At 68.7% G+C, this 46,603-nt stretch carries 53 protein-coding genes; 20 read left to right on the forward strand and 33 right to left on the reverse strand.

Going from position 1 to position 46,603, the window contains the following annotated elements; genetic code table 11:
• Nucleotides 1–159 precede the first annotated feature (159 nt).
• From LQZ87_RS13860 to tsaE, 5 genes are all read left to right on the forward strand, one after another.
• A complete protein-coding gene (locus tag LQZ87_RS13860; RefSeq protein ID WP_230104036.1) occupies nucleotides 160–525 on the forward strand; it encodes a metalloregulator ArsR/SmtB family transcription factor in 366 nt (121 codons plus the stop codon).
• Nucleotides 522–1,013, forward strand: a complete 492-nt coding sequence (locus LQZ87_RS13865; protein ID WP_230104037.1) for an SRPBCC family protein — start codon at nucleotides 522–524, stop codon at nucleotides 1,011–1,013. Before LQZ87_RS13860 ends, LQZ87_RS13865 begins: the two co-directional genes overlap by 4 nt.
• A 46-nt stretch (nucleotides 1,014–1,059) precedes the next feature.
• A complete protein-coding gene (locus LQZ87_RS13870) occupies nucleotides 1,060–1,425 on the forward strand; it encodes a holo-ACP synthase (protein WP_230104038.1) in 366 nt (121 codons plus the stop codon).
• Between the two features lie 133 nt (nucleotides 1,426–1,558).
• On the forward strand, nucleotides 1,559–2,659 hold the full coding sequence (gene alr, locus LQZ87_RS13875) for an alanine racemase (RefSeq protein ID WP_230104039.1): 1,101 nt from the start codon (nucleotides 1,559–1,561) through the stop codon (nucleotides 2,657–2,659).
• Between the two features lie 50 nt (nucleotides 2,660–2,709).
• Complete coding sequence (tsaE, locus tag LQZ87_RS13880) at nucleotides 2,710–3,138, forward strand: tRNA (adenosine(37)-N6)-threonylcarbamoyltransferase complex ATPase subunit type 1 TsaE (RefSeq protein WP_230104085.1); 429 nt, start codon at nucleotides 2,710–2,712, stop codon at nucleotides 3,136–3,138.
• A gap of 20 nt (nucleotides 3,139–3,158) precedes the next feature.
• On the opposite strand, the gene csrA is transcribed toward tsaE, so the two are convergent.
• The 12 genes from csrA to LQZ87_RS13940 are packed head-to-tail and all read right to left on the reverse strand — an operon-like array spanning nucleotide 3,159 to nucleotide 12,393.
• Entirely contained in the window at nucleotides 3,159–3,413 is a 255-nt protein-coding gene (csrA, locus tag LQZ87_RS15235; protein ID WP_290368280.1) for a carbon storage regulator CsrA, read from the reverse strand.
• A gap of 44 nt (nucleotides 3,414–3,457) precedes the next feature.
• On the reverse strand, nucleotides 3,458–5,536 hold the full coding sequence (locus LQZ87_RS13890) for a flagellar biosynthesis protein FlhA (RefSeq protein ID WP_230104040.1): 2,079 nt from the start codon (nucleotides 5,534–5,536) through the stop codon (nucleotides 3,458–3,460).
• A complete protein-coding gene (locus tag LQZ87_RS13895) occupies nucleotides 5,533–6,621 on the reverse strand; it encodes an EscU/YscU/HrcU family type III secretion system export apparatus switch protein (RefSeq protein ID WP_230104041.1) in 1,089 nt (362 codons plus the stop codon). The genes LQZ87_RS13890 and LQZ87_RS13895 overlap by 4 nt, the downstream gene beginning before the upstream one ends.
• Entirely contained in the window at nucleotides 6,618–7,379 is a 762-nt protein-coding gene (locus tag LQZ87_RS13900) for a flagellar biosynthetic protein FliR (protein WP_230104042.1), read from the reverse strand. The genes LQZ87_RS13895 and LQZ87_RS13900 overlap by 4 nt, the downstream gene beginning before the upstream one ends.
• Before the next feature lies 1 nt (nucleotide 7,380).
• Complete coding sequence (gene fliQ / locus LQZ87_RS13905; RefSeq protein ID WP_230104043.1) at nucleotides 7,381–7,656, reverse strand: flagellar biosynthesis protein FliQ; 276 nt, start codon at nucleotides 7,654–7,656, stop codon at nucleotides 7,381–7,383.
• Nucleotides 7,653–8,354, reverse strand: coding sequence for a flagellar type III secretion system pore protein FliP (gene fliP / locus LQZ87_RS13910; protein ID WP_230104044.1), 702 nt, complete (start codon nucleotides 8,352–8,354; stop codon nucleotides 7,653–7,655). Before fliP ends, fliQ begins: the two co-directional genes overlap by 4 nt.
• Entirely contained in the window at nucleotides 8,351–8,812 is a 462-nt protein-coding gene (locus LQZ87_RS13915) for a flagellar biosynthetic protein FliO (protein WP_230104045.1), read from the reverse strand. Before LQZ87_RS13915 ends, fliP begins: the two co-directional genes overlap by 4 nt.
• A gap of 50 nt (nucleotides 8,813–8,862) precedes the next feature.
• On the reverse strand, nucleotides 8,863–9,537 hold the full coding sequence (gene fliN / locus LQZ87_RS13920; RefSeq protein ID WP_230104046.1) for a flagellar motor switch protein FliN: 675 nt from the start codon (nucleotides 9,535–9,537) through the stop codon (nucleotides 8,863–8,865).
• On the reverse strand, nucleotides 9,534–10,478 hold the full coding sequence (locus tag LQZ87_RS13925) for a flagellar motor switch protein FliM (protein WP_230104047.1): 945 nt from the start codon (nucleotides 10,476–10,478) through the stop codon (nucleotides 9,534–9,536). The genes fliN and LQZ87_RS13925 overlap by 4 nt, the downstream gene beginning before the upstream one ends.
• Nucleotides 10,479–10,526: 48 nt before the next feature.
• Nucleotides 10,527–11,345, reverse strand: a complete 819-nt coding sequence (locus tag LQZ87_RS13930; RefSeq protein WP_230104048.1) for a flagellar motor protein MotB — start codon at nucleotides 11,343–11,345, stop codon at nucleotides 10,527–10,529.
• Nucleotides 11,342–12,151, reverse strand: a complete 810-nt coding sequence (locus LQZ87_RS13935; RefSeq protein ID WP_230104049.1) for a MotA/TolQ/ExbB proton channel family protein — start codon at nucleotides 12,149–12,151, stop codon at nucleotides 11,342–11,344. The genes LQZ87_RS13930 and LQZ87_RS13935 overlap by 4 nt, the downstream gene beginning before the upstream one ends.
• Nucleotides 12,151–12,393: a flagellar FlbD family protein gene (locus LQZ87_RS13940; RefSeq protein WP_230104050.1), complete on the reverse strand. Its 243-nt coding sequence runs from the start codon at nucleotides 12,391–12,393 to the stop codon at nucleotides 12,151–12,153. Before LQZ87_RS13940 ends, LQZ87_RS13935 begins: the two co-directional genes overlap by 1 nt.
• Nucleotides 12,394–12,539: 146 nt before the next feature.
• On the opposite strand from LQZ87_RS13940, the gene LQZ87_RS13945 reads away from it, so the two are divergent.
• Both LQZ87_RS13945 and LQZ87_RS13950 read left to right on the forward strand, forming a co-directional pair.
• Nucleotides 12,540–12,896, forward strand: coding sequence for a metalloregulator ArsR/SmtB family transcription factor (locus LQZ87_RS13945; protein ID WP_230104051.1), 357 nt, complete (start codon nucleotides 12,540–12,542; stop codon nucleotides 12,894–12,896).
• Nucleotides 12,893–13,558, forward strand: a complete 666-nt coding sequence (locus LQZ87_RS13950; RefSeq protein WP_230104052.1) for a cation transporter — start codon at nucleotides 12,893–12,895, stop codon at nucleotides 13,556–13,558. The genes LQZ87_RS13945 and LQZ87_RS13950 overlap by 4 nt, the downstream gene beginning before the upstream one ends.
• A 243-nt stretch (nucleotides 13,559–13,801) precedes the next feature.
• Here LQZ87_RS13950 and LQZ87_RS13955 read toward each other — a convergent pair whose 3' ends face one another.
• The 17 genes from LQZ87_RS13955 to LQZ87_RS14035 all read right to left on the reverse strand — a co-directional run bounded on the left by LQZ87_RS13955 (nucleotide 13,802) and on the right by LQZ87_RS14035 (nucleotide 28,231).
• Nucleotides 13,802–14,962 carry a flagellar hook protein FlgE gene (locus tag LQZ87_RS13955; RefSeq protein WP_230104053.1) on the reverse strand — a complete coding sequence of 387 codons (1,161 nt, stop codon included), beginning with the start codon at nucleotides 14,960–14,962 and terminating at the stop codon, nucleotides 13,802–13,804.
• Between the two features lie 21 nt (nucleotides 14,963–14,983).
• Nucleotides 14,984–15,436, reverse strand: coding sequence for a flagellar hook capping FlgD N-terminal domain-containing protein (locus LQZ87_RS13960; protein ID WP_230104054.1), 453 nt, complete (start codon nucleotides 15,434–15,436; stop codon nucleotides 14,984–14,986).
• Nucleotides 15,437–15,462: 26 nt separating this feature from the next.
• Nucleotides 15,463–16,782 (reverse strand): flagellar hook-length control protein FliK, encoded by a 1,320-nt coding sequence (locus LQZ87_RS13965; RefSeq protein ID WP_230104055.1) that lies wholly within the window; start codon nucleotides 16,780–16,782, stop codon nucleotides 15,463–15,465.
• On the reverse strand, nucleotides 16,782–17,201 hold the full coding sequence (locus tag LQZ87_RS13970; RefSeq protein ID WP_230104056.1) for a hypothetical protein: 420 nt from the start codon (nucleotides 17,199–17,201) through the stop codon (nucleotides 16,782–16,784). The genes LQZ87_RS13965 and LQZ87_RS13970 overlap by 1 nt, the downstream gene beginning before the upstream one ends.
• The gene (locus tag LQZ87_RS13975; RefSeq protein ID WP_230104057.1) at nucleotides 17,198–18,508 is read right to left on the reverse strand and encodes a FliI/YscN family ATPase; all 1,311 of its coding nucleotides are present in this window, start codon (nucleotides 18,506–18,508) and stop codon (nucleotides 17,198–17,200) included. Before LQZ87_RS13975 ends, LQZ87_RS13970 begins: the two co-directional genes overlap by 4 nt.
• Nucleotides 18,505–19,131 carry a FliH/SctL family protein gene (locus LQZ87_RS13980; protein ID WP_230104058.1) on the reverse strand — a complete coding sequence of 209 codons (627 nt, stop codon included), beginning with the start codon at nucleotides 19,129–19,131 and terminating at the stop codon, nucleotides 18,505–18,507. The genes LQZ87_RS13975 and LQZ87_RS13980 overlap by 4 nt, the downstream gene beginning before the upstream one ends.
• Entirely contained in the window at nucleotides 19,121–20,125 is a 1,005-nt protein-coding gene (gene fliG / locus LQZ87_RS13985) for a flagellar motor switch protein FliG (protein ID WP_230104059.1), read from the reverse strand. The genes LQZ87_RS13980 and fliG overlap by 11 nt, the downstream gene beginning before the upstream one ends.
• Entirely contained in the window at nucleotides 20,122–21,759 is a 1,638-nt protein-coding gene (gene fliF / locus LQZ87_RS13990) for a flagellar basal-body MS-ring/collar protein FliF (RefSeq protein ID WP_230104060.1), read from the reverse strand. The genes fliG and fliF overlap by 4 nt, the downstream gene beginning before the upstream one ends.
• Nucleotides 21,759–22,064 carry a flagellar hook-basal body complex protein FliE gene (gene fliE, locus LQZ87_RS13995; protein ID WP_230104061.1) on the reverse strand — a complete coding sequence of 102 codons (306 nt, stop codon included), beginning with the start codon at nucleotides 22,062–22,064 and terminating at the stop codon, nucleotides 21,759–21,761. Before fliE ends, fliF begins: the two co-directional genes overlap by 1 nt.
• Complete coding sequence (locus LQZ87_RS14000; protein WP_230104062.1) at nucleotides 22,064–22,456, reverse strand: flagellar basal body rod C-terminal domain-containing protein; 393 nt, start codon at nucleotides 22,454–22,456, stop codon at nucleotides 22,064–22,066. The genes fliE and LQZ87_RS14000 overlap by 1 nt, the downstream gene beginning before the upstream one ends.
• A complete protein-coding gene (locus tag LQZ87_RS14005; RefSeq protein ID WP_230104063.1) occupies nucleotides 22,453–22,794 on the reverse strand; it encodes a flagellar basal body protein in 342 nt (113 codons plus the stop codon). The genes LQZ87_RS14000 and LQZ87_RS14005 overlap by 4 nt, the downstream gene beginning before the upstream one ends.
• A 111-nt stretch (nucleotides 22,795–22,905) precedes the next feature.
• A complete protein-coding gene (locus LQZ87_RS14010; RefSeq protein WP_230104064.1) occupies nucleotides 22,906–23,172 on the reverse strand; it encodes a hypothetical protein in 267 nt (88 codons plus the stop codon).
• Nucleotides 23,169–23,564 (reverse strand): flagellar export chaperone FliS, encoded by a 396-nt coding sequence (fliS, locus tag LQZ87_RS14015; protein ID WP_230104065.1) that lies wholly within the window; start codon nucleotides 23,562–23,564, stop codon nucleotides 23,169–23,171. The genes LQZ87_RS14010 and fliS overlap by 4 nt, the downstream gene beginning before the upstream one ends.
• Before the next feature lie 4 nt (nucleotides 23,565–23,568).
• Nucleotides 23,569–24,930, reverse strand: coding sequence for a flagellar filament capping protein FliD (gene fliD, locus LQZ87_RS14020; RefSeq protein ID WP_230104066.1), 1,362 nt, complete (start codon nucleotides 24,928–24,930; stop codon nucleotides 23,569–23,571).
• Between the two features lie 79 nt (nucleotides 24,931–25,009).
• Nucleotides 25,010–25,885 (reverse strand): flagellin, encoded by an 876-nt coding sequence (locus tag LQZ87_RS14025; RefSeq protein ID WP_290368281.1) that lies wholly within the window; start codon nucleotides 25,883–25,885, stop codon nucleotides 25,010–25,012.
• Between the two features lie 120 nt (nucleotides 25,886–26,005).
• Complete coding sequence (locus LQZ87_RS14030) at nucleotides 26,006–27,346, reverse strand: HNH endonuclease signature motif containing protein (RefSeq protein WP_230104067.1); 1,341 nt, start codon at nucleotides 27,344–27,346, stop codon at nucleotides 26,006–26,008.
• A 72-nt stretch (nucleotides 27,347–27,418) separates the two neighbouring features.
• Complete coding sequence (locus tag LQZ87_RS14035) at nucleotides 27,419–28,231, reverse strand: sigma-70 family RNA polymerase sigma factor (RefSeq protein ID WP_230104068.1); 813 nt, start codon at nucleotides 28,229–28,231, stop codon at nucleotides 27,419–27,421.
• A gap of 197 nt (nucleotides 28,232–28,428) precedes the next feature.
• On the opposite strand from LQZ87_RS14035, the gene LQZ87_RS14040 reads away from it, so the two are divergent.
• The 5 genes from LQZ87_RS14040 (at nucleotide 28,429) to LQZ87_RS14060 (ending at nucleotide 32,602) form a co-directional block, all read left to right on the forward strand.
• Entirely contained in the window at nucleotides 28,429–28,911 is a 483-nt protein-coding gene (locus tag LQZ87_RS14040; RefSeq protein WP_230104069.1) for a flagellar protein FlgN, read from the forward strand.
• Nucleotides 28,912–28,939: 28 nt separating this feature from the next.
• A complete protein-coding gene (flgK, locus tag LQZ87_RS14045) occupies nucleotides 28,940–30,349 on the forward strand; it encodes a flagellar hook-associated protein FlgK (protein ID WP_230104070.1) in 1,410 nt (469 codons plus the stop codon).
• A gap of 13 nt (nucleotides 30,350–30,362) precedes the next feature.
• On the forward strand, nucleotides 30,363–31,244 hold the full coding sequence (gene flgL, locus LQZ87_RS14050) for a flagellar hook-associated protein FlgL (protein ID WP_230104071.1): 882 nt from the start codon (nucleotides 30,363–30,365) through the stop codon (nucleotides 31,242–31,244).
• Nucleotides 31,241–31,612 carry a flagellar assembly protein FliW gene (locus LQZ87_RS14055; protein ID WP_230104072.1) on the forward strand — a complete coding sequence of 124 codons (372 nt, stop codon included), beginning with the start codon at nucleotides 31,241–31,243 and terminating at the stop codon, nucleotides 31,610–31,612. The genes flgL and LQZ87_RS14055 overlap by 4 nt, the downstream gene beginning before the upstream one ends.
• Before the next feature lie 120 nt (nucleotides 31,613–31,732).
• On the forward strand, nucleotides 31,733–32,602 hold the full coding sequence (locus tag LQZ87_RS14060; protein WP_230104073.1) for a response regulator transcription factor: 870 nt from the start codon (nucleotides 31,733–31,735) through the stop codon (nucleotides 32,600–32,602).
• 54 nt (nucleotides 32,603–32,656) lie between these two features.
• On the opposite strand, the gene LQZ87_RS14065 is transcribed toward LQZ87_RS14060, so the two are convergent.
• Nucleotides 32,657–34,264, reverse strand: a complete 1,608-nt coding sequence (locus LQZ87_RS14065; RefSeq protein ID WP_230104074.1) for a chitinase — start codon at nucleotides 34,262–34,264, stop codon at nucleotides 32,657–32,659.
• Nucleotides 34,261–36,579, reverse strand: coding sequence for a glycosyltransferase family 2 protein (locus LQZ87_RS14070; protein ID WP_230104075.1), 2,319 nt, complete (start codon nucleotides 36,577–36,579; stop codon nucleotides 34,261–34,263). Before LQZ87_RS14070 ends, LQZ87_RS14065 begins: the two co-directional genes overlap by 4 nt.
• Nucleotides 36,580–36,742: 163 nt before the next feature.
• Here LQZ87_RS14070 and LQZ87_RS14075 point away from each other — a divergent pair, with 163 nt between their 5' ends.
• Genes LQZ87_RS14075 through LQZ87_RS14105 form a run of 7 tightly spaced genes read left to right on the forward strand, consistent with a single transcriptional unit; the run spans nucleotide 36,743 to nucleotide 43,376 of the window.
• Nucleotides 36,743–38,401, forward strand: a complete 1,659-nt coding sequence (locus LQZ87_RS14075) for a HAMP domain-containing sensor histidine kinase (protein ID WP_230104076.1) — start codon at nucleotides 36,743–36,745, stop codon at nucleotides 38,399–38,401.
• Nucleotides 38,398–39,549 (forward strand): hypothetical protein, encoded by a 1,152-nt coding sequence (locus LQZ87_RS14080; RefSeq protein WP_230104077.1) that lies wholly within the window; start codon nucleotides 38,398–38,400, stop codon nucleotides 39,547–39,549. Before LQZ87_RS14075 ends, LQZ87_RS14080 begins: the two co-directional genes overlap by 4 nt.
• The gene (tsaB, locus tag LQZ87_RS14085) at nucleotides 39,546–40,166 is read left to right on the forward strand and encodes a tRNA (adenosine(37)-N6)-threonylcarbamoyltransferase complex dimerization subunit type 1 TsaB (RefSeq protein ID WP_230104078.1); all 621 of its coding nucleotides are present in this window, start codon (nucleotides 39,546–39,548) and stop codon (nucleotides 40,164–40,166) included. The genes LQZ87_RS14080 and tsaB overlap by 4 nt, the downstream gene beginning before the upstream one ends.
• Nucleotides 40,166–40,612, forward strand: coding sequence for a ribosomal protein S18-alanine N-acetyltransferase (gene rimI, locus LQZ87_RS14090; RefSeq protein WP_230104079.1), 447 nt, complete (start codon nucleotides 40,166–40,168; stop codon nucleotides 40,610–40,612). The genes tsaB and rimI overlap by 1 nt, the downstream gene beginning before the upstream one ends.
• Complete coding sequence (gene tsaD / locus LQZ87_RS14095) at nucleotides 40,609–41,730, forward strand: tRNA (adenosine(37)-N6)-threonylcarbamoyltransferase complex transferase subunit TsaD (RefSeq protein WP_230104080.1); 1,122 nt, start codon at nucleotides 40,609–40,611, stop codon at nucleotides 41,728–41,730. The genes rimI and tsaD overlap by 4 nt, the downstream gene beginning before the upstream one ends.
• Nucleotides 41,727–42,191 carry a hypothetical protein gene (locus LQZ87_RS14100; protein ID WP_230104081.1) on the forward strand — a complete coding sequence of 155 codons (465 nt, stop codon included), beginning with the start codon at nucleotides 41,727–41,729 and terminating at the stop codon, nucleotides 42,189–42,191. The genes tsaD and LQZ87_RS14100 overlap by 4 nt, the downstream gene beginning before the upstream one ends.
• Before the next feature lie 3 nt (nucleotides 42,192–42,194).
• Entirely contained in the window at nucleotides 42,195–43,376 is a 1,182-nt protein-coding gene (locus LQZ87_RS14105) for a hypothetical protein (RefSeq protein ID WP_230104082.1), read from the forward strand.
• A 3-nt stretch (nucleotides 43,377–43,379) separates the two neighbouring features.
• On the opposite strand, the gene LQZ87_RS14110 is transcribed toward LQZ87_RS14105, so the two are convergent.
• Both LQZ87_RS14110 and LQZ87_RS14115 read right to left on the reverse strand, forming a co-directional pair.
• Nucleotides 43,380–44,639, reverse strand: coding sequence for a class I SAM-dependent methyltransferase (locus tag LQZ87_RS14110; RefSeq protein ID WP_230104083.1), 1,260 nt, complete (start codon nucleotides 44,637–44,639; stop codon nucleotides 43,380–43,382).
• A gap of 39 nt (nucleotides 44,640–44,678) precedes the next feature.
• A complete protein-coding gene (locus tag LQZ87_RS14115; RefSeq protein WP_230104084.1) occupies nucleotides 44,679–46,028 on the reverse strand; it encodes a PHB depolymerase family esterase in 1,350 nt (449 codons plus the stop codon).
• 185 nt (nucleotides 46,029–46,213) lie between these two features.
• On the opposite strand from LQZ87_RS14115, the gene groES reads away from it, so the two are divergent.
• Nucleotides 46,214–46,510, forward strand: coding sequence for a co-chaperone GroES (gene groES, locus LQZ87_RS14120; RefSeq protein WP_017203655.1), 297 nt, complete (start codon nucleotides 46,214–46,216; stop codon nucleotides 46,508–46,510).
• Nucleotides 46,511–46,603 lie beyond the last annotated feature (93 nt).

A 46,603-nucleotide genomic window follows, 5' to 3' on the forward strand; every position in this document is an offset into this window, starting at 1 on the left:
CGCCGGCCCCGCCGGGCCCCGCCGAGCATTCGCCGAGACCCCGTCTTGCTTCCGAGGCCCCGTCGTAGTCACCGAACTACGACGGGGCCTCGGTGCTAAGACGGGGTCTCAGCGTGGATTCCTATTGAGGATATAAGGTGATGCTTATATGATTTGAGGATGCATGAGTTCGAGGTGCTCGCGGATGCCGTGCGGCGACGGCTGGTCGCGGTGCTCGCGCTGGGGGAGCAGCCGGCTGGCGTCCTGACCGACATCGTCAGGGCCGAGTTCGGCATCTCGCAGCCCGCCGTGTCGCAGCATCTGAAGGTGTTGCGCGAGAACGGGTTCGCGACGGTGCGCGCCGAGGGCGCGCGTCGGCTCTATGCCCTCGACCCTGCGGGGCCGGATGCTGCGGAGCGCGCCCTCGCTGCGCTGTGCGCGCCGCTCTCCCAGCGACTCGACGCGCTGCACACCGAGGTCGCCCGCGGCCGGCGTGCAACAGCGCAGCAGAAGACCAGTCACAACGAGAACAGGAGTGCATCATGACCGTCGACAACCCCACCATCGAGCGGCACGGCGACGGCTTCCGCCTCGTCTACGAAGAGGTCTACGCGACCGACATCGACGACCTCTGGCAGGCGATCACGACGCGCGAGCGCCTGGCGCGCTGGATGGTCGAGTACACGGGCGATCTCCGCGAGGGCGGCACCTGGGCGGTCGCCACCGAGGGAGCTGAGCAACCGTGGGCCACGGGCACCATCAGCTTCTGCGACGAGCCCCGCTCGTTCACCACGACGTGGCACGCCACGCAAGAGGAACCCACCGAGCTCACCGTGACGCTCGAGCCGGTGGCGGGCGGTACGCGCATGCGGCTCGTGCACACCGGCATCCGGTCGATCTTCTACGGTGCCGGATGGCAGACGTACCTCGAGCGGCTTGCGGCAGACGTCGCCGGTGAGCCGATTCCGGAGGACTGGGACGCGCGATTCGCCGAACTCTCGCCCGGGTACGAGGAGCGGTTCGGCGGGCTCTGACGCGAGGGCTCCGTGCGGGCAGGGCGCGCGCCGGTAGGCTGGAGCAGTGATCATCGGGACCGGCATCGACCTCGTCGACATCCCGCGGTTCGAGCGCACCATGTCCCGGACGCCGCGGTTGATGGAGCGCCTGTTCGCCCCGACCGAGCGTGAGCTGAGGCTGCCGTCGCTCGCCGCGCGCTACGCAGCCAAAGAGGCGCTCATCAAAGCGCTGGGCGGTTCGGACGGCGTGCACTGGACCGAGATCGAGATCGGGTCGGAGGAATCCGGCAAGCCGTACTTCCGGCTCACCGGCACGACCGCCGACGTCATCGAGAAGCGCGGCATCACGGCGCTGCACCTGACCATGTCGCACGACGCCGGCCTCGCGACCGCGTTCGTCGTCGCTGAGCGGATCGAGGGTGCCGCATGACCCCCGCCCGGTTCGCCGAGACCCCGTCTTACCGCCGAGGCCCCGTCGCAGGAACGCCTCTAACACGGGGTGTCGACGCGACGACGGGGTCTCGGCGGGACGCGAGACGATCCGAGCGCTCGGAGGGCGCAGCATGAGCGCGCCGTTCCGCGAGGCGACGATCGAGATGGATGCTATCGCCGACAACACCCGGCACATCCGCAAGCTCACGGGCACCGAGGTCATCGCCGTTGTCAAGGCCAACGCGTACGGGCACGGGGCCACGGCATCCGCTGTCGCCGCGCTCTCCGGCGGGGCCACCCGTCTCGGCGTCGCCGAGATCGCCGAGGGCATCGAGCTGCGCCGCGCCGGGATCACCGCCCCCATCATCGCCTGGCTGCTCGAACCGGGCGAGACGTTCGAGCTCGCGGCGGCCAACCGCATCGAGGTCGGCATCTCGTCATTCGACCAGCTCGAGGCCGCGGGGGCCGTCGCCGGCGGCGACGTGGCTGTGCACCTCAAACTCGAGACGGGTCTCTCGCGAAACGGCATCGCGCCGGGCGACTGGGGTCGCGTGTTCGCCGAGGCCGCGCGGCTCGAACGCATCGGACGCATCCGGATCGTCGGCCTGTTCAGCCACCTCTCCAACACATCGCCCGCCGATGACCGTGCGGCGCTCGCCCGTTTCGACGAGGGGACGAGGGCCGCCGCATCCGCCGGCATCCGCCCCGAGATCCGGCACATCGCCGCCACGGCCGCGGCGATCGACCTGCCGGAGATGAGGCTCGACGCCGTGCGCATCGGAATCGGGCTCTACGGCCTGTCGCCGTTCGACGATCGGTCGTCCGCCGACCTCGGTCTCCGCCCGGCGATGACTCTGCGCGGCGCAGTCGCCGCAGTGCGGCGGGTGCCGGCGGGTGCCGGCGTCTCGTACGGCTACGACCACCGCACGAACCGCGACACCACGCTGGCGCTCGTGCCGCTCGGGTATGCGGACGGCGTCCCGCGCCAGGCATCCGGTCGTGGACCCGTCATGATCAACGGCCGGCGGTTCCACGTCGCAGGACGCGTCGCGATGGACCAGTTCATCGTCGACGTCGGCGACTCGGCGGTCTCTGTGGGCGATGAGGTCGTGCTGTTCGGCGATCCGACGCTCGGCCTGCCGTCGGCGACGGAGTGGGCGAACGCGGCGAGCACGATCAACTACGAGATCGTCACGCGCGTCGGCAACCGCGTTCCGCGGAGGAGCGCGTGAGCGTCGACCCGGCATTCCTCGGACGCCGTGAGATCGACACATCCGACGAGATGGAGCGCCTCGGCTTCCTGATCGGCGAGCAGCTGGGGGCGGGCGATCTGCTCGTGCTCACCGGACCGCTGGGTGCCGGGAAGACGACCTTCACACGTGGCCTGGCGGAGGGCCTCGGCGTGCGAGGGCCCGTGCAGAGCCCGACGTTCGTGATCGCCCGCACGCATCCGTCGCTGGTCGGGCGCGCGCCGCTCGTGCACGTCGACGCGTATCGGCTCGGCTCAGCCGCCGAGCTCGACGACCTCGACATCGACTTCGCCCGCTCCGTCGTGGTGATCGAGTGGGGGCGCGAAATGGCCTCCGCGATCGCCGACGAGTGGTGGGATATCGAGATCGAGCGTCCCGTCGGCGGGGCCGATGGCATCGCCGACGAGGACCTGGATGCTGACGCCGCCCGGTTCGTCGTGATCGAGCGGGTCGCGGCTTAGCGCGAGCTTTCGTCGAAGCCTCAGTCCTCGCCGGAAGCCCGGCGGCGGGCGGCGAGGGCCTCGAAGATCGCCTTCTCGGCGTCGGCTCCGGAATCAGCGGCGGCCGAGACGTTCTCGGCGACGACGGCATCCACGATCTCCGACCGCTGGATGCGGGTCTCGCGCGGCGCTTTGACACCGATGCGCACGCTGTCGCCCTTGATGTCGAGCAGCGTCACTTCGATTTCGCCGTCGATGCGTACGCTCTCACCGATCCGCCTCGTCAACACCAGCACGAGATCAGCCTACCCTTCGACGGGCTCACGGACCGGGCCTCGGCTCACGGACCGGGCGTCGGCACAGCACCCACGGGTGCGGACAGAGCAGGGCTGTCGCGCACCACGCCGACCGTCTCGATCGTGAGTGCTGCGGCCGTCGCCTCGTTGTACGACAGCACAGGCAGCCCGTCGGTCTGCGCCGAAACCAGCCTCCGCACCGCGGCCCGCAGCGTCGGCGCGCAGACCAGCACCGGCTCTGCGCCATCGGTGATGGCCGCGACAGCCTGCTTGACCGACTCGATGACCCCTTCGAGCCGCTGCGGGTCGAACACGATCTGCGGGCCGTCGTCGCTCGTCCGCAGGTTCTCGAGCATCGCCTGCTCCAGGAGAGGGTTGATCATGATGACGCGCAGTGTTCCGGCATCCGCGAACCGTGCGGCGATCGCGGGGCCGAGCGCCGCACGCGCTGCCTCGATCAGTCCGTCCGGCTCCGTCGAGGTCTTGGCGCGAAGCGCGAGCGCCTCGTAGATGCGGCTGAGGTCGTTGATGGGCACGCGCTCGGCGAGCAGCCCCTGCAGCACCCGCTGCACCTCGGCCAGCGACAGCAGCGCGGGCGTGAGCTCTTCGACGGCCGACGGCGAGACCTGCTTGAGCGCGTCCGTGAGCTGCCGCACGTCCTCGCGGCTGAGCAGGCGAGCGGCATTGGACTGGATGACGCTCGACAGGTGCGTGATGATCACGCTCGCCCGGTCGATCACCGTGGCCCCCGAGAACTCCGCGCTGTGCCGCATCTCCATGGGGATCCACTTGCCCTCGAGCCCGAACACCGGGTCGAGCGCCGCGGTGCCCGGCAGGGAATCCAGCCCCTGTCCGAGCGCGAGCACGGATCCGGGGGGAGCGGTGCCGCGGCCCGTCTCGACGCCCGCGATGCGGATCGTGTACGTCGACACCGGCAGCTCGATGCTGTCGCGCGTTCGGACCGGAGGAACGACGAGGCCGAGGTCCAGCGCGATCCTGCGCCGCAGCGCCTTGACTCGCGCCAGCAGGTCGTCGGGGCCGCCGGTGACGAGGTCGACGATGTTCGGGGCGAGCTGGATCTCGAGCGCGTGCACCCGCATCTTCTCGATGAGCTCCTCCGGCTGGTCGGCCGCTGAAGCCGAGGAAGCATCCGCGGCCGACGTCGCCTCCTCAGCGGCCGCCTTCGCCTCGCCCGCCTTGACCCGCTGCGCCGCGAACAGCAGCAGCGCTCCGACGGCGACGAAGGGCAGCACGGGCATCCCGGGGATCAGACCCATGACGAGCGCCGCGCACCCGGCGATCAGCAGCGCGTTGCGCGACTGCCCGAGCTGCGCGGTGGCGGCCTGACCCATCTCGGCTTCGGCGTTCGAGCGCGTGACGATCATGCCCGTCGACACCGCCATCAGCAGCGCTGGGATCTGCGTCACCAGGCCGTCGCCGATCGTCAGCAGGCTGTACGTGCTGACGGCCTCCTCGATGTCCATGCCGTGCGAGACGAGCCCGATCGCGATGCCGCCGATGATGTTGATGATGATGATCACGAGGCCGGCGATCGCATCGCCCTTGACGAACTTCGACGCACCGTCCATCGCGCCGTAGAAGTCGGCCTCAGCGGCGACCTCGGCCCGGCGCTCACGCGCCTGTGTGTCGGTGATCAGCCCCGCGTTGAGGTCGGCGTCGATCGCCATCTGCTTGCCCGGCATGGCGTCGAGGGTGAAGCGCGCACCCACCTCGGCCACGCGCTCCGCACCCTTGGTCACCACGACGAACTGGATCACCACGAGGATGAGGAACACAACGGCGCCGATGATCAGCGAGCCGCCGACGGCGATCGCCCCGAATGCCTCGATCACCTGCCCGGCGTACGCCTCGCCGAGCACGAGACGGGTGGATGCCACGTTCAGCCCGAGCCGGAAAAGCGTCGCCACGAGCAGCAGCGAGGGGAACACCGAGAAGTCCAGCGGCTTGCGCACGAACATCGACGTCAGCAGGATGACCAGCGCGAACATGATGTTCAGGATGATCAGCGTGTCGAGCAGGAACGGCGGGATCGGCACGACGAGCAGCATGATGATGCCGACCACGCCGATCGGCACCGCGAGCTTCCGCAGCAGTTGATTCATACGGTTCTCCGGTAGGGAAGGGAATGGATGCCGCGGGCGGCACCGCGCTTGCGCAGACTGTCGACGAACACGAGCACCCTGGCGACGGCGTTGTACAGGTCCTCGGGGATCTCCTGCCCGACCTCGCACGAGGCGAACAGCGCACGGGCGAGCGCTATCTCGCGGATCATCGGCACTCCGGCCGTCTTGGCCCGCTCTCGGATGCTGTCGGCGATCACGCCCGTGCCCTTGGCCACGACCTTCGGTGCCGAGCGGCCGGCCTCGTACTTCAGGGCGACGGCGACGTGGGTCGGGTTCACGAGTACGACGTCGGAGCCGGCGACAGCGGCGATCATGCGATTGCGGCTGATCGCGAGCTGACGCGAGCGGCGCTGCTGGCGGATCAGCGGGTCGCCCTCGGAGTTCTTGTTCTCATCGCGCACCTCGCGCTTGGTCATGCGGGTGTGCTTGGTGTTTCGGCGCATCACGACGAACACGTCGATCGCCGCCAGCGCCAGCCCGACCGCGATCGCCGTCTGCAGCAGTGCAGCGCTGCCCTCGCTGGCAGTGCCGAGCAGTCGCGAGATCGAGTGCGAGCCGCTCGCGGAGAGCACGGGCATGAGCCCGGCGATCACGACCCACAGGGCCAGTCCGATCGCGGCGGTCTTCAGCAGGGCCTTCGCGCCCTCCCACAGCGCCTGCAGGCCGAACACGCGCTTGACGCCGTTCACGATGTTGAACTGCTCGAACCGTCCTGCGAGCTTGCGCGGGTGCACGCCACCTTGGATCACGGCTCCGAGAAGCGTGACGATGGCGACGGTGGCGAGCATCACTCCGAGCGTCGGGAGGATCGAGCCGAGCCCCTGACCGAGAGCACCGAGCGCCGACGCGGGCGACGGTGCATGGACGATCGAAGTGAGCGAGATCAGCTGCTCGGTGCCGGCCGACGCCCCGAGCCCGATGGCCGCCGGCAGCGCGACCGCGGCCGCGCCGATCCCGAGCCAGGCGGTGAGGTCCTGGCTGCGCGAGATGCGCCCCTTCTGCCGGGCTTCGCGCAGGTGCTTGTCCGTGGCCTTCTCACTGCGCTCACCGCTGTCGTTGCTCATACCCGCACCCCCCGCATCATGCGCAGGGCCTCGGACGCCAGCGCGTCGACCAGGGCGGGGAGGGCGATGAACACCGTGCCGGCGAGAAGCAGGGTGAGGAGGATCTTCACCGGGAAGCCCATCGCGAACGCATTCAGCGCGGGGGCCACACGGGTGATGAGCCCGAGGCCGGCGTCGGCGAGGAACAGCACCAGCACGAGCGGGCCGGCGATCTGCACCGCGGCGAGCACCATCTGCGAGACGCCGTCCACGAGCAGCTCGGCGGGGCCCGAGACCTCGAGGACCCCGGTCACCGGCACCGCCTCGAAGCTGCGCGCCAGCCCGGCGAGGATGATCTGGTAGCCGCCGGACGCGAACAGCAGCGCGAGCGCCGCCATGTGGAACAGCCGGGTGAACTGGGCACCGTTGATCATGGACTGCGGGTCGAACGCCTGCGCCAACTGGAAGCCGCCGAACACGTCGATGAGGTTGCCGGCCGATTGCAGAGCGGCGAAGCACACCATCACGAGGAAGCCGAGCAGCGCTCCTGTGAGCACCTGCATGGCGAGTGCGCCGAAGAACGGGCCCGTGTCGAGCGGCTCATACCCGGGAGCCACTGCGGCGCCCATCGCCAGGGACAGCCCGATCGCCAGCATCGCCTTGATGCGCATGGGGATGCCCCCGTACGAGAACGGCGGGGCGATCACGATGAACGCGGTGATGCGCACCGCGGCCAGCATGGTCGCCTCCAGCCAGGCGAAGTCGATCGGGATGTTCACGTCATCCGCCGCTCAGCAGCATCGGGATGCGGTCGAACATGTCGTTCGTGAAGGCGATGATCTCGGCGATCATCCAGTTGCCGGCGATCAGCAGGGCGATGCCGACGGCGACGATCTTCGGCACGAACGACAGCGTCACCTCCTGCACCTGGGTGATCGACTGCAGCAGTGAGATCCCGAAGCCGACGACGAGCGCGGTGATGAGCACGGGGGCGGCGAGCTTCGCCGCGATGAGCAGGCCCTGTGTGCCGATGTCGAGTACAGCCTCCGGGCTCATCCGACCCCTCCGTAACTCTCCAGGAGCGATGTGATGATCAGCCCCCATCCGTCGACCAGGATGAACAGCAGGATCTTGAACGGCAGGGAGATCATCACCGGGGGCAGCATCATCATGCCCATCGACATCAGCGCCGCGGCGACGACGAGGTCGATGACCAGGAACGGCACGAAGATGACGAAGCCGATGATGAAGGCCGCGCGCAGCTCGGAGATCATGAATGCCGGGATCAGCGTGTACAGCGGCACGCTCTGCGGGTCGGTGGGGTTGTCCTGCGCCGCCATGCGCGACATCAGCGCGAGGTCCTCCTCGCGCGTGAATCGCAGCATCCAGTCCTGCAACGGCGCCTGACCCACGTCGAAAGCCTGCGCGAACGTGAGCGACCCGTCGATGTACGGCTGCACTGCGACCGTGTTGATCTCGGTGAGCACCGGCCACATGATGAACAGCGACAGGAACAGCGAGAGCCCAGCGAGCACCTGGTTCGGCGGGATGCTGGGCAGCGAGAGTGCGTTGCGGGTCATCGCGAGCACGACGAAGATCTTCGTGAACGACGACATCATGAGCAGCAGGGCCGGTGCCACCGACAGCAGCGTGATCCCGAGCAGCGTGAGGATCGACCCTGAGGGGGAGCCGTCGACGCCGTCGATGTCGATCGTGAGCAGAGGGACGACGGCGGCCTGCAGCGCAGCGCTCATCGTGAACGCCGGAAGGCCTCGGCGGTCTGACGCCAGGTGTCGGGGGAGATGATCGATCCGCGCAGGGGGTCGTTCCGACGCCGTACGCGGCGACGGAGTTCTGGCGCGCCTGTGTCGGATGCCCCGGCGAGGATGCTGTCGAACGCCGTGGATGCGCCGGTCGCGTCGTCCGGATGCCGCGATGCGTCTTCCGGATGCCGCGATGCGTCGTTCGCGACGATCCCGGATGCCGTGGCATCCTCTCGCTCGGCATCCTCGTCGACGTCCAGGCGATCGATGACGCTGACGCCGTGCTCGGTGACCCCGAGCACGTATCGCGCGTCTGAGGTCTGCACGACGACGAACTGCGCCTTCGACCCGAGGCTCTGGCGACCGAGCACCGTGATCGGCTGGGCGTCGCGGCGGCGCGATGCCCCGCGGGAGAACCGTCGCTGCAGGTACCAGAGCAGCCCGAGCACCGCCGCCAGCGACAGGGCGACGCGCAGTCCGACGAGCAGCTCCTCCAGGATCAGGCCTCGATGTTCTCGAGGATGCGCGTGATGCGCACCGCATAATCCTGATCGACGACGACGATCTCGCCGTGGGCGATGATGCGGCCGTTGAGCTTCACGTCGGCGGGTGCGCCGGCCGAGCGATCCAGCTCGACGACGCGTCCTGGCTCGAGGTCGAGCACGTCGCGCACGGCCATCCGCGTGCGGCCGATCTCGACCGTGAGGTCCATCTCGACGCCGGCGATGCGCTGCAGACGGCGCGACGAGGTGGCGCCGCTCCCCGTCCGATCGTTCGAAGGGAGCTGCGTCACGCGGACGGCGAGACGGCCGATCGTGCGCTCTGTGTCGTCGAGAAGATCGAACACCTGCACGGAAGGATGCGAGAAGATCGCCGATGCGTCGCCGATGCGCGCTTCGCCCAGCGCGCCAGGGCCGAGCGCGGTCGCCGATGCCTCGAGGGCGTCGAGCAGCCGGTCCGCGAGCGGCGCGTCGGGCAGGCCGTCGACGAGTGTGAGCGGGTCGAGGATCTGCACGGCGAGCTCGGCACTGGCCTCTCCGACGAACGAGACGACGACGGCGTCGCCGGTATCGCCCGAGGAACGCGACGGCCGGACGCCGGTGGGAGCCGCAGTGGGGAGCCGGGCCGCGAAGGCTGCGGCGACGGCGGACTCGTAAGCGGTGGTGGTGGTCACGCGGACTCCTCGGAGGCGGGGACGGAAACGGTGCTGGGGTCGGGGATCGTGGTCGTGACGACGCACGCCAGGCGCGCCCCGGCGGTGCCGACGGCGGCCGTGGCGATGGGCTGATCGCCCACGAGCAGGAGGAGTGGCCGGTCGGCCGCGTGCGGCAGCGGCACGATGTCGCCGACCGCGAGGCCGAGGACCTCGCGCGGGAGCATGGTGCGCGGGCTGAGCCGCAGCGACACCTCGATCGGCGTCTCCTCGACCTGCCGGCGCACGAGCTCGGGGTTGGCGGAGCGGTCCGCGGGGGCGGTGGAAGCGAACGCCGAGAGGATGGATGCCGGCAACATGACGCTCGTCGGAACGGAGCGTCCGCTCAGACGCATGGTGAGTTGCGCCACGATCACCGGCTCGTTGTCTGCGGCTACCTGCGCGAACTGCGAGTTGTACTGGATGCCGGCGATCGTCACGTCCTGCGGGAGCAGCCCGTCCATCGTGCCGGTGAGCAGGGCGATGGCATCCGTCATCAGGGATCCGATCAGAGCCTGCTCGATCGGCGTGAACGTGCGCTCCTCCGTCGCGCCGCCGGGGCGCCCGCCGACCATCTGCACGATCCAGGCGGTCGCCGCCGACGTCGGGAACTGCACGATCATCCGCTCGGACGAGTCCGGCAGGGCGCACACGACGAGTGCAGTTGTGGTCGGCAGCGACTGGGCGTACTCGCCGTAACTCTGCATCGTCACGTACTCGACCGTGACGGTCGCCCGCACGCGGATCTTGGCCGAGAGCTCGGCGGCCCACTGGCGCGAGAACGTCTCGAACGCCAGCTCGAGCGCGCGCGCGTGCTCGCGGGAGAGCGTCGCCGAACGCTCGAAGTCGTATGCCGCGATCTCGGCGGTCGCCGAAGGCCCCTCCGTCGGCATGCCGGATCGCGCGCTGTCGTCGATCACCACGAACCCCACTATCGGGCGGCGACGTGCGCGCGTTAGGCGACGGAGAGGTCAGGGTCCTGGCTTGGATCCCCCCGCAGAGGCCTGAACGGACGGGATGAGCGAGCGCACCTCCTCTTTCACCTGGGAGAGGACGACGATGTCGACCCGTCGGTTCTTGGCCAGCGCGTCTGCGCTGGACCCTGTGGCGATCGGACGGGTGTCGGCATAGCCGACGGATTTCACGTGAGTGGGCGGCAGACCGCCGGACTCGACGAGGTGCCGGAGCACCTGGGTCGAGCGGCCGGAGGACAGTTCCCAGTTCGTCGCGAACGGGGCCGCTGCGACGCGGTGATCGGCGTGGCCTTCGACGGAGATGTCGTTCGGGACGCTGACCAGCACCGTGCCCAGGGCGTCGAGCACGGCGACGGCCTTGCCGCTGAGCTTCGTGCTGTTCGTCTCGAAGAACGTCTCGGCGCTGACGAGTCCGATCGTGAGACCGCGGTCGTCGATCGTGAAGGTGACGTCTGCGTCCAGGTGGTTCTGGGCGAGCACGTCACGCAGCTTGTCGCGCAGTGCGGACAGCTCCTCGAACTCGACGACGGCGGCGTTCAGGTCAGGGTCGGCCGGTTCGCCCTTCTCGTCGATGAGTTCGGGGGGAACGACGACGCCCTCTGCGGTGTCGGCGAACTCCGTCGGGTCCTGCCCGAACCCGGTGGCCAGCGATGCGCTCAGGGCCGCGAACTTCTCCTGGTCGACCGTCGACATCGCGAACAGCACGATGAACAGGCACATGAGCACCGTGATCATGTCGAGGTAGGACGCCATCCAGCGCTCGTCGGGCCCGCTGTGCTCGTCGTGCGGGACCTGTCGACGCGCTCTGACGCTCATGACGTCGGTGCCGGATCCGCTGCCCCTTGACCCGCACCCCTGCGGTTGGATTTCGCCGTCGGACGATGTGCGACGAGGGCGCGGAGGCGCTCGCCGACGAACTGGGGCGGGGACCCTGCCTGAACGGCCAGCATGCCCTCCATCACCAGAGTCATCCGCTCGACCTCCAGCTCACCCAGACGCTGGAGACGGCCGCCGATCGGCAGCCAGATGAAGTTCGCCGACAGGAGGCCCCACAGCGTGGCGACGAACGCGGCGGCGATCATGTGGCCCAGCTCGTCCGGCTGGTCGAGGTTCTCGAGCACGTGCGTCAGCGAGACCACGGTGCCGACGATGCCGACCGTCGGCGCGAATCCGCCGAGGGTCATGTAGAACTTGGATGCAGTGCGGTTGCGTGCGGCGGCCGAGGTGATCTCGTCCTCCATCAGCGTGCGGAGCTCTTCGGCGTCGACGCCGTCCGCGATGCTCTGCAGCGATTGACGCAGGAACGGATCCTTCTCGTCGACGAGTGACTGCTCGAGTGCGAGCAGACCCTCGGAGCGCGCCTTCTCGGCGTGGCCGACGATCTTGTCGATCATGCTCGAGGCCGAGTGCTTGTCGCCGCGGAAAGCACGCGGCAGCGCCTTGATCGCGTGCAGGAAGTCGCGGATGGTTCCGGTCGCGATGCCGACGGCGATGGTGCCGCCGAAGACGAGGATCATGGGCGCCGGCAGCAGAAGGGCCGTCACGGAGGCGCCCTCGATGCCGATCATGGCCAGCAGGGCGCCGAACGCGAGGACGAGGCCGAGGATGAGTGACGGATCCATCAGCGCACCGCCTCCGGCTCGTCGGCGGGGGAGATCGGGATGCGGGCCAGGTTCGCCGCGGCGGCGAGTACGCCGGCGCGGTACTCGGTGATCTTCGCGATCACCTCGGCCATCGTCTCGGTGACGACGAAGGTGGCGGCATCCACCATGATGATGGTGGTGTCGGGGGAGGCCTGGATCCGCTCGATCAGGTCAGGGTTCAGCGCGAACCGTGTTCGGTTCAGGCGCGTGACGACGATCATGGGCTCCATCCTGGAAACAACGTGTCCTCGATCCGTGAGGACTGACCGCCCATCCTGGGCCGTCGTGGTTGACTGTCGGCTGCCGACTCCGGAGCGTTAGCGGGGTACGTGTTTCGATAGGTCACTGTTGACTGTATAGTCAGTGCATGCTGACTATTGCGACACGAGTGGACGTGATGAATCGACTCGGGCGTGCGATGGCCGACCCGACACGTTCTCGCATCCTGCTGTCTCTTCTCCAGGCGCCCGGGTACCCGGCGAGGCTCGCCCACGAGCTGGAGCTGACCCGGACGAACGTCTCCAACCATCTGGCCTGTCTGCGCGGCTGCGGGATCGTCGTGGCCGAGGCGGAGGGGCGCCAGACCCGCTACGAGATCGCCGACCCGCATCTGACGGCCGCCCTGGCAGCGCTCATCGACGTCACGCTCGCGGTCGACGAAGATGCCCCGTGCATGGACCCGACGTGCGCGGTCCCCGGCTGCTGCGGACCCGACCTCGCATGAGCGTCACCTTGACCGATGTGCGGCGGCGCATCCTGCACCGTCGGGTGCGTTTCATCGTCTTCTTCACGATCTCGTGGAACATCATCGAGGCGGTCATCGCCCTCGCGGCGGGCGCCCTCGCGTCTTCTGCTGCGCTGATCGGGTTCGGGCTCGATTCCACGATCGAGGTCGCGTCCGCTGCGGCGATCGCCTGGCAGTTCACCCGCAGGGATCCGGAGCGATGGGAGAAGGTCACCGTCCGCGTGATCGGGATCGCCTTCTTCGCGCTCGCTGCGTACGTCATCGTCGAAGCGATCCTCGCGCTGGTCGGCGTGCGCACGCCGGAGTACACCCCGGTCGGCATCGGAATCGCGATCGCGAGCCTCATCGTCATGCCGGCACTGGCGTGGTTCGAGTTCCGGACCGGACGAGAACTCGGCTCGCGCAGCGTGCAGGCCGACGCCAAACAGCTGCTGCTGTGCATCTACCTGTCCGGCACCGTGCTGCTCGGGCTGCTGTTCAACGCACTGCTCGGATGGGCATGGGCCGATTCGGTCGCTGCGCTCGTCGTCTCGGTCCTCGCGATACGCGAGGGGGTCGAGGCCTGGCGCGGGGATGTCGAGTCGCCGTTCGAGGTCCTCGAGGATTTCGAGCAGGGCGGCTCTGCTGAGGTGGAAGCATGACCCACATCGGACCCCTCGACGTCCTGCCGATCGCCTGCACGCTCACGCATTGGCTGAGTGAACGGTTGGCGGCAGGTCGCTACTCGTGGTTAGCACTGCTAAAGCTTGCTAGCGGCGCCGCTACTCGCGGTTAGCACTGCTAAAGCTTGCTACCGGGCATCGTTTTCGGGGCCGTGTTGCGGTGAGTGCTGACGAGGGAGAGCCGGCAGGCCGGGCGGCTCTCCCTCGTCGTCGAGCGCCGGATCAGCGCTTGAGGTTCGTCAACTCCTGCAGCACCTCGTCGCTGGTGGTGATGATGCGGGCGTTCGCCTGGAAGCCGCGCTGCGCGACGATGAGGTTGGTGAACTCCTGCGACAGGTCGACGTTCGACATCTCGAGCGCACCGCTGATGATGCCGCCGAGTCCGTCGGAGCCGGCGGAGCCGATGGTCGCCTGACCCGAGTTCGCGCTCGCGCGGAACTGCGACGAACCGGCCTTCTCGAGGCCGCCGGGGTTGACGAAGCCGGCCAGGGCGACGCGCGCCAGTACCTCCGTCTCGCCGTTGCTGAACGTGCCGACGAGGCTGCCGTCGTTCGTCAGTGCGTACGAGCTCAGCGTTCCGGCCGGCTTGCCGTTCTGCTCGGTGATCGCGATGTCGCTGACGTCGGCGAAGCCCGTGACGGCGGACAGGTCGACCGTGATGCCGCCGGACACGAGCGATCCGGCTCCGGTCTGCGCTCCGTCGGTGAAGGCGAGCGCCGTGCTGGCGCCCTTTCCGTCGCTGACGTCCCAACCGGTCGCCGTGCGCGTGAACGTGAGCCGCAGCGAGGATTCGGTGCCGTCCGCGCCGTACACCTGCACGTCGCGCACGAGGACGTCGCCGACAGCCGCCTCGGACGGCAGGTTGCCCTTCACCGTCGCCGAGGTGGACGCCGTCGCCGGGATCAGCGCGCCGACGGGCAGGGTGATGCTGCCCAGGCCCTGGCCGGGGACGATGGTGCCGTTCACGGCCGTCCAGCCCTGCACCAGCGCACCGTCAGCGCTGACGAGCTGGCCGTTGGTGTCGAACGAGAATCCGCCGTTGCGGGTGTAGAGCGTCTCGCCGCCGGAGCGGACGACGAAGAAGCCGTCCCCGCTGATCATGAGGTCGGTCGGGACACCGGTCGGCTGCGGGGCACCGGCGGCGAAGTTGGTGCGGATGCCGGCGACCTGCACGCCGAGTCCGACCTGGGCGGGGTTCTGCCCGCCAGCGCCCTGCTGCGGCATCATCGAGTTCTGCAGCAGCTGCGAGAGGGAGTCCTGGAACTGCACGGCCGACGCCTTGAATCCCGTCGTGTTGACGTTGGCGATGTTGTTGCCGGTGACATCGAGCATGGTCTGGTGCGAGCGCAGACCCGAGATGCCGGAGAAAAGGGAGCGAAGCATGATGGTGCCTTTCTGGGTGGGTCAGGATCGAGTGGTCGGGGAGACGAGGGTCAGTCCGGAGACCGAATCGAGGGGGACGGCGGTGTCGCCGATCGTCACCATCGGAACGGCGCTGCTGAACGAGACGGCGGAGACGATGCCGGTGTGCTCGACACCCGCCTCATCGACGTACTGAGCCTGTTGACCGATGAGCGTCGCGGCGGTCTGACGCATGCTCAGCGCGAAGTTCTCGTTCGTGGTGGTGCTCAGGGCCGTGAGCTGCTCCATGGATGCCAGCTGCGTGGTCTGCGCGATCATCTCGTTGGTGTTCATGGGAGAGCTCGGGTCCTGATTGGTGAGCTGCGTGACGAGCAGCTTCAGGAAGACCTCGGAGTCGAGCGTCTGCTTGCGCTCGGTCGCCGGCGTCGTGGTGCCGGTCTGCAGGCCGGTTGTGGAGACGGTGGATGCTGCGGAGATCGCATCGACAGCGGTCATGGGTTCCTCTTCTCGATCCTTCTCGATCAGGCGTAGACGTCGATGCCGCCGTGCGGCGTCGTGAGCGGGGTGGGAGTGGACTGGGGCGTATCCGGCGGGGATGCGCGCGTCTGCCCTCGATCGGCCGGCGAACCGCCGTTCTGGGGTCCGGATTGAGACCCGGAGCTCTGCGACGAGCCGTGGCCGTTCGCAGCCGTGAACGCCGCGCTCGGCTGGCCGGCGCCGGAATGACCCGAGCCCGACTGGCTCGATCCGGAGTGGGCGCCGTCCTGGGCCGAGATCGCGAGCGTGGCGTGCGGTGCCGCGGCGGCGAGGTCGCGGCGGAGATCGGCGAGGATCATCCGCAGCGCGTCTCGGCCGAGGTCGGTGGGCGCGGCGAGTTCGATGCGCATGGTGCCGCCGGAGATGTGCGCTCGCACGGTCACAGGGCCCAAGCTCTCGGGGGAGATGGTCAGCGTGAGCTGGTGATCGCCGTCGGCCGCCTGCGTCAGAGCGAGCACCGGGGCTGACACCTGGGGAAGGAGGGCAGGGCGGACCATCGCCGCCGGCATCGCCGATGCTGCTGTCGGCGCTGCCGATGCCTGAGCAGGTCGAGGGCTCTGCGGCAGTTCGACCGGGGTCGGGGTGTCGTTTCGAGTCGCTGACGCTCGCTCGACACGGTTCGTCTCGCTGCGCTCGCTCAACGTCCCGAGTTGGGATGCCTGCTCGCTCAGCGTCCCCGACGTGGGCTGCGGGTCGTTGAGCGGAGGCGGCGGAGCCGACGCAGACGAAACGGGCTGAGCGAGCGGCGCGAGTCGAGGCCTCCCGTCTGGAGCCGATTCCGAGGTCTCGTTTCGACTCGCTGACGCTCGCTCAACGCGTTTCGTCTCGCCTTCGGCTCGCTCAACGACCCGCTGTTTAGGCTGCGTCGTGGATGCTCCTGCGAGCGTCCCCTGAGGCGCCGCCGATCCCTGAGCCTGTCGAAGGGTCGGCGCTTCCTCGGATGCTTCGGCGCCCGCCTGCGGGTCGTTGAGCGGAGGCTGCGAAGCAGTCGGAGACGAAACGGGCTGAGCGAGCGTCAGCGAACCGAAGCCTTTCGAGGAAGCCGCTTCCCCCGGCTCAGCGCCCGGAGCGGTCGCGATGAGAGCAGGCGTCACCGGCGTCGCCGCATCCGGCGTCGCGGCATCCGGCGTCACTGCATCCGAGGTCACGGCATCCGAGGTCGCGGAATCAGTCAGAGCGGCCCGCGCGTCGTCCACGGCATCCGCGAACGCCAGTGCCTTCTCGCCGTCGGCGGCGGCGGCCGCCGGTTCGGCGCTGCGCGTGGTCTTCGCGACCGGCCCTGCCAGCACGCTGATCAGGCTCATCACGCGTCCTCCGGCTTCGTCCGCGATGCGATCTCGTCGAGTTCGGCCTGCTCGGCGCGCAGATCCTCGGCCTGCACGCGCAGGGCATGGGCGTCCGAGAGCCGATCGAGGCCGCGCTGGGCTCGCCGCGCCTCGGCGTGCTGGATGCGCGCCTCGTCGACGGACTTCTGCTGCACGGCTGCGAGCGAGGTGATCTCGGCGAGCATGCTGCGGCTCGCGCTCCGAGCGGCGGCGAGGGCCGCGAGTGAGCGCACGTCGACGGCATCCGTCCCCTCACCGCCGAGGGCCGCACGCAGGTTCCGCTCCCTGGCCTGGGTGTGCTGGGCGTCGAGCACCGCGCGAGAGAGCTGCTGCGCGGCCTGGCGTTCCTGGATGCCCCGCACGCGCAGCAGCCCTGCGAGTGAGAACTGGCGGCTCATGCGACATCTCCGAACGCCGCGACCAGGTCGCCGAGACGTCGCCACGACTCCTCGCTGTGACTGGTCTCGTCGAGCGGCTGCGTGAGGAACGCCGAGATCGACCGCTCGTTCGCGATCGCCGCGTCGATGCGGGCGTCGGCTCCCGACTGATACGCGCCGATGTCGATCAGGTCGTTCGCGCGGCGGCGGGCGGCGAGAACAGCGCGCAGCGTGGATGCCGCGGCCCGCTGCTCGGCTGAGGTGATCTTGCCCGCGACGCGGGAGATCGACCCCAGCACGTCGATCGCCGGATGATGCCCTGACAGCGCGAGTGCGCGGTCGAGCACCACGTGCCCGTCCAGGATCGAGCGGACGGCGTCAGCGATCGGCTCGTTGTGGTCGTCGCCGTCGACGAGCACGGTGTATATGCCGGTGACGGACCCGCCGCGATCGGTGCCCGCACGTTCGAGGAGCCCGGCGAGCAGGGAGAACGTCGACGGCGGATACCCGCGGGTGGCAGGAGGCTCGCCGGCGGAGAGGCCGATCTCGCGCTGCGCCATCGCGACACGGGTGAGGGAATCCATCATGAGGATCGCGTGGGCGCCCTCGTCGCGGAACGCCTCCGCGATGCGGGTCGCCGTGAAGGCAGCGCGGATGCGCGCCATCGCCGGCTGGTCGGACGTCGAGACGATGACCACCGAACGTGCGAGACCCTCGGGCCCCAGATCGTCTTCGATGAACTCGCGCACCTCGCGTCCGCGCTCGCCGACCAGGGCGATCACGGTCACTTCGGCTTCGGTGCCGCGCGCGATCATCGACAGCAGCGACGACTTCCCGACGCCGGATCCGGCGAACAACCCGACGCGCTGGCCGCGGCCTACGCTCGTCATGGTGTCGAGCGCTCGCACGCCGAGCGGCAGCGGAGCGGAGATCCGGTCGCGCCCCATGATCGAAGGCGGGTCGTGGTCGAGGGCGACCTGCGGGCCGGCGATCGGGCCCTTGCCGTCGATCGGCCGGCCCAGCCCGTCGAGCACGCGGCCGAGGAGAGCAGGCCCTGTCGGCACGCGCACAGCGCCGCCGCTGGAGCGCACCGTCGTTCCGACCGTGAGGCCCGCCACTGGCCCGAGCGGCATGCATCGGATGCCGTCCTCACCGGTCGCGACGACCTCGGCGTCCACGCTTTGACCGGTCATGTCCTGACCGATCGACACGACGTCGCCGATCGCGCACTCCAGCCCTCGCACGTGGACGCTGAGCCCGCGGATCTGCGAGACCTCGCCGATCCGCTCCGGCAGCACCGCCGTTCGCACAGCGTCCCAGGCGCTCATGCGTCGCGCTCCGCCGTAGTAGCGGCAGCTGCGGCAGCTGCTGCGCGTGCGCGCTCCAGTGCGGAACCGATTCGGGCGTCGACGAATCCGTGGTCGAGTGCGGCGAAGGCGTCCCCTCGGTCGAGCGTCTCATCGGCGGTCAGAGCGAAGCCGTCCGGCTGTGTGCCGAGCCGCTGCAGCGTGCGGATGTCTTCGGGGTGCAGCCGCAGCTCGCGCACCTGGGCGCTGTCGACCGCGGCCAGTGCGCGTCGCACGGCGGCGGTGGCCGAGTCATCGGCATCCGTCAGCTCGCCCGCCACGATCAGCTCGGCGAGCTCGACGGCGCGGCTGAGAACCTGCGACTGCGTCGCGGCGACCAGCGACCTCTCGCGTTCTGCGAGGGAACGCGCGGCCGCGTGCAGGGCGGCGGCGGCGTCGGCCGCGGCCTGTGCCGCCTCGACGTCCTGCGCCAGCCGTTCTGCCGCAGCGGTCGCGAGCGCAGCCTCTGCGGCGGCGTTCCCGGCACGGAACCCCGCCGCATGACCATCGGCGTATCCGCGCACGCGAGCCTGCTCGCGCTCGGCAGCCAGACCTCCGCCGTGCAGGCGGGGGAAGACCGCAGGGGAGAACGCCTCAGTAGACATACTCGTCCTCGTCGGTGCGCTGCACCGTGATGTCGCCGGACGCCTCGAGCGCGCGGATCGTGCGGACGATCTCCGCACGCGCCTCCTCGACCTGCGAGACGCGCACCGGGCCGAGCGCGCGCGACTCCTCGTCGAGGTTCTCGCGGTTGCGCTCCGAGACGTTGCGGCGGATGACGTCGGCGATGCCCTGGTTGGCGCCCTTGAGGGCGAGCGCGAGCGAGCGCAGGTTGATGCCGCGCAGAACGCTCTGCGCGTCGCGGTCCTCGAGCTTGACGATGTCGGCGAACGTGAACATCCGCGACCTGATGTCCTCCGCCAGTGCGCTGTCGCGGGTCTCGATGCTGGCCAGCAACGCCTTCTCGATCGTGGCATCGGACCGGTTGATGATCTCCACCAGCGGCTCGACGCCGCCCAGGGTATCCGGCGCTTCCCGCGATGCGAACGTGCCGGTGCGCGCCTTCAGCGCGTCGGCGACGATCGTGATCGCCTCCTGCGTCGCCGTGCCCATCGTCGCGATCGCGTGGGCGACGTCGGTGCGTGCCGGGTCGGGGAGCGCGGCCAGCACGGCTGCCGCCTGTTCGGTCGTGACGTGCGCGAGAACGAGGGCGACGGTCTGCGGCAGCTCGCCGTCCAGGAGGGTGGCGAGCTGAGCAGGGTCGGCCGCGCCGAGGAAGTCGAACGACGAGTTCGCCGTGGTGGAGGTCACGCGACCGAGTACGGCCGCTGCGCGCTCCGCGCCGAACGAAGCCTCCAGGAGGCCGGCGGCGATGTCGCGGCCGCCGCGGGCGGGCGGCAGGTGGCCGGACGCGATCCGGTGGAAACGGTTGAGGGCGTGCGCGGTCGTCTCGGTGTCGAGATTCTGCAGGCCGATGATCTCGGATGCCACGGCTTCGGCCTCGGCCTCGGAGAGATGCTTCATCACCTCGATGGCATGCGCCCGATCGAGGTTCATGAGCACGACTGCCGCCGTCTGGCGGTCGCTCAGCGCACTCACGCCGGCTGCCTGTCGTCGATGAGGGTGCGCAGCAGCTCGGCCGTACGCTTGGGGTCCTGCCGCGTCAGCGCGTCAAGCTCGATGCGGCGCCGCTCGAGGGTCACCTGTGCCGGCTCGCTCTCGATCTCGAGCTCCGCCACCGGATGCGGGTCCGGCTCCGTGATCGCGAGCGGCACGGTCGGCGAATCGAGCAGCGCGGTGGGCGCCGTGAGCAGGTTCGAACCGAGCGTGCCGAGTGCCTCGGGGCGATCGCCGAACATGGCGTCCATCTCAGCGGCGGCCCCCGACTTCCGTCGTGCACGCACGATCAGGGCGATCACGGCGGCCAGCAGCGGCAGGCCGATCGCCGCCGCGACGATCACGGTGTTCAGCAGTGCGGCCTGCTGCGCGGCCTGCTCTGCTTCCTTGGCAGCCTGAAGCGCCGACTGCGCAGCCTCGGCGCTGGTCTGGCTGAACGCCACCATCTCGACGCTGAGCGTGTCGCCGCGATCCGTGTCGATTCCGGCTGCGGCTGCGACCAGATCGTTCAGCTTCGCGATGTTGGCGTCGCCGGCGGTGGCCTGGTCGATCGCGACCGAGACGGACTGACGTGTGAGGCTTCCCGCCGGTGTCGTCGTCGACTGCGTGGTCTTGTTGATGGCGTTGGTGCGGGTCTCGGCCGTGGACTCCGATGTGCCGTCGCCGCCCTCTGAGGGGACGGCGATGTTGTCGGGGCCGAGCACGCCGGCGCCCGTCGAGCTGCCGTTCTGCGTCTCGCTGCGGATCTCCTCGGTCAGCGGAGGGGTGCCCTCAGCCGGGGTGTAGGTCTCGTCGAGACGCTCGTTCTGCGAGCGGTCGATGACCGCCGATACGGTGACGGTCGCGTTGCCGGCGCCGACGACCGTGTCGAGCATCTGCTGCACGGATGCCTCGACGCGCGCCTCGTAATCGCCGGCCTGCTGATCGACGCCACCGGTCGCGCCGACACCGGCGGCGGAGAGCGTGTGCCCCGTCTGGTCGACGACGGCCACGTTCTCGGGCTTCATGCCGCTGACCGCCGCGGAGGTCAGGTGGACGATCGCCTCGACCTGCTTCTGAGAGAGCGTCGACCCGTTGCCTGTTTCGATGAAGACGGATGCCGTCGGGTCGACGGTCTCCGAGACGAACACGCTCTCCTCGGGGATCGCGAGCTGCACCGATGCGGCCGAGACGCCGTCGAGCGCCGAGATGGTCGCTGCCAGCTCGCCCTCGATCGCGCGCTTGTACGTGACCGACTGCTGGAACTCCGAGGTCGTCACGCCCATGTCGTCGAGCAGCGAGTAACCGCCGGAGCTCGAGGTGGGAAGACCTGCCGCAGCGGCGGTCAGTCGCTGGTCGTACACGTCTTTCTCCGGGACGAGCACGGTCGTGCCGCCGGCACTCAGCTCGTACGGCACGGATGCCGAGCGCAGCTGCTCGACGACGGCGTTGGCGTCCGAGGGGCTGAGGCCGGAGAACAGGGGTGTGAACGTCGGGCGGGAGAGCCAGCTGGACAGAGCGATGATCCCGAGCGCGAGCACGGCGACGCCGATGATGGCGATCGTGCGCTGAGCGACGGTGAACCCGGCGATCACGCGGCCGATCCGCTGGAACACGTTCTGGACTGCCTGGGGCATCAGGCCTGCATCCTCATGATCTCGTTGAACGCGTCGACTCCCTTGTTACGGACGGCGGCGACGAGCTCGAGGGTGACCGACGCACGCGAGGACGCGATCATGGCCGAGTGGATGTCATCGAGATCGCCCGTGACGGCGGCGACCTTGAGCGTGTTCGACTCGGACTGCAGGGCGTGCAGCTCGTCGATCGCGCCGGTGAGGCTCGTCGCGAACGCCGAATCTCCGGTCGGAGCGGTGTTCGCGAGCGGGGAGGAGGGGGCGGTGAGAGCCGAGGAGATGCCCTCGATGCCGGAGACGGCGGCCATCAGCTTCGTCCGATCTGCAGGGCGGCTTCGTAGGTGTTGCGCGCACGGTCGACGATCGCCGCGCTGGCCTGGTACCCGCGCTGGGCGAGGATGAGCTGGCTCATCTGGTCGCCGAGGTCGATGTCGGGCAGGCGGACGTAGCCGTCCTCGTCGGCGAGCGGATGGTCGGGCTGGTGCACGAGGCGTCCCTCAGCGCTGCCCAGCGCGGTGCCGGCGACGTAGGCGCCGGGGGAGTCGGGGCTGGTCTGCGCGAGTACGTACCGCTGGCGGAAGGCGTCGCCGTTCGTCGCGGTGACCGTGTTGATGTTGGCGATGTTGTCGCTCACGGCATCGAGCCACTTGCGGTGCAGGGTCAGTCCGGTGCCGGCGATGCCGATGGCGTCGAAGGTCATGAGGTCCTCATCGCCGTGCGCATCGAGGAGAACGATCCGTTGATCGCCTGCGTCGCGAACTGGTAGCGCAGCATCGTGTCGATGCTGGAGAGCGTCTCGGTGTCGAGGTTGACGTTGTTGCCGTCCAGGCGGGTCGGCTCGAGGGAGTCCTCGACCGTGGCGGTCGCACGGCCGGTGCCGGCCGCGACGGCATCCACGAGTGCCTCCTCGAACTGCACGCGCTTGGCGTGGTAGTTCGGGGTGTTGACGTTGGCGATGTTGTCGGCGATGGCACGCTGGCGCAGTGCGAGGCCGTCGAGCGCACTGGAGAGCGCGGAGATGGTCACTGAATCGAACACGAACCCGTTTCCCGTCGGTGGGTGGTGCGGCCGATCCATGGCCGAGTCAGCGAGCGTTCCCTGCTCGGAGTGCTCTATCGGCGGTGGGAAGGAATTCGTTAGGCGGGTATCTCAGCCGTTGACGTCGAGGTAGGCAGGGGCATCCCACCGGCCGTCGGCGGGAACCATTCGCAGGACTTCGAGCTGGTGCCGCACGTCATCGAGCACCTGCCCCATGAGGGCGATCCGCTCCTGCTGCCGGCGCAGCACCGTATGGGCGCGGTCGTGGAGATGCGCGGGGATCGGCGTGGTCGGCGGGGTCCACGGAGCGAGCACGGCCGTCGCCTCGTCGAGATCGGCCTCGAAGCGATCCAGCAGTGCCACCCAGGCGTCGCTCATGATGCTCGTGCCTCGGTGACGGCCGCCGCGGCGGCGTGCCAGGCCTCACGCAGCGGGACGACCAGCTCGTGGCAGGACCGCGTGCGCTCGGGGTCGCGGCCGATGTTCGCGCCGATGAGGGTCTGTGTCAGGAACGTGTAGAGCGCGCGGAGGCCGGTGCTGCCGGTCCAGTCGTTCGACAGCGACGAGGTCAGTTCCGCGACGATGGCCTGGGCGTGCTGCAGCTGGGTGTTCGCCTCGGTCCAGTCGCCGGCGCGCTGGGCGCTCTCGCCGCGTTCGATGTCGAGCAGAAGCCGGTCGTAGAGCATGGTGACGAGACGCTCGGGGGTGGCGGAGAGGACGGCGTCGTCACGGTAGCGCTGTTGGGCACGAAGTACGGCTGTGGCGTTCATGAGATCACTTCGATCCGGTGTCGTAGCTCGGCAGACTCGACAGCTGCGAGGTGAGGTAGGAGGACTGGGACTGCATCTGCGAGAGCATCGTCTCCATGCGCGCGTAGGTGCGCTCCAGCGTCGCGCGGCGCTGTTCGAGCCGGAGGTCCCAGCGCTCGAGCTGCTTGCCCAGGCTGTCGACTTCGCTCTGCTGGCCGGTGATCCGCGCGGTGAGAAGGCCGTCGTACTTGTCGGAGTACGTCTCGGTGGTCTGCTGCACGCGCTCGGCGATGCCGGTGAACATAGTGGTGACGGCAGTCGGGTCGTCGGCCAGCGCGGCCGCGAACTTCGTCTCGTCGATGGTCAGAACCCCGTAGCGGTCGATGGAGATGCCGATGCTCGAGGGGGAGGTGCCGTCGATCGGATGCTGGATCGCGTCCGCCAGGGACTGCCGAAGCGCGCGGATCGTGCTGTCGCCCGTGAACACGCCGAGGGTCGTCGTCTCGCCCGCGGTCGCGCCGACCGTGGCCTTGGAGCCATTGTCGATGCGGGTCAGGAGGGAAGCGACCTGCTTGATGAACTCGGCGGCGGCCTTCGTGCTCGCGGCATCGTCAGCGGCAGCGGACACGGTGACCGGTTCCGTCGAGACTGCGCTGACGGTGACGTCCACTCCGGTGAACAGATCGGTGAAGGTGTTCTTCGATGATGTGATCACCTGCTCGGCCGCGGTGCCGGCCCACAGCCGCACCTGCGCGTCGGAGCCGGTGGCGACCACGGCTGCGCCGGGGGCGGTGGCGACGTCGTCTCCGTTCGCACGGAGGACGCGGAAGCTGCCATCGGCGCCGGACTCCGTCGCGATGAGCTGAAGGCGCTGGAGGGGGTTGCCGTCGGCATCCGTGCCGGCCGAGACGACGGTCGCCGAGATGCCGGCCCCGGCCTTGTTGATGGCGCGGGCGATGTCGGCCATCGAGGAGGAGTCGGCCGTGACCTCGACGCGCTCGCCGGCGGCGTTCTCAAGGGTGAGGGTGGGGGGCGAGTCCGGCCACTGGGTGGATGCCGCCGTGACGACGGTGTGCTTCTGGGCAAGCCGGTCGACGACGATGTCGGCCGTGACGGCGGATGCTCCGGATCGGAGGGCGACCTTCACCGCTTCGGAGGACGAGGCCGCGGAGAGCTGAGCGATGCTCTCGCCGGAGGCGGCCTTCTTCGCCTTGGCCGCGAGGTCCTGCAGAGAGGTGTTGAGCGTCTGCAGCTGGGTGATGATGAACTTCTTGTCATCGGACTTCGCGCTCATCAGGTTGCGCGGAATGGCCTGCACGTCCATAAGCGCGTCGATGAGCTCTGAGGTCTTGAGGCCGGAGACGAGGCCGTCGAGCGCGATACCCATGGGTGCCCTTCCGAATCAGTGGCGTGGGCTGGTTCCGGGTGGGCGAGGGTCTCCCGTCCACCCGGAACCAGCGAGCGAATCAACGCAGGAGCTGAAGAACGCCCTGCGTGCTCTGGTTTGCCTGAGCGAGCATCGCCGTACCGGCCTGCGACAGGATGTTCGCAGCGGTGTACTTGACCATCTCGGCCGCCATGTCGGTGTCGCGGATGCGGCTCTCGGCAGCAGCCAGGTTCTCCGACGAGACGTTGAGCGAGTTGATCGTCGACTCGAAGCGGTTCTGCGACGCACCGAGGCTGGCACGCGCCTCCGAGACGTTCTTGATCTGTGTGTCGATCGCGGTAATCGCGGCCTGTGCGTTTGTCGCGTCGTCCACCGTGAGAGCTGCGATCGTGGCGCCTAGCGCAACGCCGGTGGCTGCGCCGGTGCTGTCCTTCATGTCGGACAGGTTCGCAAGTGTCACCGAGATCTGGTCGTTTGCCGTGCCGCCAGCACCGACCTGGAAGGTCAGCACGCCGTCGGCATCGGCACCTGCGGAGCCGTCAAGCAGGTTGATCCCGTTGAAGTTCGTCGAAGCTGTGACGCGCGTGAGCTCGCTCGCGAGCGAGTCGATCTCGGTCTTGATCGCATTGCGCGAGTCGACGTTGTTCGAGTCGTTGCCGGCCTGCACCGCGAGGTCGCGCACGCGCTGCAGGATGGAGTGGACCTCGGTCAGGGCGCCTTCAGCGGTCTGGATGACCGAGATGCCGTCCTGAGCGTTGCGAGCCGCGACGTTCAGACCGTTGACCTGCGAACGCAGACCCTCGGAGATCGCCAGGCCGGCGGCGTCGTCCGCAGCGCGGTTGATGCGCAGGCCGCTGGAGAGCTTCTCCAGCGACTTCGACACGTCGTTCTGCGTGCTGGACAGGTTGCGGTAGGCGTTGAGCGCCGACACGTTGGTGTTGATCTGCATACCCATGGTGTGTTCCTCCGTGATTGGGTTCGTACTGAAGCCCATCCGTGGGCTCCGTACAGACCTATCGGCGGAACCTTCCCTGGCGTTAGACAGAGCCGGACGCTAGACAGAGGCGCGCGTCCGTCAGAACGGGGGTGCGACCGGATCGGCATCCGCGAGGTCGGCCACGAGACTCACTCCGATCCTGGATTCGGGCGGCGCAGCCGAACTGCGGAACCCCGTCGGCGTGGTGACCTCGACGGATCCGTCTGGTCGAGATCGGAAGACGGCGCGTGGTCGATGTCGCAAGCGGTGATGTCGAGGGCAGAGTGGGCGGAGCCCGGCGAGGTCGGTCTTTCCGCCCTGCGCCCAGGGGACTTCGTGGTCGATGTCGGTGTCGAGGGCGAGCCGTGTGCACCCGTCGACCGCGCACGTGCCGTGCTGCAGAACCAACCAATCACGCTGAGCCGGCGTGGCGCGGCGGCTGCGGCGGTCCATGTCGACGACCACGCTGCGGATCGGGTCGACGACAACGCGGCGGAAGACCCCGGTGTCGAGGAACAGCTGCTTCGCGGTGAGCGGATCGATCGGACCCTGACCGACGATCTCCGCCTCCGGCACCGGCAGATCAGCGATGCCATCCGCGGCTGCGCCGTCGAGGAGCTGAACGGGGACCGTGACGAAGATCTTCGTCTTCGAGGCCCGGTCGGCGCCGACGCCGCGCAGCCAGTCCGAGAACAAGTCGGCGCGGATCTGCGCGAGCGTGCGCGCCTCGTTCGGGTCGTTCTTCTTGACCTGCGTCGCGCTCGCGGTCACACGCTGTTGGATCTCCACAGCCTCGGGCGTCGGAACAAGCGCGCCTATCCAGCTCACCCCGTCATCCAGATGCTCGAACCCCACGCGACGGTCCGCCACCGCGCGGGCATGACGCACCTCGCGGGGCTCCTGGTCGAGCCGATCGGCCAGTCTACGCAGCCGGCGCAGGAAGTTCGCCGGCGAACACGTGAACGCCCACTCCGACGTCTCCTCATCGATCCGGTGGGCAGCCGCACGCGCGGCATCCCGCTGCTCCGGCGTGGCGTTCACAGGCGCCCGCAGCCGACGCAGCGCCCACACCGCACGCGACACGAGGTGCATCGACACGAATCCATCCCGGGCGTGGTGCCACAGGTTCGGCAACTGGCGCATAGCCGTCTGCACCACAGAAAGCTCGGCCCTCACGTCGTCCTCAGACCGCTTCAGCCGCAGCGAGATGTCGAAGATCAGCGCCCGCTCGGCCTCATCGGCAGCATCCGGGCCGCACTCGAGCACGTATACCTCGGGGTTCCGGCGAGCGAGGGCCACAGCATCCGCGATCTGCCCCGCACGACGAGCCGCGTACCGGTTCAAATCGATGTCGGCGCACTGCAGATCGGCCAACGCAGACTCGACGGCGAACGCGGCGTCACGAGGCCGATCGTCCACATCGTCGAAGTACTGCTCCATGCATCCATGGTAGTACAAAGGTTCGAAAAACGGAAGGGTTCAAGCAAAGAAATCTTGCTCTGACCGGGATTTTCAGGCGATGGCCGACGCGGCCGGCGCACCGCGGAACACGTTCCCCAGGCGGGCGCTGCCGGTCTCGGCGATCCGCGCGAAGAACGCGTCCCGGACGGCGACCGATACCCGGGCGACGGGTGTCGGCGCCTCTCCGTCGGCGAAGTACTGCTCGAGAGCGTCACGCAGCAGGCGCATCGCCTCGGAACGCTGCTGCGACACGGCGGAGTGCGAGACTCCCAGCTCTTCGGCGATCTCCTTCACCGGGCGCTCGTCGAAGTACACCGCCTGCACGATGAAGCGCATGCGCTCGGGGAGCGCGGCGACCGCGTGCTCGAGCACCTCGCGCCGTTCGCTCACCATGGCGGACTCGTCGGGGAGGGGGATGTCGGAGGCAAGAGCGTGCGCAGACGGGTCTTCGAGCGTGACCACGCTGCGTGAAGCGTCGGCCAGTGCTTCGGAGACGACGTCCGTCGGAACCGCCATCGCCGTCGCGATCTCTGCGACCGTCGCCGTGCGACCAAGGCCCGCCGTCAGAGTGTCGCGAACCGCCGTCGTCTCCTTGATGCGCTTGCGGATGCCGCGTGAGGCCCAGTCCATGGCGCGCATCTCATCGGCGAAGGCGCCGAGGATGCGACGGCGCGCATACGCGCCGAAGGGGACGCCCAGCGAGGCGTCGAACGCATCGGCCGCGGTGACGAGAGCCAGGGCTCCGACAGCGGCGAGCTCTTCACGCGGGATGTGCGTCGCGCGCGCGTGCGTCTCTGCTGCGAGGTATCCGACGAGGGGGAGGTTCTCCTCGACGAGGCGATTGCGGTCGGCAAGCGGCGACATGGGGGTGTCCACCTCTCATGGGAGCGAAACGCTCGTCAGCAACTCGGTCTCGTCCATATCACTACCACAGCGATATGTCCATGGGGAGAACTATCCATCAAATACCCCGGTAGTAACCTTAGGGCCACGGTGGCCGATAGAGGTACAACGAGCCGAAAAAATTCGGCGCACCGCTGGGGAGTACTGGGGAAGGAAAAATGGGAGCCAACGAACTGTCGATGCAGTTGTGGCGAGAGCGTGAACTGCTGGAGATGCTGCTGTTCAAACTCGACGAACAGCAGCTTCTGCTCGCCGCAGGGCGATCGCACTGGATACAGTTTGCTACACGTGAGATCGAGCAGGTACTCGAGCGTCTGCGCGCGACCGCGCTCGCACGCTCCGTCGAGGTCTCGGCGGTGGCAGAGGAATGGGGCGCGGCCGACGACTCGTCGCTGCGCGAGCTCCTTCAGCACGCACCGGAGGGCGTCTGGCGCGATGTGTTCACCGACCACATGCACGCACTCACGCAGCTGACCGCCGAGATCGCGCAACTCCGCGACACGAACGCCGACCAACTGGCCGGCGTCATGCGCGCCACGCAGGAGACGATCGCCGGCCTCGGCCTGGACACGGGGGAGTACACCACCGCCGGCGTCCGTGCACGAGACGATTCAGCGCGCATCGTCGACACCCAGATCTGACAGACCGCGATCGGACAGAGAAGAGACGATGTCGACTTTCAGTGGATTGACCACCGCCGCGAGCGGCCTCGCCGCAGCGCGCCGTGGAATGGACGTGGTCGGCCAGAACATCGCCAACCAGACCACGGAGGGGTACACGCGTCAACGCGTGGTCACCTCGTCGGTCGCCGCCCTGGCGCACACCGGCCGCTTCAGCACCGGAGCCGCACCCGGGCACGGGGTCTCGATCGACGGAGTGGCGCGTCTCGGCGACGCACTCCTCGACGCGCGGGTGCGCGACACCCTGGCGTCTTCGGGCTTCTGGTCAACCAGGGCAGTGGCCGCCACCACGATGGAGGCGGCTCTGGCCGAGCCGACTGCCGACGGGCTGGCCGCCCGCCTGTCGCAGTTTTGGGCGGGCTGGCAGGACCTAGCCAACACCCCTGACGCGGGAGCGGCAGCATCCGTCGTCTTGGAATCGGCCGGCGAACTCGCAGCCCAGATCGCCGGGGGCTACCGCACGGTCGCCACCCAATGGTCGAACGCTCGAACTGCGGCCGAGCGCACAGTGACCCAGGTCAACGGGCTCGCCGACCAGATCGCCGATCTGAACCGCGAGATCCGCGACGCTCTCGCCTCCGGCCGCTCGGCGAACGAGCTCATCGACCAGCGCAGCGTGCTCGCGCAGAACGTCGCCCGTCTCGCCGGCGGGAAGGCGAGCATCGAAAGCGACGGCACGCTCACAGTGCGCATCGACGGCAACGCGCTGGTCACCGGTTCCGATGCCCGCCATCTGGCCCTGAGTGGACCGACGTCCATCGATGCGGGCGGACGTATGACAGTGTCGTGGGCTTCGGCGTCCGACATCCCGGTGTCGATCGTCGGCGGCGAACTCGGCGGCAACCTGTCGGTCCTCGCTCCTGCCGAGGACGGCGGGATGCTGGCGAAGCTCGCCGCCGGATACAACGAGGTCGCCACCGCTCTCGCCGGCACCGTCAACACGCAGCACCGCGCTGGGGTGACCTCCTCGGGCCAGCCGGGCGGCGACTTCTTCGAGATCTCCGCCACAGGCCCCGCTGCTCTCGGGCTCAGCGTCGTCGTGACCTCCGGCGCGGAGCTCGCGCTCGCGAAGCCCGGCGCCGGTGCCTGGGATTCCAGCAATGCCGACGACATCTCGCAGATCGGTCTCAGCGCCGGCGGCCCCGACGCGATCTGGGCGGCGCAGGTGTCGAGCCTGGGCGTGAGCACCGCCGCCGACATCCAGCGCGCCAGGGTCTCCGAGACCGCGACCATCACTGCGGCCGCGGCGCAGCAGTCCGTCGCCGCCGTCGACGGCGACGAGGAGACGATCAGCCTGCTCACCTACCAGACCGCCTATCAGGCCGCAGCACGAGTACTGACCGCCGTAGACGAAGCACTCGACGTCCTGATCAACCGCACCGGCGTCGTCGGACGCTGATGGAAGGGCCATCATGATCTCCCGTGTGACAGCATCCTCGATGACGCAGACGGCCATGCGGCATCTGCAGTCCAATCTCTCGGAGCTCGCCAGGCTCCAGGAGCAGGCGACGTCCCAGCGCGCGTTCGCCGCGCCATCCGACGATCCCGCCGCAGCGGCGGCCGCACTCGACCTGCACGCCGAGCAGCGTCGCAACGATCAGTACGCGCGCAACATCGACGACGGGCTCGCGTGGGTGACCACTGCCGACTCCGCGATCACTCGCAGCACGGCGCTCCTCGGCCGAGTTCGCGACCTCACGATCCAGGGCGCGAACGACGGCGCGATGGATGCCACGGCGAAGGAGGCCATCGCGGTCGAGCTCGAGGGCATCCGCGACGAGCTGCTCGCGCAGGCCAATACGAGGATCCTCGGCCGCTCGGTGTTCGCGGGCACCTCCGACACCGCGGCGTTCGACAGCGCGTACGCGCACAGCGGGTCATCGGACGGACAGGTGATGCGTCGCGTCTCCGACACGGCATCCGTTCGGGTCGACACCGACGGAGCCGCCGTGTTCGGCGCGGGGGCGGGCTCGGTGTTCGCCCTGGTCGACAACATCATCTCGGATCTGCGCTCCGGGACGAACGTCGGGCCGCGACTCGCCGAGATCGATGATCGCCGCGACGCGATGCTCAGTGCCCAGGGCGCGGTCGGCACCCGCCAGTCACAGATCGAACGCGCCAAGGAGGCGGCTGTGCAGAACTCGGTTTCGCTCGAATCGCGCCGTGCCGCGGTCGAGGATGTGGACTCAGTGGAGGTGCTGGTGAAGCTGCAGGCTCAGGAGCTCGTCTACCGATCCGCTCTCGCCGTCAACGCGCGCGTGCTCCAGCCGTCGCTCATGGACTTCCTGCGATGAGCGCCGTTCTGAGCTTCGTCGCGCCGCCGCCCGGGCTCGCGCCGCACGTGGATTTCGCCCTGACGCCCGTCGACGGCTCCGATGGACTGTTCACCCTGCGCGCCGTCGACGACGCGGAGCTGCGGCTGTACCTCGTCGATCCGAGCACGGTGCTGACCGATTACGCCCCGATGCTGACCGACGAGCAGACGGACGAGCTCGCGCTCTCCGCGCCCGAGGACGCGATGCTGCTCGTCGTGGCGCACCCTGCGGCCGATGGCGTCAGCGTGAATCTCCTCGCTCCGGTCGTGGTGAACCGCGGCACCGGTGTCGCTTCTCAGGTGATTCTGGAGGGGCAGGACTACCCGCTGCGCGCAGCCTTGAGCTGAGACTCGATGTGGACTTAAGTCGTAGATGGTGTCGGATGGTTACGACCTATGGCTATAATTCCGAGCATCGGGAAGTTGGCGCTCTTGACGTCATTCCCCGATGAGTCTGAGGGGACAGCTATGAGCGGTGTCGCAGTGCAATCGGAGATCGACCTCGAGCCGACGGTCGTGGGCCAGCCAAAAGTCGCAGTGGTGATCGACGACGATCCGGACGTGCGCAGTCTGCTCGACGCGGTCTTCCGCTCAGCCGGCTTCGAGGTCGTCCTCACCGGCTCCGGCCTCGACGGCATCGCCGCTGTGAAGGAGCACGAGCCGGCGATCACGACGGTCGACGTCAACCTTCCCGGCATCGACGGCATCGAGGTCGTGCGTCGCATCCGCAAGACGAGCTCCTCATTCGTCATGATGCTCTCTGCTCTGTCCGAGGAGACCGACGTCGTGCTCGGACTCAGCTCCGGCGCCGACGACTACGTCGTCAAGCCGTTCCGACCGCGCGAGCTGCGTGCACGCATCGAGGCGCTGATGCGGCGCCCCCGCCTCGACCCGCCGTCCGCGGACGCCGCCACGACGGGGCCGGTGCCCACCGCGGCGCGCAACCCCACCGCCACGTCATCCATCTCGATCGTGGACCCGGAGAGCCTGGACCGCTGGGAGTCGCACCGCGACATCAGCCTGAACCTCGCGACCCACACCGCCCTCGTCTCGCAGCGCGAGGTCGAGCTCACGCCGACCGAGTTCGATCTTCTCGCGACGCTGCTCGAGTCGAAGCGCCGCGTGCGCAGCAAGGCGGACCTCGCCCTCGTCCTGCGCGGGGAGGCCTTCGGTTCGACCTCGTACTACGTCGGCGAGCCGGACAAGCGCGCGATCGAGGCGCACATGACCAATCTGCGTCGCAAGATCGGCGACAACACCGTCGAGCCGCGCTACATCGAGACGGTTCGGGGCGTCGGCTATCGGCTCACGCCCGCCGAGGTTCCCGCCATCATCTGACTGGCGCCCGCCGTCCGACGGGCGCCACGCGTCCGATGGACGCGGCGGCGCCCGTCAGTCGACGACCTCCCACGGTGAGCGGTCGTGGTCGGTGATGCCCTCCAGCGGATCCTCCGCCTGAGTCCACCACTGGGCCTCGAACGGCACGTCGTCGACGACGACCCTGGCACCCTTCTGGTAGACCTGACCGGACTTCCACTCCGGGTACGTCCCTGCGGGCACTGTCGGCAGAGCGTACGGCTCGTCCTCCGGCAGCACGGGCCCCACCAGCACCCATGAGGTCGTTTCGGCCGTCTGCGTCGGGTCATCCGGCTGGGGTCCTCCGCTCACCCACCACTTGGCCGCGTAGACGTAGCCGTGCCACACCACGCGAACATCGTGCGAGTACGAGGCGTCCTCCGACCAGATCGGGTACGGACTGGTCTCGGGGTCGTCCGGCACCGGCGTCGCGGCCGGGGTGGCTGCAGCATCCGACGGCGAGTCGTCGTAGCCGGTCGAGAGGATGCCGGCGAAGGTCTCCCCGGCCTGCTCGACGCCGCTGCACGAGTCGGACACGATCGACACGTCTGGATAGTTGGGTCCGCAGGTACGGTCGCGGTTGATCGACCACATCGACATCCTCGCGAGCTGCTTCTGCTGGGCGAAGTCGCTCAATGCTGCGGCGTCGTCGAGGGTGAACACCTCCTCGCGGACGTCGTTCTGCCCGATCATGGGCGTCGCGCCCATAACGGCCCAGGCGCCGGCCGCCGGCAGCGGCACCCGCAGGCTGCGGTAGAGCGTCGTCAGCTGGTCGTGCACGCCGTTCAGCGCCTGCATCGACGTCTCCGCCATGGTCGCGTCGCCGAGATCAGTGCCGTAGTCCATGGTCATGACGTTCACACCAGCGAGGTCGACGCCGGCCTCCAGCAGCTGCTGGACCGCGTTGACACCGGATGCGGTCAGGCCCGTCGGCGCGGTGGGCAGGGTCACCCAGACGTCGAGAGCGCCGTCGGACGCCTCTCGCTGACGCTGCAGCGCCGCGATGGCCGCCGCGCGGCGGGCGCCGGCCTCGACATTCTCGAGTCCTTCGCCCTCGAGGTCGAGATCGATCGTGGTGATCGAGTACCGGTCGATCACCCGCGAGTACGCCTGCATCAGCGACGAGGTGGTGTCGCAGGCGACGGCGAGCTCCTGATTCAGCGCGCCGCCGAACGACACCGCCACGTGAGCGCCGTCGCGCCGCATGCCGTCGATCCGGCGATCGAGGTCGAGCTTCGCGCCGGCCTCGGAGAGGCTGTAGAAGGTGCCCCAGGACGGAGCGCACCGCGTCGCGCTGGACGCGACGATGAACCCGAGCACGATCGTGTCGTCATTGCCGTCGCCGACGGTCGGCGACATCGAGACGTCCGCCGCCGTCACATCGAAGTAGCCGCCGAACCACTGCGGGCCCGCCGTCTCCGCGATCGCAGGATCGGCCCGCGTGAGGTACCACGGCACCGCGACGGCTCCCGTCGCGACGACGAGCACGACGGCGATGCCCAGGAGCACGCGCCACGGAGACAGGCGCTTGCCCGGGTGACGTCCCTGACGGGGTGCGCGCTTCCGGCTCGGCTGGTCCTGCGGCTCCTGCGTCGGCTGATCTTCGGACAACTCGAGTCCCTCCTGCCCTTCCGCGCCGCTCACGAGCGCAGCTCCAGCTCGGAGCGCGCATCGGCCTGCTCCTCGACGAGGGGCCGCTCAGGCATCGTCGCTCGCGGTGCGGACGTTCCAGGGGCCGGGTGCCCCTCGTGCAGCATCGCCCGCCAGTCGGGCGTGGCATCCTCCGTCTGCTCCGCCGGCTCCGGACGCTCGATGTCGACGTACATCCAGTCGGTCAGCCCTCTCCAGGTGTCGACGAGCCCGTTGCGGATGCCGATGTTCCCGAGGAACGCCCACGCAGCGCAGATCGCGTTGAAGGCCGAGAAGGCGAGGGTCCACCACGACGCGTCCTGATAGCTGCGCCAGGCGATGAACGCCGAGTACGCGATGATCGCGACCGGGCTGATGATGTACAGCAGCGGCGAGCTCGTGCGGTCCTTGACCTTCGGTGTGCGGGCGAACGGGATCTTGCGACCCGTCATGCCCTGCTGCAGCGACTTGAGGACGCCGGCCAGGTTCACCGGCAGCAGGATGAGGTTGAAGCCGTAGATCCGGAAGATGTCGGTGCGCTTGTATCCGCTGTAGTGGAGATCGCTGGACATGGCCAGGAAGTACGGCAGGGCGCCGAAGAGGATGAACGGGCTCACGAGCCTGTTGTCGTACGGGTAGACGAGCAGGAAGATCAAGCCGAAGCTCGCCCAGGCGATCGAGGCCATGTAGTTCATCCGCAGGGAGATCTCGGCCGTGCCGAGCGGCTTGTGCAGCCGCCGGCTGTCGCGCATCTGCCGCCACATCTTGGGCAGGATGAGCAGACCGCCGTTGGCCCACCGGCGGCGCTGCACGATCAGCGAGCCCCAGTCAGGGGGAGTGGCGCTGTAGCTGAGGCGCTCCGGATAGTTGACGAGCTTCCAGCCGAAGAGGGTGAGGTCGACGCTCGACTCGGTGTCCTCGATGACGGTGCGGTCCTGCACGTAGCGACGGACTTCGATGCCGTCGACGCTCTCGATCTCGAGGATGTCGTCGAGCGCCTCCATGCGGATCACGGCGTTGGCGCCGACCCAGAAGGTCGCGTTGTACTTCGTCATGCCCTGATGCAGGATGTGCTGCACATCGGTGGTCGCCCCCGCGAGGCGTTCGATGCGCGTCGGGGCATTGCGGAACGACGAGTAGGGCGTCTGCGTCACCGCGACGTTCGCGTTCTCGGGCTGCTCGAGGAAGTGCACCAGCCGCAGGCAGTAGTCGCGCAGCAGCAGGGAGTCGGCGTCGAGGGTGAGCACGAAGTCGGAGTATGGGATCTCGAGATCGGCCGCAGCGCCTCCCGGGGCGGGCCGCAGCATCACGCCGTCCGGAGTGACGTGCTCGACGAACCTGCCTCCCAGCAGACCGATGTACGCGTTCAGGTTCATGGCCTTGTTCGCCTCGTGCGAGAGCGATGCGTAGCGCTTGCGCTCGAACGAGGTCATCTCCACGGAGAAGATCCACACCAGGCGGCGGTAGAGCTCGTGGACCCGCTCAGGGGTCGGCGCCGAGCCTTCGGCCGCGGCCATCTCGAGCGCGACGGCGGTCGATTCCAGATCATCGGCCAGGCCTCGAAGGATCTCGTCCACGAAGAAGTCATCGACGTGGTCCTCGCGGGGTTCGGCATCCGCGAAGTCCCGCAGCCAGGTGATCGCGAGCCAGTGCTGGTCGATGAGATCGGGAAGGGCGTCCTCGGCGATGCCCGGCAGATCGCGGATGCTCTCGAAGAAGGCGAGCGCGTCGACGGCGCGCTCGCGCGGCTCGTGCAGGGCGTAGGCGATCTCTGCCGTCACGGCGCGTGTGGCGTTCAGCTTGTCGCGCGTCTCGGGGTTGCTCGGGTACGGGTCGTCGTCGATGAGCAGCACCACGCGCATCTCGGGGTACTCCTGCAGCGCGGCCGACCACAGCGTCTTGCGGATGACGCCCGGCTCCTCCGCGTAGGAGGGGACGAGCACGGTCAAGGGACGATGATCGACCGAGAAGTGCCGGTCGAGCTCGGCGCGTGCCGTGCGCCGGTGCGTGCGGAACCGCTGGAACGCCCCGTAGCGGGCGAGCAGATACATCAGGGCGGAGAAGGTGAGGAACGACACCACGACGATGTAGGACGCCGCCTCGATCATGCGCCAGGTGGTGTCGAACTCGCCCGCCAGGAACAGCGTGAGCAGAACGGTGAGCACGTAGAGGATCCACGCCGCGATGGTGAGCCAGATCGCCACTCGCGCCAGGACGAGCTTGCGCGTCGACGGACGCGCGTGTACGGCGGGAAGCGGAGCATGTGTCTTCTCCGTGCCCCACTGCCTGCGGCGTCGCGGCGTGGCCGTATGACCGTTCGTGCTGCTCATTCATGTCCCTCTCGCGCCACTGAGGCCGCGGTGCCCCATCACCGCGGCCTCAGATTCCCGCTCATGATCGTATGATCAGGCGTGCGCCGTGGGAACGCAGTCGAGCCGTTCTTTGAGTAATCTTGCGGCAGACTTGAGTATCCGTTCCGAGAGGCGAGCACGCATGGTCCGCACGCCATCGATCTGGCGCTGGCAGTTGATCTTCACGGGCGGCATCGTCGCCATCGCAGTGATGATCGCGGCCTTCCGGCCGGCGACGTTCGCGACCCCCTTGGTCGTCGCCGGTTTCGCGCTGGTCATCCTCATCACACTCGCCACGATCATGGTTCCCTGGGACCGGCTGCCCGCCATCGCGGCCGTCAGCGTCCCTCTGCTGGACGCCTTCGCGATCGGCCTGACCACGAGCACACCCGACATTCGACTCGGCTTCCTGTGGGTGTTCCCGGTCACCTGGCTCGCAACGTACTTCACCATGCCCTGGGTGTTCATCGGCATCGCCTTCATCAGCGTGTGCCTCATCGCGTTCGGCAACCACCCTGGCGATCCGGCGCAGATGATGCTGCGGGTGCTCATCGTGGTGATCACCCTCGGCTTCCTCGGCACCACACTGCGGATCGGCACCCAGCGCTCGCGCGCAGCCCGACGCCTGCTGCAGCGGCAGTCCGAACAGGTGAACACGGCTGCGACGCGCGCCGAGACGCACCAGCAGCGCGTCACGCAGATCATCGACGTGCTGGATACTGCTCTGGCAGCGATCGGCGAGGACGGCGTCATCCAGCGGATGAACGATGCCTACCGTTCGCTCTACGGACGCGATCGTTTCGGCGCGACCCTCCCTTCGCCGGCGGTCGAGTACGACGACCGCCGCGGAGAGCCGCTCCCTCCGGATCAGACGGTCCTCGCCCGAGCGGCGCGCTGCGAGCTCATGCGCGGAGAGCGAGTGTGGCTGTACGACAGCCAGGGCCGGTGGAGGGCACTGCAGGTGAGCACGCAGCAGCTCGCAGGGGCATCCGACGCGCAGCGCACGACGCTCATCATCATCGACGACGTCACCGAGGCGCTCGAAGCGGCCGAGAACCGTCGCAACGTCTCGGCGATCGTCTCGCACGAGGTGCGCAATCCGCTCACGGCCGTCATCGGACACGTAGACCTGATGCTGGAACGCGACGATCTGCCCTCCGACGTCGTCGCGCAGCTCGAGGTCGTCGCGAATGCCGGCGAGCGGATGCTGCGACTGGTGTCCACCGCGCTCGACGAGTCCAAGGACGAGCCGGTCGTGCTCTCCGAGCCCGTCGATCTGCGTCAGGTGGTCGACGCCTCAGTCGCCAGCTACCACCCGACCGCGACGAGCCAGGGGCACACGATCGAGGTCACGGGTCGCGACACCCTGCTCATCTACGGGGACGCGTTCCGACTGCGACAGGTGATCGACAACCTGCTCAGCAACGCCGTCAAGTACACACCGGCGAACGGTCGCATCGGGATCGACCTGGGCGTGGACGACGAGAGCAGGGCCGAGGTCACGATCACCGACACGGGTCTCGGCATCGCCCCGGACGAGCTCGAGCACCTGTTCGACCCGTACTTCCGTGCCGATGAGGCCAGATCGGGCGGCATCCCCGGAACGGGCCTCGGCATGGGGATCGCGCGAGACATCATCACCGCGCACTGCGGCACCATCGACATCACCAGCGAGCCGGGCGTCGGGACCAGCGTCACGCTGCGGTTCCCGCGCCAGCGCGAGGAGCGGTCGACGCACGCCTCGGCTGAGCACTCGACACAGCGTGCGACGCAGCGCACAGACGAAAGAGAGCCAGCATGATCGTCAACGCCGCTCACGACGCCATCCGCGTCGACGCCTCGACGGGGCTCGTCGCGATGGTGACTCTCGTCACGGCGCTCGTGTTCGGTCTGATCACACTCGCTCGTCCCAGTCGCGCCACGATCACGTGGGGCGTCGCGTTCGGCCTCGGTCTGCTCGGGACATACCTCTGGGTCGGGGCTCAGCAGATGGACTCGGCCGTGCTGCAGGCCGCGGCATCCGGGTTCATGATCTGCTTCGAGCCGATCATCTGGCTGGGCCTGCGCATGCATTTCGGCAAGCGTCCGATCTGGTGGCCGGTCGTGGCGTTCGTCCTCATCGCCCCCGGGAGTCTCGCGGTGACGGCTGACGGGCCGGGGTTCCAGCCCGTGTTCCGTGCGGTGTTCCTGGTCGCCGGGGTGTTCGCGGCGCTCATCGCGTACGAGCTCTTCCGCAATCCCAGCCCTCGGCGCGACATCAAACTGCCCCTTGCACTGGCGTCCTGCGCGTTCGCGATCCTCGCGGTCGTGGGCGCGGCGGCTGCGCTGTTCGACACGGAGCTCAGCCTGTCAGTGCAGCTCGACGTGCTCCGGGAGATCAACAGCGTCGGCACGCTCGTGACGAGCGTGTGCGCGGCGTTCACGCTGGTGCTGCTGGTCCGAGCCGACGGCCAGCAGGTCGACACCGCCGCGCTCGGAGCCGTGCGCGCCCGACGCCGGCTGCAGAAGGCGCGTCTGCACGGCGATCAGGCCTGGTCGATCCTCGACGTGCGCCTGGACGACACGGCCGATCTGCGTGAATCCACCACCGGCGTGGGCTTCGGACGGATCGTCGACCGGTTCCACGACGACATCATCGACAGCCTCCCCGCCGCGGCCGATGCGGATCGCGTCGACGACGACCGCTGCATCGTCATCATCCACGGCAGCGACGAGTCGGTGCAGCACCATGTGCGCACGATGCTTCGGCGGATCTCCACCATCGGAGGCGCTGGTGCCAGCGCGGGCATACGCCTGTCCGCCAGCGTCGGATGGGCCGGTGTGAGCGTCGTCGGCTACGACTACGACGAGCTCATCGAAGCTGCAGCGCAGGCCGCCGCCCGCGCGCGCGACGAGGGCGGCGATCGCTGGGAGCGGGTGAAGAAGGCGCCGACTACCCTGGAGAGGTGATCCTCGCCGTCGACACCTCGCTGGGTACGGCCGTCGCCCTCATCGATTCCGACGGTCAGGTGCGCGCCGACGCCTGCAGCCCCGATCCGCTCGGACACGCCGAGGTCATCGGCACCCTGCTGGAACGGACTGTGAGCGATATCGGCGATGGCGTCATCACGCATGTCGTGGCCGGGATGGGGCCCGGCCCTTTCACCGGCCTGCGGATCGGAATCGCCACGGCACGAGCGTTCGCGATCGGTCGCGGCATCCCCGTCGTCCCCGTCCCCAGCCACTTCGCCGCGGCCCTGTCCATCCTCGAGGCGGAGGCTCCGGAGGCCCGCTTCGCGATCGTCACCGACGCCCGCCGCCGCGAGGTGGCGATCTCCGTCTTCGACGGGGTGGATGCCGACGGCATCCCGAATCTCGTCGAACCCACCGTCCTCGTGCCCAGGTCCGGTGCGGATGCGCGGCTCGACGGCATCCACCAGATCGAGGTGGCGACACTCGACGCCGGCGCCCTCGCCCGTGTCGGGATGCTCGCGGCCCGCGCAGGCCGCGAGCTCACCGGCGTCGAGCCGATCTACCTGCGCCAGCCGGACGTCACCATCCCCGGCGCGCCGAAGCGGGTGAGCTGATGACCATCCGCACCGCGACGCCAGCCGACCTCGACGCGATCATGGCGCTCGAGAACGCCTCGTTCCCCACCGACGCCTGGAGCAGCGAGTCCATGGCCGCCGAACTCGCCACCGCGTACAGCCACTACATCGTCGATGAGGACGCCGGCGCCGTGATCGGGTACGCCGGGCTCCGATCCATTCCAGGAAACGCGGATGCCGACATCCAGACGATCGCGCTCGCCGAGGCGCGCAGGGGACAGGGCAGGGGCCGCGCCATGCTGCGCATGCTGCTGGCAGAGGCCACTGCTCGCGGGGCACGGGAGGTGTTCCTCGAGGTGCGAGCCGACAACCCGTCCGCCGAAGGCCTGTACCTGTCCGAGGGGTTCGAGGAGATCGGCCGCAGACCCCGCTACTACCAGCCCGACGATGTGGATGCCATCGTGATGAAGGTGAAACTCGCATGAACGAGCCACTGGCCTTGGAACCCCTGGTGCTGGGCATCGAGACGAGCTGCGACGAGACCGGCATCGGCATCGTCCGGGGTCGCACTCTGCTCTCGAACACCATCGCGTCGAGCATGGACGAGCACGCCCGCTACGGCGGCGTCGTGCCGGAGGTCGCCGCCCGCGCACACTTGGAAGCCCTGCAGCCGACGATCGATGCCGCACTCGCCGAGGCGCAGGTCTCGCTCCACGATCTCGATGCCATCGCCGTCACCAGCGGCCCGGGTCTCGCCGGAGCCCTCATGGTGGGCGTCGGCGCGGCGAAGGGGCTCGCGGTCTCGCTGAACAAGCCGCTGTACGCCGTCAACCACCTGGTCGGGCACATCGCCGCCGACATCGTGACGCCGGAGTCCGAGCCGCTGGAGTACCCGACCATCGCGCTGCTGGTCTCGGGCGGACACACGTCGCTCCTGCACGTGCGCGATCTCACGACGGACGTCGAGCTGCTCGGCGAGACGATCGACGACGCAGCCGGCGAGGCATTCGACAAGGTCGCCCGCCTGCTCTCGCTGCCGTATCCCGGCGGACCAGAGATCGATCGCGCAGCCGATTCCTCGCCGAGCGGAGCCGGCGACCCGAAGGCGATCCGCTTCCCTCGTGGGCTGTCGAAGGCCACCGACATGGCGAAGCACCGCTACGACTTCTCGTTCTCTGGACTGAAGACCGCTGTCGCGCGGTGGGTCGAGCGCGAGGAGGACGCCGGTCGCGCCCTGAGCGCGTCGCAGCGCGCCGATGTCGCCGCGAGCTTCCGCGAGGCGGTCGTCGACGTGCTCGTCACCAAGGCGCTCGCCGCGTGCGCCGACCGCGGCGTGCCGCGGCTGCTGCTCGGCGGAGGCGTCATCGCCAACAAGCGCCTCAGGGAGGTCGCGATCCAGCGCGCAGAGGCCGCCGGCGTCACGGTGCGCATTCCGCCGCTGAGTCTGTGCACCGACAACGGCGCGATGATCGCCGCGCTCGCCGCCGATCTCATCGCCTCAGGGCGTCGCCCTTCCACACTCGCGTTCGGTGCGGACTCGACGCTGCCCGTCACGGAGATCCAGGTCGCAGAACGCGTGGAGACACAGGGGAGCGCCGCATGAGCGACCTGGAACCGCAGAAGCAGCCGCAGGTCGAGCCTCCGCACCCCGAGGTCGAGCATCCGGCCGATCGCGCCCGTGTTCCTGGCGCCCCCCGCGGTGAGTACACGAAGATGCCCACCGGACCCGTGAGCACGGAACCCCTGGTCGCCAGCGGCCCGGCCGACACGGCGGGCATGGGGGCGGTGCAGTGGGCCCCGCACGATGAGCCTTCCGCCGATGACAACAGCCGTCTCGCTCCGTGGGCCCTCGTCGCCGCGATCGTGGCGCTCGTCGCCTCCTGGTTCGTCGGGTGGGGCATTCCGCTCGCGATCATCGCCGTGATCGCCGCGATCATGTCGCTGCGGCGGCCGGTCGAGAGCCGGGCGATCGCGACCTGGGCCCTGGTGCTCGGCCTCGCAGCCACGCTCTTCAGCCTGGGCTGGCTCATCTGGGCCGGGATGCAGCTCGAGAGAGTGGGATAAAGGATGCCGGACGCCGACTCCTCCGCAGAGCTGCGGATGCTGCGTGCCAAGGCCTACGGCCCTGGCGGAGAACTGTCGGCGGACGAGCTTGCGCGCTTGCAGGAGCTCGAGGGGCGGCTTCGGCCGTCTGCGGCGGCTTCGCCGCCTCCGCTCAACGACCCGCAGGGAGACGACGGGCAGGGAGACGACGGGCAGGGAGACGACGGGCAGGAGGACCTCTTCGGGTCGTTGAGCGAGGAGCGCAGCAGCGAGACGACCCTTCGACAGGCTCAGGAACCACGGGCTGAGCAAGCGGAGCGCGCCGAAGCCTCCACAGAAGCTCCGGCCACAGTTCGCCGCCGCTGGCCGGTGGTCGCGGCATCCATCGTCGCGATCCTCGCGATCGGGTTCGGCATCGGGTGGGCGATCTGGGGCTGGGATGCGCGGTCGTTCGCACTGACCGCCGCTCACGGCGACGAACGCGCAGAACTCGAGAAGCAATACGATCCGGGCACGGTGATCGCCATGGCCGAACAGCACGGCGCCGTCGTCTGGCGGGCCGAGCGTTCCGACGGCGCGGAGACGTGCGTCATCATCACGCTGTCCGACCGCACCTCGAGCGGCTGCACGACGTACGAGGAGCTCGAGAAGAACGGCTGGTGGCCATCCACCTCGATCACCGTCCCCGACGGGCAGGAGAACGCCGGACGATCCCTGTCCGCCGCGGTGCTGCGCACCGTCGATGGTGAGCTCGTGCCGTACATCCAACTCCAGTCCACTGACGACTGGGACTGGGAGTCCCAGTACTCCGAGGCTGAGCTCGCGCAGCTGAGGCAGATCGAGGCGGCCGGGTACAGGCCGGAGAACCTCAGCATCATCGGCAGCGATGGCGACACGAACATCTGGTACGACTGGGCGGGCCAGGGCCTGTGCATCATCGCCATCATCGACGACCAGGTCATGGACGACTGCGCGGAGGACGTCGGGGCCGACGTCGCGCTGAGCACCACGGTGGACGGTGTGCCGACGGACTACATCCTCTCGCAGACGGAGATGCGCGGCCCGCAGTTCACGGTCGTCCGTCATCCGGCGCCGACCACGGTCGACTCCGAGACCGGGGATGTGATCGATCCTTCCGGCGACGACCCGATGTTCGACGACCTCTTCAGCGACGATCCGGAGATCGACGACAAGACCGGCGAGTAGGTCTCAGACGCGGTCGGCGAGGATCGCCATCCGCTTGTCGCCGACCCGCGTGAGGATGAGCGTCGCCGACTCCGTGCCGCGCAGGGTCAGCTTCTTGCGGAAGGCCGCGGGGTCGACATCCATCCCGCGCTTCTTGATCTCCAGGGTCCCGACGCCGTGCGCCTTCAGGATCTGGTTGATCGACTTGGGGTTCGCCGCTGCGACCTCGCGCACCCTGAACGACTGCACGAACGGGCTCGTCACCGCGGCATCCCCGGTGAGGTAGGCGATCTTCGGGTCGAGCATCCCGGCATCCAGGCTCCGGGCGACATCGCCGATCAGGCGCGCACGGATGACGGCGCCGTCCGGTTCGTGGACGAACGCGCCGAGCTCGCGGGTCTCGGCATCCTCAGAGTCCGCACCCGCCGTCAGCTCGTGAGACTCGTCGCCGCGCATCACCAGAGCCGATCGCCGCACGCCCTCGCGCGCCAGGGCGCCGGACCACACGACCAGCTCGACGACGCTGCCGTCCGCGCTGACCCACTGAGCCTCTGCGTCCGCGGGGAGCGCATCGCGATCGTGCGCTGGACCGAGCTTGATGCCAACGGGCATCCGTTCCGCCAGATCGAAGGCCCAGCCGAGCGAGGGGGAGTAGTCGGATGCCGTGACGCGCCGGGTCTCGCTGTGCCCAGCCGTGCGGCGGGCGGGGTCGAGCCACACCGCCGTGCGCTTCCCGCGGAGAATCGCAGCATCTTCGGAGGAATCGGCCGGTTCGCTCCGAAGTTCATGAAATTCTCCGAAGTTGGTGGTCACGAAGTCTTCCGCAGTGCCGTGCTGGACAGTGGCATCCTCCCCGAACGGAGCGAGGTTGTACGCGGCGATCGCCGCGGTGACCTCATCCGCATCCACCGCCCGCACGCTGAGCCCGGCGCCGGCGAACGCGAGGGAGTCGCCGCCGATCCCGCAACCCAGGTCCGCGACGCTCTCGATGCCGGCGCGGCGCATGCGACCGGCGTGCCGGGCCGCCACGCCCAGACGCGTAGCCTGCTCGAGGCCCGACCTCGTGAACAGCATCCGCTCGGCGAAGGCACCGAACTTCGCGAAACCCTTCGCACGCAGATGCGCCTGGCCGACGACGGCGGACACGAGATCCGGGGAGCGACCAGCGGCGCGCAGCCGCGATACGGTCTGCGCCACTTCGGAGGTCGTGCTGATCGTCCCGACCTCGTCGAGCAGCCGAAGCCCCTCGGGGGTGAGCAGCGCGGTCAGCTCGGACATCTCCACCCGCTCAGCCTAACGACCGAGCGGGTGGAGACTGTCGCGTCAGCTGCAGGATGCGACGAGCGCGAACGACGCGTCGCCCGTCTGCATGAGGCTGGTGACGGTGGCGTCGCCCTGCCCCATGTACGCGAGAGAGCCCTTCGCGTAGTACGGGTTGTACGGGTTCACGCCGTACGACGTCGCGCGCCCAGCGGCCTTGTGATCCGCGTTGGATGCCGTGAAGCAGCCATCCGGATCAGGCGTGGGATCGGGGGTTGGCGTGGGGTCCGGCGTCGGCGTGGGGTCGGGGTCGGGATCCATGGCGTCGCGGTCGACGCGGCGGTTGTTGTCGAAGAAGAACTCCGTCACGTACGCCGGGTAGTCGATGCTGTTCGCCGAGATGTAGTTGCCGCCGCTGCCCGCGCCCGCCGGCCACGCGTGACCGAGCCCGGTGTTCTGGATCAGCGAGACCCGAGGGCCGTCGCCGTCGGAGTAGAGGGTGCCGCTGCCGTTCGTGTTCGCACCGGGAAGACCCGAGAGTGAGAACGACGACGTCGATGCGGCACCGTACAGACCGGCCATGATCTGCGCATTCAACGCGTTGTAGCCGGTTGCCACCGTCGTGTCGCTGCTGCCGTAGACGACCGACGTCAGCTGCGTGGCGAATCCGCTGGATCCCGTGCCCGCGAACGCGTTGCAGGTCGCCGTGCCCTGAGCCTTCGACACCGCGACAGCGCCGATCTGACCGGACGTCGTGCCGACCGTCGGTCCGGCGTCGATCCCGATGCCGGCGAAGACAGTCGGCGCGAGGCATCCCATGACCATCGTCTCTCCGCCCCCGGACGACAGCCCGGAGATGTAGACCTGATCCGCGTCGATCCCGAGCGCGGAGCGTGCGGTGAGCGCCGAGACGAGATCGAGCAGGTTGTCGTCGTGGCGTGATGGCGCCGAACTGGAGTGGTTCGCGTCGTAGTAGTCCCAGCAGCCGAGCAGGACTCCGCCGTTCGGAGCGGAAGGGAGCGCCACGACCATCCCGTACTGTTCCGCGGTCGCAGCCCAGTTGCCGGCGTTCTGCAGATCGGACGAGGTCTGCACGCAGCCGTGCAGGCTCACCATCAGTGCGCGGCCGGCGGGGAGAGCCGCCTGCGTCGTCGGCGTGTAGAGCCGCACGGTCATACCGGCGATCGTCTCGGACGACCACGTGCCGGGCGATGCGGCGGCGCCACCGCCGCCGGTGTCGGTGCCTCCGCCCTCGGTATTCGTGCAGCCGGGGAGACTCTCGAATCCCGGCGGACACGTGATCGCCTGGGCTGCGGCCGGAATCCCGACCAGTGCGGCCAGCGAGAGCCCCACCGTGACGAGAGCGGCAGTGAGACGCCGTCGAGGCTTGCGTGTTGGTGATTGCAACGTCATCGATCCTCCTTGATCGGTTTGCGCATCACCGTATATGAAAGCTGATTCAGGCAACAGGGGATGTGAGAAGGGCTGGCACTCGCATTGCGTGAGTGCCAGCCGACCGCCTACACTGTGATTAGCACTCTCGGGTTGAGAGTGCGAACGAGTCTTTCGTGTCAGCGTCAAGAAAGAAGAGGTAGACCGTGTCGGTTTCCATCAAGCCGCTCGAGGACCGCATCGTCATCAAGCAGGTCGAGGCCGAGCAGACCACCGCGAGTGGCCTGGTCATCCCCGACACCGCCAAGGAGAAGCCCCAGGAGGGCGAGGTCGTGGCCGTCGGCCCCGGCCGCATCGATGACAACGGCAACCGCGTCCCGCTCGACGTCGCCGTCGGCGACCGCGTGCTCTACAGCAAGTACGGCGGCACCGAGGTGAAGTTCGGCGCAGACGAGTTCCTCGTCCTGTCGGCCCGCGACGTCCTCGCCGTCGTCGTTCGCTGAGTGACTGTTCGCTGAGTCCCAGCAACACGTTTCTCGAAGGTCCGGATGCTTCGGCATCCGGACCTTCGTCGTATCCGGTGACCCCTACTGGCC

This window comes from Microbacterium sp. Bi121, assembly GCF_918698005.1.
In the GTDB taxonomy this organism is placed as follows: Bacteria; Actinomycetota; Actinomycetes; order Actinomycetales; family Microbacteriaceae; genus Microbacterium.

Excerpts from the sequence above, each read along its gene's own strand:
- LQZ87_RS13860 (WP_230104036.1), top strand. The coding sequence starts at position 160 with ATGCATGAGTTCGAGGTGCTCGCGGATGCCGTGCGGCGACGGCTGGTC.
- LQZ87_RS13865 (WP_230104037.1), top strand. The coding sequence starts at position 522 with ATGACCGTCGACAACCCCACCATCGAGCGGCACGGCGACGGCTTCCGC.
- alr (WP_230104039.1), top strand. The coding sequence starts at position 1,559 with ATGAGCGCGCCGTTCCGCGAGGCGACGATCGAGATGGATGCTATCGCC.
- tsaE (WP_230104085.1), top strand. The coding sequence starts at position 2,710 with ATGGAGCGCCTCGGCTTCCTGATCGGCGAGCAGCTGGGGGCGGGCGAT.
- LQZ87_RS13890 (WP_230104040.1), bottom strand. The coding sequence starts at position 5,536 with ATGAATCAACTGCTGCGGAAGCTCGCGGTGCCGATCGGCGTGGTCGGC.
- LQZ87_RS13895 (WP_230104041.1), bottom strand. The coding sequence starts at position 6,621 with ATGAGCAACGACAGCGGTGAGCGCAGTGAGAAGGCCACGGACAAGCAC.
- fliQ (WP_230104043.1), bottom strand. The coding sequence starts at position 7,656 with ATGAGCCCGGAGGCTGTACTCGACATCGGCACACAGGGCCTGCTCATC.
- fliP (WP_230104044.1), bottom strand. The coding sequence starts at position 8,354 with ATGAGCGCTGCGCTGCAGGCCGCCGTCGTCCCTCTGCTCACGATCGAC.
- LQZ87_RS13930 (WP_230104048.1), bottom strand. The coding sequence starts at position 11,345 with ATGAGCGTCAGAGCGCGTCGACAGGTCCCGCACGACGAGCACAGCGGG.
- LQZ87_RS13935 (WP_230104049.1), bottom strand. The coding sequence starts at position 12,151 with ATGGATCCGTCACTCATCCTCGGCCTCGTCCTCGCGTTCGGCGCCCTG.
- LQZ87_RS13940 (WP_230104050.1), bottom strand. The coding sequence starts at position 12,393 with ATGATCGTCGTCACGCGCCTGAACCGAACACGGTTCGCGCTGAACCCT.
- LQZ87_RS13945 (WP_230104051.1), top strand. The coding sequence starts at position 12,540 with ATGCTGACTATTGCGACACGAGTGGACGTGATGAATCGACTCGGGCGT.
- LQZ87_RS13950 (WP_230104052.1), top strand. The coding sequence starts at position 12,893 with ATGAGCGTCACCTTGACCGATGTGCGGCGGCGCATCCTGCACCGTCGG.
- LQZ87_RS13955 (WP_230104053.1), bottom strand. The coding sequence starts at position 14,962 with ATGCTTCGCTCCCTTTTCTCCGGCATCTCGGGTCTGCGCTCGCACCAG.
- LQZ87_RS13960 (WP_230104054.1), bottom strand. The coding sequence starts at position 15,436 with ATGACCGCTGTCGATGCGATCTCCGCAGCATCCACCGTCTCCACAACC.
- LQZ87_RS13965 (WP_230104055.1), bottom strand. The coding sequence starts at position 16,782 with ATGAGCCTGATCAGCGTGCTGGCAGGGCCGGTCGCGAAGACCACGCGC.
- LQZ87_RS13970 (WP_230104056.1), bottom strand. The coding sequence starts at position 17,201 with ATGAGCCGCCAGTTCTCACTCGCAGGGCTGCTGCGCGTGCGGGGCATC.
- LQZ87_RS13975 (WP_230104057.1), bottom strand. The coding sequence starts at position 18,508 with ATGAGCGCCTGGGACGCTGTGCGAACGGCGGTGCTGCCGGAGCGGATC.
- LQZ87_RS13980 (WP_230104058.1), bottom strand. The coding sequence starts at position 19,131 with ATGTCTACTGAGGCGTTCTCCCCTGCGGTCTTCCCCCGCCTGCACGGC.
- fliF (WP_230104060.1), bottom strand. The coding sequence starts at position 21,759 with ATGCCCCAGGCAGTCCAGAACGTGTTCCAGCGGATCGGCCGCGTGATC.
- fliE (WP_230104061.1), bottom strand. The coding sequence starts at position 22,064 with ATGGCCGCCGTCTCCGGCATCGAGGGCATCTCCTCGGCTCTCACCGCC.
- LQZ87_RS14000 (WP_230104062.1), bottom strand. The coding sequence starts at position 22,456 with ATGACCTTCGACGCCATCGGCATCGCCGGCACCGGACTGACCCTGCAC.
- LQZ87_RS14010 (WP_230104064.1), bottom strand. The coding sequence starts at position 23,172 with ATGAGCGACGCCTGGGTGGCACTGCTGGATCGCTTCGAGGCCGATCTC.
- fliS (WP_230104065.1), bottom strand. The coding sequence starts at position 23,564 with ATGAACGCCACAGCCGTACTTCGTGCCCAACAGCGCTACCGTGACGAC.
- fliD (WP_230104066.1), bottom strand. The coding sequence starts at position 24,930 with ATGGGTATCGCGCTCGACGGCCTCGTCTCCGGCCTCAAGACCTCAGAG.
- LQZ87_RS14025 (WP_290368281.1), bottom strand. The coding sequence starts at position 25,885 with ATGGGTATGCAGATCAACACCAACGTGTCGGCGCTCAACGCCTACCGC.
- LQZ87_RS14030 (WP_230104067.1), bottom strand. The coding sequence starts at position 27,346 with ATGGAGCAGTACTTCGACGATGTGGACGATCGGCCTCGTGACGCCGCG.
- LQZ87_RS14035 (WP_230104068.1), bottom strand. The coding sequence starts at position 28,231 with ATGTCGCCGCTTGCCGACCGCAATCGCCTCGTCGAGGAGAACCTCCCC.
- LQZ87_RS14040 (WP_230104069.1), top strand. The coding sequence starts at position 28,429 with ATGGGAGCCAACGAACTGTCGATGCAGTTGTGGCGAGAGCGTGAACTG.
- flgK (WP_230104070.1), top strand. The coding sequence starts at position 28,940 with ATGTCGACTTTCAGTGGATTGACCACCGCCGCGAGCGGCCTCGCCGCA.
- flgL (WP_230104071.1), top strand. The coding sequence starts at position 30,363 with ATGATCTCCCGTGTGACAGCATCCTCGATGACGCAGACGGCCATGCGG.
- LQZ87_RS14055 (WP_230104072.1), top strand. The coding sequence starts at position 31,241 with ATGAGCGCCGTTCTGAGCTTCGTCGCGCCGCCGCCCGGGCTCGCGCCG.
- LQZ87_RS14060 (WP_230104073.1), top strand. The coding sequence starts at position 31,733 with ATGAGCGGTGTCGCAGTGCAATCGGAGATCGACCTCGAGCCGACGGTC.
- LQZ87_RS14070 (WP_230104075.1), bottom strand. The coding sequence starts at position 36,579 with ATGAGCAGCACGAACGGTCATACGGCCACGCCGCGACGCCGCAGGCAG.
- LQZ87_RS14075 (WP_230104076.1), top strand. The coding sequence starts at position 36,743 with ATGGTCCGCACGCCATCGATCTGGCGCTGGCAGTTGATCTTCACGGGC.
- LQZ87_RS14080 (WP_230104077.1), top strand. The coding sequence starts at position 38,398 with ATGATCGTCAACGCCGCTCACGACGCCATCCGCGTCGACGCCTCGACG.
- rimI (WP_230104079.1), top strand. The coding sequence starts at position 40,166 with ATGACCATCCGCACCGCGACGCCAGCCGACCTCGACGCGATCATGGCG.
- tsaD (WP_230104080.1), top strand. The coding sequence starts at position 40,609 with ATGAACGAGCCACTGGCCTTGGAACCCCTGGTGCTGGGCATCGAGACG.
- LQZ87_RS14100 (WP_230104081.1), top strand. The coding sequence starts at position 41,727 with ATGAGCGACCTGGAACCGCAGAAGCAGCCGCAGGTCGAGCCTCCGCAC.
- LQZ87_RS14105 (WP_230104082.1), top strand. The coding sequence starts at position 42,195 with ATGCCGGACGCCGACTCCTCCGCAGAGCTGCGGATGCTGCGTGCCAAG.
- LQZ87_RS14115 (WP_230104084.1), bottom strand. The coding sequence starts at position 46,028 with ATGACGTTGCAATCACCAACACGCAAGCCTCGACGGCGTCTCACTGCC.